This is a genomic window from uncultured Brevundimonas sp., from assembly GCF_963975535.1.
In the GTDB taxonomy this organism is placed as follows: Bacteria; Pseudomonadota; Alphaproteobacteria; order Caulobacterales; family Caulobacteraceae; genus Brevundimonas.
On sequence record NZ_CAXBHE010000005.1, the window covers coordinates 111,298 to 166,128 of the forward strand.

General features: G+C 69.3%; 58 protein-coding genes (2 of these 58 cut by a window edge). 23 read left to right on the plus strand and 35 right to left on the minus strand.

The window, feature by feature from the left end; translation table 11 throughout:
• The 10 genes from miaB to AACZ75_RS08720 form a co-directional block, all read right to left on the minus strand.
• Window positions 1-358, minus strand: partial view of a tRNA (N6-isopentenyl adenosine(37)-C2)-methylthiotransferase MiaB gene (gene miaB, locus AACZ75_RS08675; protein ID WP_339872447.1) — the 5' portion only. It extends 1,052 nt beyond the left edge of the window; 358 of the gene's 1,410 nt are visible here — the first part of the coding sequence; the start codon lies at window positions 356-358; its stop codon lies off the left edge, out of view.
• 77 nt (window positions 359-435) lie between these two features.
• A complete protein-coding gene (locus AACZ75_RS08680) occupies window positions 436-879 on the minus strand; it encodes a Fur family transcriptional regulator (RefSeq protein WP_339872448.1) in 444 nt (147 codons plus the stop codon).
• A 59-nt stretch (window positions 880-938) separates the two neighbouring features.
• The gene (locus AACZ75_RS08685) at window positions 939-1,379 is read right to left on the minus strand and encodes a GNAT family N-acetyltransferase (protein ID WP_339872450.1); all 441 of its coding nucleotides are present in this window, start codon (window positions 1,377-1,379) and stop codon (window positions 939-941) included.
• Window positions 1,376-2,059, minus strand: coding sequence for a tRNA (adenosine(37)-N6)-threonylcarbamoyltransferase complex dimerization subunit type 1 TsaB (gene tsaB, locus AACZ75_RS08690; protein WP_339872451.1), 684 nt, complete (start codon window positions 2,057-2,059; stop codon window positions 1,376-1,378). The genes AACZ75_RS08685 and tsaB overlap by 4 nt, the downstream gene beginning before the upstream one ends.
• A 22-nt stretch (window positions 2,060-2,081) precedes the next feature.
• The gene (locus AACZ75_RS08695) at window positions 2,082-2,474 is read right to left on the minus strand and encodes a helix-turn-helix transcriptional regulator (protein ID WP_339872452.1); all 393 of its coding nucleotides are present in this window, start codon (window positions 2,472-2,474) and stop codon (window positions 2,082-2,084) included.
• 73 nt (window positions 2,475-2,547) lie between these two features.
• The gene (locus AACZ75_RS08700; protein WP_339872453.1) at window positions 2,548-3,138 is read right to left on the minus strand and encodes a helix-turn-helix transcriptional regulator; all 591 of its coding nucleotides are present in this window, start codon (window positions 3,136-3,138) and stop codon (window positions 2,548-2,550) included.
• Between the two features lie 72 nt (window positions 3,139-3,210).
• Window positions 3,211-3,768, minus strand: a complete 558-nt coding sequence (locus AACZ75_RS08705) for a NifU family protein (protein WP_339872454.1) — start codon at window positions 3,766-3,768, stop codon at window positions 3,211-3,213.
• An 82-nt stretch (window positions 3,769-3,850) separates the two neighbouring features.
• Window positions 3,851-4,324 (minus strand): universal stress protein, encoded by a 474-nt coding sequence (locus AACZ75_RS08710; protein ID WP_339872455.1) that lies wholly within the window; start codon window positions 4,322-4,324, stop codon window positions 3,851-3,853.
• Window positions 4,325-4,410: 86 nt separating this feature from the next.
• A complete protein-coding gene (locus tag AACZ75_RS08715; protein WP_339872456.1) occupies window positions 4,411-9,279 on the minus strand; it encodes an NAD-glutamate dehydrogenase in 4,869 nt (1,622 codons plus the stop codon).
• 367 nt (window positions 9,280-9,646) lie between these two features.
• A complete protein-coding gene (locus AACZ75_RS08720) occupies window positions 9,647-10,780 on the minus strand; it encodes an AI-2E family transporter (RefSeq protein WP_339872457.1) in 1,134 nt (377 codons plus the stop codon).
• A gap of 97 nt (window positions 10,781-10,877) precedes the next feature.
• Between AACZ75_RS08720 and AACZ75_RS08725 the strand changes: the two genes are divergently transcribed.
• Window positions 10,878-12,434 (plus strand): helicase HerA-like domain-containing protein, encoded by a 1,557-nt coding sequence (locus tag AACZ75_RS08725; protein WP_339872458.1) that lies wholly within the window; start codon window positions 10,878-10,880, stop codon window positions 12,432-12,434.
• 82 nt (window positions 12,435-12,516) lie between these two features.
• On the opposite strand, the gene AACZ75_RS08730 is transcribed toward AACZ75_RS08725, so the two are convergent.
• The gene (locus AACZ75_RS08730) at window positions 12,517-13,599 is read right to left on the minus strand and encodes an MltA domain-containing protein (protein ID WP_339872459.1); all 1,083 of its coding nucleotides are present in this window, start codon (window positions 13,597-13,599) and stop codon (window positions 12,517-12,519) included.
• Window positions 13,600-13,730: 131 nt separating this feature from the next.
• The gene (timA, locus tag AACZ75_RS08735; RefSeq protein ID WP_339872460.1) at window positions 13,731-14,366 is read right to left on the minus strand and encodes a TIM44-related membrane protein TimA; all 636 of its coding nucleotides are present in this window, start codon (window positions 14,364-14,366) and stop codon (window positions 13,731-13,733) included.
• 248 nt (window positions 14,367-14,614) lie between these two features.
• Between timA and secB the strand changes: the two genes are divergently transcribed.
• Window positions 14,615-15,148 (plus strand): protein-export chaperone SecB, encoded by a 534-nt coding sequence (secB, locus tag AACZ75_RS08740; RefSeq protein ID WP_339872461.1) that lies wholly within the window; start codon window positions 14,615-14,617, stop codon window positions 15,146-15,148.
• A gap of 34 nt (window positions 15,149-15,182) precedes the next feature.
• Here the strand turns inward: secB and dnaQ are convergent, their stop codons facing one another.
• Genes dnaQ through AACZ75_RS08765 form a run of 5 tightly spaced genes read right to left on the minus strand, consistent with a single transcriptional unit; the run spans window position 15,183 to window position 18,824 of the window.
• Entirely contained in the window at window positions 15,183-15,911 is a 729-nt protein-coding gene (gene dnaQ / locus AACZ75_RS08745; RefSeq protein WP_339872462.1) for a DNA polymerase III subunit epsilon, read from the minus strand.
• A gap of 6 nt (window positions 15,912-15,917) precedes the next feature.
• A complete protein-coding gene (coaE, locus tag AACZ75_RS08750) occupies window positions 15,918-16,559 on the minus strand; it encodes a dephospho-CoA kinase (RefSeq protein ID WP_339872463.1) in 642 nt (213 codons plus the stop codon).
• Window positions 16,556-17,356: a shikimate dehydrogenase gene (locus AACZ75_RS08755; RefSeq protein ID WP_339872464.1), complete on the minus strand. Its 801-nt coding sequence runs from the start codon at window positions 17,354-17,356 to the stop codon at window positions 16,556-16,558. The genes coaE and AACZ75_RS08755 overlap by 4 nt, the downstream gene beginning before the upstream one ends.
• A complete protein-coding gene (locus AACZ75_RS08760) occupies window positions 17,353-17,958 on the minus strand; it encodes a Maf family protein (RefSeq protein ID WP_339872465.1) in 606 nt (201 codons plus the stop codon). Before AACZ75_RS08760 ends, AACZ75_RS08755 begins: the two co-directional genes overlap by 4 nt.
• Window positions 17,955-18,824, minus strand: coding sequence for a pyruvate, water dikinase regulatory protein (locus tag AACZ75_RS08765; RefSeq protein ID WP_339872467.1), 870 nt, complete (start codon window positions 18,822-18,824; stop codon window positions 17,955-17,957). The genes AACZ75_RS08760 and AACZ75_RS08765 overlap by 4 nt, the downstream gene beginning before the upstream one ends.
• A 504-nt stretch (window positions 18,825-19,328) precedes the next feature.
• Here AACZ75_RS08765 and hemE point away from each other — a divergent pair.
• From hemE to AACZ75_RS08820, 11 genes are all read left to right on the plus strand, one after another.
• Entirely contained in the window at window positions 19,329-20,363 is a 1,035-nt protein-coding gene (gene hemE, locus AACZ75_RS08770; RefSeq protein WP_339872468.1) for a uroporphyrinogen decarboxylase, read from the plus strand.
• Complete coding sequence (hemH, locus tag AACZ75_RS08775; protein ID WP_339872469.1) at window positions 20,360-21,418, plus strand: ferrochelatase; 1,059 nt, start codon at window positions 20,360-20,362, stop codon at window positions 21,416-21,418. The genes hemE and hemH overlap by 4 nt, the downstream gene beginning before the upstream one ends.
• A complete protein-coding gene (locus AACZ75_RS08780) occupies window positions 21,415-21,894 on the plus strand; it encodes a CopD family protein (protein WP_339872470.1) in 480 nt (159 codons plus the stop codon). The genes hemH and AACZ75_RS08780 overlap by 4 nt, the downstream gene beginning before the upstream one ends.
• Window positions 21,895-22,109: 215 nt before the next feature.
• A complete protein-coding gene (gene rho, locus AACZ75_RS08785; RefSeq protein ID WP_339872471.1) occupies window positions 22,110-23,543 on the plus strand; it encodes a transcription termination factor Rho in 1,434 nt (477 codons plus the stop codon).
• Window positions 23,544-23,591: 48 nt separating this feature from the next.
• A complete protein-coding gene (locus tag AACZ75_RS08790) occupies window positions 23,592-23,831 on the plus strand; it encodes a DUF6489 family protein (RefSeq protein WP_339872472.1) in 240 nt (79 codons plus the stop codon).
• A gap of 142 nt (window positions 23,832-23,973) precedes the next feature.
• The gene (gene mnmE / locus AACZ75_RS08795; protein ID WP_339872473.1) at window positions 23,974-25,281 is read left to right on the plus strand and encodes a tRNA uridine-5-carboxymethylaminomethyl(34) synthesis GTPase MnmE; all 1,308 of its coding nucleotides are present in this window, start codon (window positions 23,974-23,976) and stop codon (window positions 25,279-25,281) included.
• 60 nt (window positions 25,282-25,341) lie between these two features.
• Window positions 25,342-27,201 (plus strand): tRNA uridine-5-carboxymethylaminomethyl(34) synthesis enzyme MnmG, encoded by a 1,860-nt coding sequence (mnmG, locus tag AACZ75_RS08800; RefSeq protein WP_339872475.1) that lies wholly within the window; start codon window positions 25,342-25,344, stop codon window positions 27,199-27,201.
• Window positions 27,201-27,833, plus strand: coding sequence for a 16S rRNA (guanine(527)-N(7))-methyltransferase RsmG (gene rsmG / locus AACZ75_RS08805; protein WP_339872476.1), 633 nt, complete (start codon window positions 27,201-27,203; stop codon window positions 27,831-27,833). The genes mnmG and rsmG overlap by 1 nt, the downstream gene beginning before the upstream one ends.
• Complete coding sequence (locus AACZ75_RS08810; protein ID WP_339872478.1) at window positions 27,823-28,647, plus strand: ParA family protein; 825 nt, start codon at window positions 27,823-27,825, stop codon at window positions 28,645-28,647. The genes rsmG and AACZ75_RS08810 overlap by 11 nt, the downstream gene beginning before the upstream one ends.
• A gap of 28 nt (window positions 28,648-28,675) precedes the next feature.
• Complete coding sequence (locus AACZ75_RS08815) at window positions 28,676-29,560, plus strand: ParB/RepB/Spo0J family partition protein (protein WP_339872479.1); 885 nt, start codon at window positions 28,676-28,678, stop codon at window positions 29,558-29,560.
• A 24-nt stretch (window positions 29,561-29,584) separates the two neighbouring features.
• Window positions 29,585-29,770 (plus strand): hypothetical protein, encoded by a 186-nt coding sequence (locus AACZ75_RS08820; RefSeq protein WP_339872480.1) that lies wholly within the window; start codon window positions 29,585-29,587, stop codon window positions 29,768-29,770.
• A gap of 110 nt (window positions 29,771-29,880) precedes the next feature.
• Here the strand turns inward: AACZ75_RS08820 and holA are convergent, their stop codons facing one another.
• From holA to AACZ75_RS08840, 4 genes are all read right to left on the minus strand, one after another.
• Complete coding sequence (holA, locus tag AACZ75_RS08825) at window positions 29,881-30,933, minus strand: DNA polymerase III subunit delta (RefSeq protein WP_339872481.1); 1,053 nt, start codon at window positions 30,931-30,933, stop codon at window positions 29,881-29,883.
• Window positions 30,930-31,430 carry an LPS assembly lipoprotein LptE gene (lptE, locus tag AACZ75_RS08830; protein WP_339872482.1) on the minus strand — a complete coding sequence of 167 codons (501 nt, stop codon included), beginning with the start codon at window positions 31,428-31,430 and terminating at the stop codon, window positions 30,930-30,932. Before lptE ends, holA begins: the two co-directional genes overlap by 4 nt.
• A complete protein-coding gene (gene leuS / locus AACZ75_RS08835; RefSeq protein WP_339872483.1) occupies window positions 31,430-33,991 on the minus strand; it encodes a leucine--tRNA ligase in 2,562 nt (853 codons plus the stop codon). Before leuS ends, lptE begins: the two co-directional genes overlap by 1 nt.
• Before the next feature lie 63 nt (window positions 33,992-34,054).
• Complete coding sequence (locus AACZ75_RS08840; RefSeq protein WP_339872484.1) at window positions 34,055-34,498, minus strand: DUF3576 domain-containing protein; 444 nt, start codon at window positions 34,496-34,498, stop codon at window positions 34,055-34,057.
• A 417-nt stretch (window positions 34,499-34,915) separates the two neighbouring features.
• On the opposite strand from AACZ75_RS08840, the gene AACZ75_RS08845 reads away from it, so the two are divergent.
• On the plus strand, window positions 34,916-35,308 hold the full coding sequence (locus AACZ75_RS08845; RefSeq protein ID WP_339872485.1) for an NtrZ family periplasmic regulatory protein: 393 nt from the start codon (window positions 34,916-34,918) through the stop codon (window positions 35,306-35,308).
• Here AACZ75_RS08845 and AACZ75_RS08850 read toward each other — a convergent pair.
• A complete protein-coding gene (locus tag AACZ75_RS08850) occupies window positions 35,298-35,948 on the minus strand; it encodes a thiamine phosphate synthase (RefSeq protein WP_339872486.1) in 651 nt (216 codons plus the stop codon). The genes AACZ75_RS08845 and AACZ75_RS08850 overlap by 11 nt on opposite strands.
• Here AACZ75_RS08850 and AACZ75_RS08855 point away from each other — a divergent pair.
• Together AACZ75_RS08855 and AACZ75_RS08860 are read left to right on the plus strand one after the other, a co-directional pair.
• A complete protein-coding gene (locus AACZ75_RS08855) occupies window positions 35,947-36,657 on the plus strand; it encodes a YggS family pyridoxal phosphate-dependent enzyme (RefSeq protein WP_339872487.1) in 711 nt (236 codons plus the stop codon). The genes AACZ75_RS08850 and AACZ75_RS08855 overlap by 2 nt on opposite strands.
• 80 nt (window positions 36,658-36,737) lie before the next feature.
• Window positions 36,738-37,424: a response regulator transcription factor gene (locus AACZ75_RS08860; protein WP_339872488.1), complete on the plus strand. Its 687-nt coding sequence runs from the start codon at window positions 36,738-36,740 to the stop codon at window positions 37,422-37,424.
• Window position 37,425: 1 nt separating this feature from the next.
• On the opposite strand, the gene AACZ75_RS08865 is transcribed toward AACZ75_RS08860, so the two are convergent.
• Together AACZ75_RS08865 and AACZ75_RS08870 are read right to left on the minus strand one after the other, a co-directional pair.
• Complete coding sequence (locus AACZ75_RS08865; RefSeq protein ID WP_339872489.1) at window positions 37,426-38,220, minus strand: exodeoxyribonuclease III; 795 nt, start codon at window positions 38,218-38,220, stop codon at window positions 37,426-37,428.
• 293 nt (window positions 38,221-38,513) lie between these two features.
• On the minus strand, window positions 38,514-39,164 hold the full coding sequence (locus AACZ75_RS08870) for an outer membrane lipoprotein carrier protein LolA (protein ID WP_339872490.1): 651 nt from the start codon (window positions 39,162-39,164) through the stop codon (window positions 38,514-38,516).
• Window positions 39,165-39,356: 192 nt separating this feature from the next.
• Between AACZ75_RS08870 and AACZ75_RS08875 the strand changes: the two genes are divergently transcribed.
• A complete protein-coding gene (locus tag AACZ75_RS08875; protein ID WP_339872491.1) occupies window positions 39,357-40,958 on the plus strand; it encodes a M14 family zinc carboxypeptidase in 1,602 nt (533 codons plus the stop codon).
• 15 nt (window positions 40,959-40,973) lie between these two features.
• On the opposite strand, the gene AACZ75_RS08880 is transcribed toward AACZ75_RS08875, so the two are convergent.
• Window positions 40,974-43,319, minus strand: coding sequence for a DNA translocase FtsK 4TM domain-containing protein (locus AACZ75_RS08880; protein WP_339872492.1), 2,346 nt, complete (start codon window positions 43,317-43,319; stop codon window positions 40,974-40,976).
• Between the two features lie 172 nt (window positions 43,320-43,491).
• Between AACZ75_RS08880 and AACZ75_RS08885 the strand changes: the two genes are divergently transcribed.
• Together AACZ75_RS08885 and AACZ75_RS08890 are read left to right on the plus strand one after the other, a co-directional pair.
• Complete coding sequence (locus AACZ75_RS08885) at window positions 43,492-44,745, plus strand: UbiH/UbiF/VisC/COQ6 family ubiquinone biosynthesis hydroxylase (protein ID WP_339872493.1); 1,254 nt, start codon at window positions 43,492-43,494, stop codon at window positions 44,743-44,745.
• Window positions 44,745-45,071: a hypothetical protein gene (locus tag AACZ75_RS08890; protein ID WP_339872494.1), complete on the plus strand. Its 327-nt coding sequence runs from the start codon at window positions 44,745-44,747 to the stop codon at window positions 45,069-45,071. Before AACZ75_RS08885 ends, AACZ75_RS08890 begins: the two co-directional genes overlap by 1 nt.
• Here the strand turns inward: AACZ75_RS08890 and AACZ75_RS08895 are convergent.
• The 4 genes from AACZ75_RS08895 to AACZ75_RS08910 form a co-directional block, all read right to left on the minus strand.
• A complete protein-coding gene (locus tag AACZ75_RS08895) occupies window positions 45,068-45,262 on the minus strand; it encodes a Trm112 family protein (RefSeq protein WP_339872495.1) in 195 nt (64 codons plus the stop codon). The two genes, AACZ75_RS08890 and AACZ75_RS08895, sit on opposite strands and share 4 nt — an antisense overlap.
• Window positions 45,263-45,347: 85 nt before the next feature.
• Window positions 45,348-46,007, minus strand: coding sequence for an LON peptidase substrate-binding domain-containing protein (locus AACZ75_RS08900; protein ID WP_339872496.1), 660 nt, complete (start codon window positions 46,005-46,007; stop codon window positions 45,348-45,350).
• 11 nt (window positions 46,008-46,018) lie between these two features.
• On the minus strand, window positions 46,019-46,915 hold the full coding sequence (locus AACZ75_RS08905; protein ID WP_339872497.1) for a co-chaperone YbbN: 897 nt from the start codon (window positions 46,913-46,915) through the stop codon (window positions 46,019-46,021).
• A gap of 65 nt (window positions 46,916-46,980) precedes the next feature.
• Window positions 46,981-47,499 (minus strand): prolyl-tRNA synthetase associated domain-containing protein, encoded by a 519-nt coding sequence (locus tag AACZ75_RS08910; protein ID WP_339872498.1) that lies wholly within the window; start codon window positions 47,497-47,499, stop codon window positions 46,981-46,983.
• 51 nt (window positions 47,500-47,550) lie between these two features.
• On the opposite strand from AACZ75_RS08910, the gene AACZ75_RS08915 reads away from it, so the two are divergent.
• Complete coding sequence (locus tag AACZ75_RS08915; RefSeq protein WP_339872499.1) at window positions 47,551-48,291, plus strand: DUF6065 family protein; 741 nt, start codon at window positions 47,551-47,553, stop codon at window positions 48,289-48,291.
• A 37-nt stretch (window positions 48,292-48,328) separates the two neighbouring features.
• On the opposite strand, the gene AACZ75_RS08920 is transcribed toward AACZ75_RS08915, so the two are convergent.
• The 5 genes from AACZ75_RS08920 to AACZ75_RS08940 form a co-directional block, all read right to left on the minus strand.
• A complete protein-coding gene (locus tag AACZ75_RS08920) occupies window positions 48,329-48,877 on the minus strand; it encodes a hypothetical protein (RefSeq protein ID WP_339872500.1) in 549 nt (182 codons plus the stop codon).
• A gap of 79 nt (window positions 48,878-48,956) precedes the next feature.
• Entirely contained in the window at window positions 48,957-49,586 is a 630-nt protein-coding gene (locus AACZ75_RS08925; protein ID WP_339872501.1) for a LysE family translocator, read from the minus strand.
• Between the two features lie 40 nt (window positions 49,587-49,626).
• Window positions 49,627-50,169 carry a hypothetical protein gene (locus AACZ75_RS08930; RefSeq protein WP_339872502.1) on the minus strand — a complete coding sequence of 181 codons (543 nt, stop codon included), beginning with the start codon at window positions 50,167-50,169 and terminating at the stop codon, window positions 49,627-49,629.
• A gap of 112 nt (window positions 50,170-50,281) precedes the next feature.
• Window positions 50,282-50,725 (minus strand): hypothetical protein, encoded by a 444-nt coding sequence (locus AACZ75_RS08935; RefSeq protein WP_339872503.1) that lies wholly within the window; start codon window positions 50,723-50,725, stop codon window positions 50,282-50,284.
• Window positions 50,726-50,819: 94 nt separating this feature from the next.
• Window positions 50,820-52,061 (minus strand): argininosuccinate synthase, encoded by a 1,242-nt coding sequence (locus AACZ75_RS08940; RefSeq protein ID WP_339872504.1) that lies wholly within the window; start codon window positions 52,059-52,061, stop codon window positions 50,820-50,822.
• Window positions 52,062-52,226: 165 nt separating this feature from the next.
• On the opposite strand from AACZ75_RS08940, the gene AACZ75_RS08945 reads away from it, so the two are divergent.
• Both AACZ75_RS08945 and AACZ75_RS08950 read left to right on the plus strand, forming a co-directional pair.
• A complete protein-coding gene (locus AACZ75_RS08945) occupies window positions 52,227-52,466 on the plus strand; it encodes a DUF1674 domain-containing protein (protein WP_339872505.1) in 240 nt (79 codons plus the stop codon).
• 137 nt (window positions 52,467-52,603) lie between these two features.
• On the plus strand, window positions 52,604-53,359 hold the full coding sequence (locus tag AACZ75_RS08950; protein WP_339872506.1) for a hypothetical protein: 756 nt from the start codon (window positions 52,604-52,606) through the stop codon (window positions 53,357-53,359).
• A gap of 3 nt (window positions 53,360-53,362) precedes the next feature.
• Here the strand turns inward: AACZ75_RS08950 and pyrF are convergent, their stop codons facing one another.
• Window positions 53,363-54,076 (minus strand): orotidine-5'-phosphate decarboxylase, encoded by a 714-nt coding sequence (pyrF, locus tag AACZ75_RS08955; protein ID WP_339872640.1) that lies wholly within the window; start codon window positions 54,074-54,076, stop codon window positions 53,363-53,365.
• A 100-nt stretch (window positions 54,077-54,176) separates the two neighbouring features.
• On the opposite strand from pyrF, the gene AACZ75_RS08960 reads away from it, so the two are divergent.
• Window positions 54,177-54,831, plus strand: the 5' portion of a protein-coding gene (locus AACZ75_RS08960; RefSeq protein ID WP_339872507.1) for a MarC family protein. It continues 44 nt past the right edge of the window; 655 of the gene's 699 nt are visible here — the first part of the coding sequence; its start codon is at window positions 54,177-54,179; its stop codon lies off the right edge, out of view.

Genomic DNA, 54,831 nt, shown 5'->3' on the forward strand with positions numbered 1-54,831 from the left:
CGACCGCCGGCTGGCGGCGCATGATTTCCTCGCCCTCGGCCTGGGCGACACAGCCGGCCACCGCGATCGTCATCGAGTTCGTCCCGTTCCGCGCCCGGGCGTCCTTCAATTCCCTCAGCTTGCCCAGCTCGGAATAGACCTTTTCGGCCGCCTTCTCGCGGATATGGCAGGTATTGAGAATGACGAAATCGGCGTCCTCGGCGGTGTCGGTCGCCTGATAGCCGAGCGGGCGCAGCACATCGGCCATGCGCTCGGAGTCATAGACGTTCATCTGGCAACCGTAGGTCTTGATGAACAGGCGTTTGGGCGCGGGGCCTGCGTCGTCGGCGACCGGTGGCGAACCTTGGGCTTCAATCATGGGTCGGCTTTTAAAGCCCCCGTGCGGTTCGCGCCATGCCCCCGGTGGCGACGACGGCGGTCCGGGACCGGGCCGGGTCAACCGGGGTCGTCGGTGTCCGTCCGCGTGGCCCGCCGGTTGAAGATCAGGCCCTCGCGATCCGACGGCGCCGCGCCATCGATCGGCTTGCCATAGAGCTCAAGCTTGTGCCCGATCAGTTCAAAGCCGAGCCGTTCGGCGATTTCGGTCTTCAGCCGTTCGATCTCGGCGTCGAAGAACTCGATGACCTCACCCGTCTTGGCGTCGATCAGATGATCGTGATGATCATCCCCGGCTTCCTCATAGCGCGACCGCCCGTCGCCGAAATCGTGCTTCTCGACCACCCCGGCCTCTTCGAACAGCCGGACGGTGCGATAGACGGTGGCGATCGAGATGTGCGGGTCGATCGAGGAGGCCCGACGGTACAGTTCTTCCACGTCGGGATGATCGTCGGCATTTGACAGCACCCGCGCGATGACGCGCCGTTGCTCGGTCATGCGCATGCCGCGGTCAGCGCAGAGTTTCTCGATCCGGTCCATGGGGAGGGAAGATAGGCAGCCGATCAGCCTATGGGAAGCGGTCCCGGCAAGTTCAGACTCAGAAGCAGGGCGTCGACCGGCGGGGCCCCGGCCCGGCTATAGTAGCGGGGCCGACGGCCGACGGCCTCAAACCCGACCCGCCGGTACAGGGCCCGCGCGGCGACATTGTCCTCGGCCACCTCGAGGAACAGGCGTCCCGCTCCGGCCGCAGCGGCTGTCGACGCCGCCTCGCGGATCAGTCGGCCCCCCTGCCCCCGTCCCCGTGCCGCCGGGCGCACGGCCAGGGTCAGGATCTCGGCCTCGTCGGCCACGACCCGGATCAGGACGAAGCCGTCCGGCCCCGTAATGGCCGTCACGCCCGGCTGGGTCAGCAGATCGGCGAAGGTCGCTGCGGTCCAGCCCCGGTCAAAACCCGTCCCGTGCAGGGCGGCCAGGGCCTCGGGGTCCGGGGGCGCGACCCTCACGACCTTGCCTGGACCCGGGGCTGGCCGGGCAGCCGCGTCGGCGGGGTCGCGTCGGGCGCGCGCAGATACTGGGGTTCCGGCGGGGCCCGGCGAGGGTCCGCGGCAACCACCAGCCGGGCCAGGGCCTCGGGAGCCGGGCCCGGCAGATCGACGACCACGGCCCCGGGGACGGCGTCTGACAACAGGGGAGCCCCCGAACCGACGAGGGTGATGTCCGGTGCGAGGGCGGCGATCCGGGCCGCCGCCGCCGCGAGGGACAGGGCTTCGGCCGGGCCCGCCGCGACCCCGTCGCACCACAACCGGGCATAGACCTGACCGCGTCGGGCATCGATCAGGGCGGCGACAGCCCCAGGTGCCCGCGCGTCCGGAGCGATCGAGGCCGCCAGGGCGTCCAGGGTCGAGATGCCGACGACCGGACGCCCCAGCGCGGCCCCGAATCCCTGGGCAAAGGCCAGGCCGACGCGCAGGCCGGTGAAGGAACCCGGCCCCGTGGTGACCCCGATCCGGTCGAGGCCATCGAAACCGGTTCCGGCCTCGGCCATCACATCGCGAACGAAACCCGCCAGCCGTTCCTGGTGTCCCTTGAACATCGGCTCCGACCGAACGGCCAGGGCTGTTTCGCCCTCAAACACGGCCGCCGTGCACAGCGAGAGGGCGGTATCAATCAGCAGCACCCTCACCGGGACGCGCCCTGATCCGGCGTCAGCCACGGCGCGCCAGTGCCGCCACGACCCGCGCTATCGCGCGTCGCACCCGAACGTCCTCGATTCGGGGAAAGGCCGTCGCCAGCACCCGCCCCTCGCTCGAGGCCTGCAGCCGTTTCACCTTCCCCAGCCAGTCGGGCGCATCCGGCCCCTCGCCGCTGGTGTCGACCGGGGGGAACAGCGCGCCGACCGATGTGCCCAGAACCGTGGCGATCCGGTGCAGGCGCGAGGCCGAGATCCGGTTGGCACCGGTCTCGTATTTCTGAACCTGCTGGAAGCTGACGCCCAATTCTTCGGCCAGGGCCGTCTGCGACAGGCCCATCGCCGATCGCCTGAGACTGATCCGCGCCCCGACATAGGCGTCGATGCTGTTTCCCGACCGGATGCCCATCCGCCGATTCCCCTGGCTGAACCGGACCGAAAGGTTTCATGAAACCGGACGAAATGCAACGATTGTGTTTCATTCAGTGTTCCAGCCTGGCCACGACGGCGGCGACCTCACGGACGGTCGACCGGGGGATCCGTTCCTCGACCCCAAGGCCGGACGGCCCGCCATGGACCACCAGGGCCTCGGCGTCGGCCCGGTCATAGAGCCGAATCCGGGTCTCGCCGTCGTTCATATGAATGACACAGCCCTGGTCGCGGCGCGGCCAGCGTCCGGGTTCATACACCAGCACCACACCGGAGGCTGCCCAGGGCCTGAGATCGTCATTGGACAGCTGCAGGCGGGGCAGGGCCGCCGTCTCGGTGTCAGCACTGCGGCTGAACGCGCGCGGTCGCGCCTCAAGGCCGGATGGCTCCGGTTCGGGCAGCGGCTGAACCACGCATTGTCGCTCGAGATCCTCGACCGTGGCGTCGATCGCCGCCGTCAGGCGACGTTGCACGTCCGGGCGGAACAGACCGGGCCGGCGACCGGCCTCATACAGCCCCCAGCCCTGGCTGGTCATGCCCATCCGGGCCCCGGCCTCGGCCTGACTCAGACCCCGGTCCCGGCGGAGAGTCGCGAGCGCTTCGCCCAGACGACGGGCGGCAGGATCCAGTTCAAAACGCGGCATCGCACAAACATGCCATCGTCTCCGCAGCGTGGCGAGGACGAAAACGTTTCACTGAATGGTGAAGGCCGGTCGCTAGAGAACCTGTTCGACCCGGGTCACCTCGGGAACATAGTGTTTCATCATCTGCTCGACCCCCGCCTTGAGGGTGGCCGAGGATGACGGACAGCCGGCACAGGCACCGCGCATGCGCAGGGACAGGACCCCCGACTCCGGATCAAAGGCGTCGAACAGGATGTCCCCCCCGTCCTGGGCGACGGCCGGCCGCACCCGACTGTCGAGCAGGGCCTTGATCTCGGCCACGACTTCACTGTCATCCTCGGCGTGCCCGTCGGCAGCCGGGGACTCGTCGCGCATCAGCGACGCACCGGACACGAAATGATCCATGATGGCCGCCAGTACCGGTGCCTTGATCATCGTCCATTCGTAAGTCGGGTGGCGGGTGACCGACACATAGTCCGCGCCGAAGAAGACCCCCGTCACCCCTTCGAGCTGGAACAGGGCCTCCGCCAGGGGCGATGCCGTCGCGGCGTCGATCGACAGAAACTCCTGCACCCCGGCGGTCGCCACGTCGCGACCCGGCAGGAATTTCAGCACATTCGGATTCGGCGTCGTCTCGGTCTGGATGAACATGGGCCTCAGATGCGCCCCGCCTGCCCCGGTTTCAAGCCCGGCGTACGCGACACGTTGCCCCTCCGCCCCTGGCCGGTCCCCGTCAACCGAGGTCTTCGATCTCGGCCTCGGTCAGCTCACCCGGGACAATGGTGACGGGCAGTTTGCGTCCACCGAACGCCGCGCCCTGCTTGAGCACGGCCGTGACCAGGGGGCCCGGCCCCCTCGCCCCGGACCCGGCCGCGAGGACGAGGATCTTGATCTCGGGGTCGTCACGAACGACCTTGTGAATGGCGTCCTGGGCGTCACCCTCCTCGATCAGGAACAAGGGCTGGGCCCCCGAGCGTTCAGCCGCCTCCTCGCCAAGACGATTCAGCAGGGCTTCCGCCTCGGACCGTAATTCACGTTGAATTTCATCCCGCACCCCGGACCAGTGAGCGTCGGAACCTGTCGGCAGGACCCGCAGCAGGGCGACCCGCCCCCCCGTCGAGCGGGCCCGCCGCGCGGCGTAGCGCAGCGCGGCATCGAACTCCGGACTGTCGTCGACGACGACCAGAAACTTGCGGGGCAAGGGCATTCCTTTCGGACGCTGTCGATCCCCCGGCTCTGGTCCGGGGTTCGGCAAGAAGCGGCCCCCGGCCTGGGCCGGGGGCCGTTTCGGATTCAGGTCGCCGTGGCCGCAACCTCACGAATGGCACCATTGGCAATGGTCAATTTGGCGAAGGTCCAGCCCGTTCCCGAGGTCTCGATTTCGTCGACCGAGGCGCGCACCCCCTCGACAATCCTGAGCCGGGGACCGATCCAGGCGTCGACCGCCTGCTCGGCGGCGGCCTCGCTCTCGCCCACCGACTTGTCGGCGGACCGGGCCACAGCGCGGGTCAGAACCATCTGTTCGGTCATCAGGTCCTCGATCAGTCGGCGCACGGCCAGGCGATCGAAATGATCGACCGACGGCACGGCACCGGCCGCGGCGCGCAACCGGTCAAAATCGAAGGCCGCGCCGACCTGATGGTAGAGCATGGCCATTTCCGGCTCCGGCCAGCCCGCCTCGCGGGCCAGGTCCCCGATATCGGAGGTGGCGACCAGCGGACGAAGGAGGGCGACGGCCCGGGCCATCTTGACCGGGACCCCCAGGGCGATGAACGACTGCACACGCTTTTCCAGCCGGTCCTGTTCGAAATGGGACAGGACCGCCCCGCCCCGGGCCCGAAGGGCATCGGCAGCCGGCCGGTAGGCGGCGATCAGGCTGTCGACCGTCATCCCGTCCCGGGCCGCACGTCGGGCCAGCCAGAAGGTCTGGCGGCGCAACACGGTGGCGATCTCGCGATAGAGAACCGTCTGGGCCTCGGCCGGAATCTTCAGGTCCAAGCCCGACACCGCATCCCAGGCCTCATCGAGACGGAAGACCCGACGGGCGGCCTCGAAGGCGATGACCATCGCGGTGGTGTCGCATTCGGCGCTGAGCCTCAGCCGTTCCGGGAAGGTCGGCCCGGCCATGTTGACGATCTCGTTCGACAGCACCGTCGCCACGATCTCGCGATGCAGGCGGTGGCGTTTCATGTCGGCTTCGAATTTCGCCAGCGGCTTCGGGAAGTAGCGGACCAGGGTCTCTTCAAAGAAGGGATCCTCGGGCGCAGCCGAGGCGACGATGTCGTCGAACAGTTCGATCTTGGAATAGGCGGTCAGGACCGCCAGTTCGGGCCGGGTCAGAGCCTGGCCCGCGGCCTTCATCTCGGCCAGCTTCAGATCATCGGGCAGGCCCTCGACCTTGCGGTCCAGCTTGCCCTTGGCCCCCAGCCACAGCATGAAGCGCTGCTGCGCGTCCAGCGCGCCGCCGCCCTCGGCCTGCTGCAGCGAAAGCGCCAGGGTCTGGTCGTAGTTGTGCGCCAGCACCTTGAGGCCGACTTCGTCGGTCATCGAGGCCAGCAAGGCGTTTCGCTTCTCGGCCTTGAGCGCGCCCGAGGCGATGGCCGCCCCGGTCAGGATCTTGATGTTGACCTCGTGGTCCGAGCTGTCGACGCCGGCGGAGTTGTCGATGGCGTCCGTGTTGATGCGACCGCCGCTGTGGGCAAAGGCGATACGGCCGGCCTGGGTCACGCCCAGGTTGGCACCCTCGCCGATGACCTTGGCGCGAACCTCGGCACCATCCACCCGGATCGCGTCATTGGCCTTGTCGCCGACCTGGGTGTCGGTCTCGTGCGGGGCCTTCACATAGGTGCCGATGCCACCGAAATAGAGCAGCTCTGCCGGGGCGCGGAGGATGGCCTTCATCAGCGAGGCCGGATCTAGAACCGTATCCTCGATATCGAGGGCCGCCCGGATTTCCGGCGACAGATCGATCGATTTGGCCGAGCGGGAAAAGACCCCGCCACCCTTCGAGATAATCGACTTGTCGTAGTCCTGCCACGAGGTGCGGGGCAGTTTGAACAGCCGGTCGCGCTCGATCCAGGATGTGGCCGGATCCGGATTCGGATCGATGAAGATGTCGCGATGGTCAAAGGCGGCGACAATCCGCGTCGCCCTGGACAGCAGCATGCCGTTGCCGAACACATCGCCCGACATGTCGCCGACACCGACCACGGTAAAGGGCTCGGTCTGGATGTCCTTGCCCATTTCGCGGAAGTGGCGCTTGACCGCCTCCCACGTCCCGCGGGCGGTAATGCCCATGACCTTGTGGTCGTAGCCGACCGAGCCACCACTGGCGAAGGCGTCATCCAGCCAGAAACCGTAGGCGGCGGAGATACCGTTGGCGATGTCGGAAAACGTGGCCGTGCCCTTGTCGGCGGCGACGACCAGATAGGGGTCGTCGTCTTCCCAGGCGACCGTATTGGCCGGACGGATCACCGCCCCGTCAGCGGCGATGTTGTCGGTGATGTCGAGCAGCCCCGACAGAAAGGTCGTGTAGGCGCGGATCGCCTCGGCCTGGATCGCATCGCGATCGCCGCCCTTGGGCAGGCATTTCGGATAGAATCCGCCCTTGGACCCGACCGGCACGATGACGGCGTTCTTGACCTGCTGGGCCTTGACCAGGCCCAGCACCTCGGTGCGGAAGTCATCACGGCGGTCCGACCAGCGCAGGCCACCGCGCGCCACCGGGCCGAAACGCAGGTGCACGCCCTCGACATTGGGGGCCCAGACGAAGATTTCGCGGAAGGGCTTGGGCTTGGGCAGGTCCTCGAGTTCGCGCGAGGCGATCTTGATCGAGATATGCGGTGCCGGCTGGCCGTCCGGGCCGACCTGGAAATAGTTGGTGCGCTTGACGGCGTCCACCAGCAGGGCAATCCGGCGCAGGGCCCGGTCATCGTCCAGGCTGCGCACATCCTGCAGCAGACGGATGATCTTGCCGTTCAGCGCATCGACCTGGGCCTGACGACTGGCGACATCGCCGAGCGCCGGATCGAATTTGGCCTTGAACAGGGACAGGATGGCGCGGGCGACCTCCGGGTACTCGCGCAGGGCCTCCTCCTGGACCGCCTGACTGGGGTCCAGACCGGTCTGCTGGCGATAGCGGGCCAGGGTGCGCATCAGCGCCGCCTCACGCCAGTCAACGCCCAGTTCCAGAACCAGACGGTTGAAGCCGTCACTCTCGGTGCGGCCGGACCAGACAGCGGAGAACGCCTGCTCAAACGGGACCCGGACGTCGTCGAAGGTCAGGCTGTCGCCGCGCGGGTCCTCGAGCAGGAATTCGTGGATATGGATGGGGTCGTCACCGGCCGGTCGAATGGCATTGCCCCATTCCTCGAGGGCCTTCAGCCCCATGTCGGCCAGAATCGGCAGTACGTCGGACAGCGGCACGGCCGAGCCACGCCGGTAGAGTTTGAAGCGGAAATGCAGCGAGGTGTCGGTCGCCGTCCTGAAGGCCCGAACCGCAACCGGCTCGCCCCCGTCGACCAGGCCTGAGCGATTCAGGCAATCGAACGCCTGAAGGTCCTCGACCGCCTCGGTGGCATTGTACCGGTCCCGATAGCCGGCCCCGAAGGCGTCGGCCCATTTGCCGCTGACCGGACCGACCGAAACCTCGTCGAATCCGGCGACGCGGACCGCGCGCTCGAACCGGTCGATCCAGCTGCGCCCGGCCTCGGCGACGGCGATTTCAAGAGCATCCATGTCCGGAGTCGGATGATCTCCCGCCGTGACGCCGATGATGTAGTGAATCCGCACCAGCGGCTGATCCGACAGTTGCGGATACCAGGCCGACAGACGCCCGCCCCAGGCATTGGCCAGAATCCGCCCGATGCGCTCGCGGACGCTGGCGTCGAAACGCTCACGCGGAATAAAGGCCAGGACCGACACGAACCGGTCAAAGGGATCGTTGCGGGTGAAAATCTTGATCCGCGGGCGGTCGTAGAGGTGGAGAATGCCGTTGGCGATCTCCAGCAGCTCGTCCTCGCGGATCTGGAACAGCTCATCCCGGGGATAGTTCTCGAGAATATTGCGGAGACGCTTTTCATTATGGCTGCCGGGGGCCTTGCCGGCGCGGGCCAGGGCGTTGGTGACCTTGCGGCGCACCAGCGGGACCTGGGACGCCGTGCGGTCATAGGCCTCGGCCGTGAACAGGCCGACAAACCGGGTTTCGCCCGAGGGCCGGCCGTCGGCCCCGTAACGCTTGACCCCGACATAATCCATGTAGGCCCGGCGATGGACCCGCGAGCGGATATTGGCCTTGGCCACGGTCACCGGTTCGGACAGGTCCAGCTGGCGCTTCATCGACTTGGTCAGCACGGCCGGCTCGTTGGCGCGGCGCAGGACGGTCCGCTCCGGGTCGCTGAGAACGCCGAGGCCCTCGCCGGACTGACTCAGCGGGGCTTCGGCCTCGTAGCCGCCGCTCGCGGTGCGCGGATAGTCATAATCGCGCGCGCCGAGGAAAACGAAATGATCGTCATTCAGCCAGCTCAGAAAGGCCAGGTTCTCCTCGACGACCGCCGGATCGACCCCGGCGGGGCAGGCCTCCAGATGGGCGATCGAGCGCGCCATCAGGGCATTCATCGCGCCGTGGTCGACGACCGCGGCCCGCACATCGGCAAGCGACTGGGCCAGGCCGTCGCCGAGGGCGTCGCGACGCTCCTGCGGCAGGGGATCGATGACGACGATGATCATCGATTCGCGGGCCGCCTTGTCGCCCGGACGGGCTGTCTCGACGACCGGATGGAACAGGCCGCGGACGGTGACGCCAACCTCGGCGAGCTCACCCATCACGCTGTCGACCAGGAACGGCCGGTCATCCTGAATGATCTGCACCACATCACAGCCGGTCGACCGCCCGCCGGCACCGGCGAGCGGTCCGATCGTGATCTGGGCCGGGTCACCGGACCTGCGGTTCAGCGCCGACTGCCAGACGGTGGCCAGCACGACGGTGAAGTCCTCGACGGCGATTTCCGGGGTCTCGTCGGCCGCGTAGTCGTCGAAAGCCTGCTGCAGATAGGACTGTTCGGCCGTGTCCAGCGTGCGCCGGCCCAGGGCCTTTGCGAAGCTCTTGCCCAACGCCTCCAGCGTGATCGCTTGAGAAGACGCGGTAGGGGCTTCGCCGGACATGGGCAGGGTCTCTCTCAGCACGGCACAGGGCCGCTCACGGGTTGTTCGAGCCAGACACTAGAGTGGTTTCGGGCCCGGAGGAAACAACTCCGTTCGCGGCACGCCAGCGCTGCTGCTGACTAGGCGAACGGCGGCGCGCGGGAAAGGCCCAAAAGCGTCATTGGCGCGACCGTGGCAGGACCGCCACGCCTTCCGTCCGGCCAGGCGGCCGACACACGAACAAGGCCGCCGGACTTGCGTCCGGCGGCCTGCTCAGGGTCGACGCCAGGAGGGGAGCAGCGTCAACCACCGGGCACCGCGGCTTGGGGGGAGGGGGCCGCGGCGTCCATTCAAAGATGGGATCGCATTGGGGCGCTGCAAGGGCGAGTCAGGCCTCCGCAGCATCCGGAGGGCGTGGCGTCTTGACGCGGACGGATGGCGTCTCTCCGGACCCCGACTTGTCGACATAGGGCTCGCCGTCTCCCGACAGCAGGATGGCCATCCAGCGCGTGCCCTTGAACTCGGCCAGGATCGCCATGGCCATCACCGCCAGCGGCGTCGACAGGAACATGCCGACCACGCCCCAGAGCTGGCCCCACAGGGCCAGGGACAGCAGCACCACAACCGGATCGATGTTCTGGTTGTCACCCTGCATCCGCGGCTGGATCATGTTGCCGACCACGAACAGGATCGCCTGCAGGCCGATCAGCAGGATCAGGGCCGGCCAGTAGCCGGGGAACTGGACCAGGGCGAAGATCGGCGGGGCCAGGCCGGCGATGGCCCCGCCCAGAACCGGAATGAAGCCGACGATGAAGATGACGAAGGTCCAGAATTCGGCGTTCTGCAGACCGACCGCCCGCATCAGCAGCCAGGCGGCGGCGCAGATCATGGCGCCGGTCACCGTCTGAACCCAGAGATAGCCCTCGACCCCGCCACGGACGCGCTGGAACACATCGATCGCCTCGAACCGCGCGGCGCGCTCCGGGAACATATTGACCAGCTTGCGTCGAAACCCGTCCTGCGACGCGATCAGGAAGCCGAGATAGACCATCACGAAAATGGCCCCCACCACCACGCCCTGCGCCTGGCGCGCCACCATGGCGATGTAGCGGGACAGGTCGACCCGCGCGATCAACTCGCTCGCCGTCGGGGGCGAGTGCTGGCCGAACAGCCGGTAGACGTCGGCCAGGATCTGGTCCAGGCGCGGCCCGAGCAGCACCGCGTCATCCGACGCCTGGTCGAAGAAGCCGCGCGCGCCGTAGACGATGATGGCGATCGCCCCGAGAAAGCCGAGGATCACCACAACCAGCGCCGCGATCCCGGCCCAACGCTCAGTCAGCAGGGTTCGATGTTCGATGAACCGTTTCACCCCGTCGATCATGATCAGCAGGAAGATGGCCATGGCCAGGGGGGTCAGTATGCCGCGCAGCCAGTAGAGGGCGGCACCGGCGGCGACCGCCGCCAGCAGCACGAGGGCGTTACGCGAGACCGCGGAAGCGGGGACGGCATGGGCGGTTTTCATGACCTTCCTTGTCGAAGCGTGGGCCGCCGACGTCAATCGGCATTGTCCGGATCGTACGCTTCACTAAGCTGGACCGACCCCAGATATGGAGACTCCCATGGCCGACTCCGGCTCAGACGGCCTGTTCCTCGGCCATTCGACCGAACGCGAGGCGCTGCTGTTCAACCGCGTCAATCGTCACGGCGTGGTGGCCGGAGCCACGGGCACGGGCAAGACGGTGACCCTGCAGATCATGGCCCAGGGCTTTTCCGACGCCGGGATCCCCGTATTCTGCGCCGATGTGAAGGGCGATCTGTCGGGGATCAGCCAGCCGGGCACGCCGAACGACAAGCTGCTGGCGCGGGCCGCGGGCATGGACCTGACGCTGAAATCGGCGGCCGCCCCGACGGTGTTCTGGGACCTGTACGGGGAGAAGGGCCATCCGGTCCGGGCCACGGTCAGCGAGATCGGACCCCTGCTGCTGGCGCGGATGCTGGACCTGAACGACGTCCAGGAAGGGGTGCTGGCGGTGGTCTTCCACGTCGCCGACAAGGAGGGCCTGCTGCTGCTGGACCTCGACGACCTGCGCAGCCTGCTGACCTATGTGGCCGAGAACGCCCAGACCATCGGCCGCGAGGTGGGCAATGTGGCCCCGGCCTCGATCGCCGCGATCCAGCGCAGCCTGCTGCAGCTGGAGCAGCAGGGCGGCAAGGCCTTCTTCGGCGAGCCGGCCCTGCGGCTGGAGGACATGATCCGCACCGGGCTGGACGGCCGCGGCCAGGTCAATGTGCTGGCGGCCGACCGGCTGATGTCCAGCCCGCGCCTGTATGCCGCCTTCCTGCTGTGGCTGATGTCGGAGCTGTTCGAACAGCTGCCCGAGATCGGGGATCCGGACAAGCCGCGCCTCGTCTTCTTCTTCGATGAGGCCCACCTGCTGTTCAACGACGCGCCCAGGGCCCTGCAGGAGAAGGTCGAACAGGTCGTGCGGCTGATCCGCTCCAAGGGGGTCGGGGTCTATTTCGTCACCCAGAACCCGGCCGACATCCCGGACAGCGTGCTGGGCCAACTGGGCAATCGCATCCAGCATGCGCTGCGGGCCTATACGCCGGCCGACCAGCGCGGGTTGAAGGCGGCCTCCCAGAGCTTCCGGCCCAATCCGGCCTTCGACACGGCCGAGGCCATCCAGAGCCTGGGGGTCGGCGAGGCCCTGGTCTCGACCCTGAACGAGAAGGGAGCTCCGAAGGTGGTGGCCCGCACCCTGATCCGGCCGCCGGATTCACGCCTGGGACCGGCGACCGAGGCCGAACGGGCCGCCGTGATGGCCCGAAGCCCGGTCCGCGGGGTCTATGACCAGGTGGTCGACCGCGAGTCGGCCGAGGAGATCCTGACCGCCCGCTATGCCGCCGAGGACAGGATCGAGGCCGAGGCCGCCGCAGAGGAGGCCGAGGCCAGGGCCGAAGACGCCGCCGAAAAGGCCGCAGACAAGGCCGAAGCCGCTGCCGCCAAGGCGGAAAGGGCCCGGGCCCGCTCGGCACCGCGCGCGGCCCCCAGGGCCCGGCGCTCGACCCGTCAGACGCCGATGGAGGCCCTGACCAAGTCGGTGCTGCGCCAGGCGGGGTCGACCCTGACCCGCGAACTGCTGCGCGGCGTCCTGGGCAGTTTGAAGCGACGCTAGGCCGGACGGAGGGCGGGGCGACTGTTGCAGGCGGTGGCCAGAGCGGGCCCGGAGCCCGGTCTTGTCCTCCCGGACCTCCGGATTACCGGTCCGCGGAGTCCCCGTCCGGACGGGGGATCAGACGCCACATGCGCAGCGGGTGACGCACGGCGCCGGCCTCGGCCCCGGCGGACTCACCCCGGCCCATATAAAGGTCGGCGCGAACCGGGCCCCGGATGGCGGATCCGGTGTCCAGCGCCATTGCCGCCCCCTGATAGCTGCCACGCGCCCCGGGCAGATTGCCGCCGTCGGCGCTGAGCCAGACCAGATCACCGTAGCGCCAGTGGGCCGGGTCGACTGCGATGGCGCGACGGGCGGGCAGGGGGATGCCGGCCGCCCCGGCCGGGTCGCCGCCGTCGTCCGGATCGATCCGGAAGAAGATGTAGCGGGGATTGAGGGCCATGACCGCGCGCGCCTCGGCCCCGCGATGGGCGGCCAGCCAGCCGCGGATGGCGTCCCCGGAGGTGCCGTTCTGCGGCAGCAGGCCGTCCCGGGCCATCGGCCGGGCAATGCCGACGAACGGAGCCCCGTTGTCACCGGCATAGGCCAGCCGGGCCCGGCCTCCGTCGGCGAAGGTCAGATAGCCCGACCCCTGGATCTGCAGGAAGAACAGGTCCTCGGCCCGCATCCAGGCCAGCGGGGCGACCGGCGGCATCGCCTCGATCAGCGCGCGCGAAGGATAGGGACCGGTCGAGCCGTCGGCCCGTCTCTGCAGCGTCTGGCCGTCCCGGCGCACGAGATCGGCGGGCACGGCCAGGGCCGGGGCATCGAATTCCGCATCCGGCTGGCGCCGGGCAGGATACTCCGGCGCGAAATAGGCGGTCAGCAGGCCGGGCCCGCCGTCATCGGTCCGGGCCGGCACGGCAATGAAGCCGGCCTCGAGAAAGGTGCGCGCATCGGACGGGGACACGGTGCCGAGCGCCAGGGTCCGGGCCCGGGCGCACAGGCTCCGGGCGTCGAGGTCCCGGGCGACGCCACAGCCCGTGCGCCAGGCCCTGAACACCGCCAGATGATCTTCGTGGTCCCAGCCGGGCAGAATGGTCAGGGGCCGGCCGACCGGAGCCGGACGGGGAGCGTCGTCCCTGACGGCCGGGGCCGCCGGCTCCGGCAGCGGGTCCGGTATCACCGGAACGGGAACGGGAACGAGCGCGGGCTCAGGCGCGGCTACGGGGGGGGTAGCGCAGGCTGACAGGGCCAGGACCGCAACCAGGGCTGCGACCGTCGCCGTCGTCCGCCGGGCCCCCACGCCGCGGTCGCTCACGCGCTGGCGGGTTCGACCCGGGCCAGCACCCAGTTCGGATCATCAGCCCCGAGGGCGCGTTCGAAGGTCCAGTGTTCGGCGGTGCGCCGTTCCTCGACCCGTTCCTCGCCACCGGCCGGAGTCAGGCGATTGCGAAGCTCGGCAAGGAAGCGGACCTTGGCCACGGCCCGGTCGCCCTCGACGGTGGCCAGCTCCAGGTCGGCACGCGGCGGATGCAGGAATTCGGCCTGTTCGACATCGCCACGGGCTTCACGCGCCGAGATACCCGCCTCGAACGACTGCATGACCGGTTCGGTGAGCAGGGGTTTGAGGGTTTCCCGATCCCCCGCCGCATAGGCGCGGACGATCGATTCATGCGCCTGGCGCGCCCCCTCGAGGAATCGCGCCGGATCAAAGCCCGGCTCGCGGGCCTTGAGGCCTGAAATGGCGACCAGGGCCGCGGCTTCGAGGGCCGGCGACCGCGCGCCGGCGTCCGGGGCATTGGCTGTCGCCGGGACGGCCCCGACCTTGGGCAGGGCCCGGGCATTGTCCTCGGGCTGCCGCCCGATCTTCTTGCCCAGCACATTGTAGAGCTGGAACAGCACGAACAGGGCAACCACGGCGGCGGCGATAAGCAGATATGGGACCGGCACAGGGTATCCTTGGTCTGGCCCCCCGGAAAAACCCCCGGCGGGCACGGAAACTGACGATTAGGGGCTGATATGGGGTGTTGCAAGGCGGGTCGCACCCCCATCCCCTGTCGTCGACCGCCTTGAACGGAAATTCTCCCACGGTGTGCGGCGTTGCCGCCGGGGGTCCGGCCGTGCTAACCGGCGCGCCTTCACCCGCAGGCTGAACCGCCTGTTCCGGCTTTCCCGTTCGAGACCACGGCGACCTGTCCATGACCGATTCCACACCTCCTTCCGACACCCCGGATCCCAAGGCCGCACCGGGCAACGGGGCACAGAGCGGGGGTGCGCCGGGCCCCGGATTCCGCATCCTGGCCCAGTATGTGCGTGACCTGTCGTTCGAAAACCCCAAGGCGCCTGACAGCCTGCGCGTCGAGGGCAAGCCGGCCATCGACCTGGGAGTCGAGATGAATGCCCAGGGTCGGGCCGACGGTCTGTTCGAGGTCGATCTCAAACTGTCGATCAAGGCCACGACCGATGCCATGCCGGTCTTCCAGGTCGAACTGCTGTACGGCGGTCTGTTCGCCCTGCAGGGTGTCACGGAAGACGAGATCGAGCCGCTGCTGCTGACCGAATGCCCGCGCTACCTGTTCCCGTTCGCCCGCGAGATCATCGCCCGGGCCACGGCGGACGGTGGCTTCTATCCGCCCTTCATGATGGACCCGATCGATTTCGCCGCCATCTATGCCGCGCGCAAGGAAGAGGTGGCCCGCGGGGCCCCGACCGCACCGGTCGGCCAGGCCTAAAGGTTTCGTCCCATGACCGCGAAAGGGGCGTCCGTCAGTCGGCGGACGCCTTTTTCATGTCCAGACCATAGCCGGCCCACAGCGACTGGTCCTTCAGCATGGTGGCGAGAAAGTCCCGGTGTGCCGCCCGTTCGTCCGGGTTCGAGCGCGGGGCCAGCGGCCGCGGCCGGGGGGCATGACCGCCCGAGGCCATGAACGCCGCCGTGGTCGCCGCTGCCCCGCCGCGCGTGCTGAGGTCAAGAACCCGCTCCTTGCCGCCCTTCAGCTCCAGATAGACCTCGGCCAGCAGGCGGGCGTCGATCAGCGCCCCGTGCAGCGAGCGCTCGGCCAGCGAAATCTTGAAACGTCGGCACAGGGCGTCGAGCGAATTGCCCATGCCGGGAAAGCGCGTCTGGGCCAGTTTCAGGGTGTCGATCCAGCGATCCTCGGGCAGGACGGCCTGACCACACAGGGTCATCTCGTGATTGATGAAGCCGCGGTCGAAGGCGGCATTGTGGGCGATGACCGGGGCGTCGCCGAGGAATTCCATCAGATCGGCGGTGATCTCGCGGAATTTCGGAGCGTCCTTCACCTGGGCGTCGGTGATGCCGTGGACCCGGATGGCGTCGGGGTCGATCAGACGCTCGGGATGGACCAGCCGGTGAAAGGTACGGCCGGTCGGCAGCAGATCCTCGATCTCGATACAGCCGACCTCAATCAGCCGGTGACCCTGACGGGGATCCAGTCCGGTGGTTTCGGTGTCGAGAACGATTTCGCGGGCCATGCGCCCTTAATGGGGCGGTTCGGCCCGGTCCGGAAGACCCTGTCGGGGCAGCATCCAGTGCGGATCGAGGACTGTCCCCACGATTTCCGCCACCCGACGTCGGGCCGCGTCGAGTCCCTGGCCGGTATCGACGAGAAAGTCGGCGCGGCGGCGCTTTTCGGCGTCCGGCATCTGACGGGCGAGGATGGCCTCCAGCCGTTCGGCCGTCATACCGGGCCGGGCCAGCACCCGGCGACGCTGGATATCGGCGTCGGCGGTGACCACGACCACGGCGTCCACGGTGGCGTCGCCGCCGGTCTCGTACAGCAGGGGAATGTCGAGCACGGCCAGATTCACCCCGCGCGCCTCGGCCGCCGCCAGGGCCTCCAGCCGCCCGGCCAGCACCAGGGGATGGACGATCGCCTCCAGCCGGGCGAAGGCCGCGGGATCCTGCCCCAGGACCCCGGCCAGTCGGGCCCGGTCCACGGCCCCGTCGACGACCACGCCGGGAAAGGCCGCGCCCACCGGGTCCACGGCGGCCCCGCCGGGGGCATAGAGGGCGTGCACCGCGTCGTCGGCGTTCCACACCAGGGCCCCGGCCTCGGCAAACATCTGCGCCGTGGTCGACTTGCCCATGCCGATCGACCCGGTCAGGCCCAGGATGATCATGGATCAATCTCGCCGAGGGCGGCCAGGGCGCGACCCCGGATATCGATGTCGGGCGGCGCGATTCCGAACAGGGCCGTGAACGAGGGCCGGGCCTGGCCGATCAACATGGCCAGACCGTCGACGGCGGTCAGGCCGCGGGCGCCGGCAGCGGCGAGGAAGGGCGTGATCACCGGGCGGTAGGTCATGTCCAGAACCACGGCGTCGCGGCGCAGGGCCGACAGATCGATCTCCGGCGGCACACTCAGGGCATTGACCACCAGGGCCGCCGTGCCGAGCGCCGCCGGACCGGCGATCGCGGCCTTGAGATCGGCGGCGAGGCTCTCGGCCCGGGCCACGGTCCGGTTCAGCACCCCCACCCGGGCCCCCGCGACCGTCAGCACCGCGACCGCCGCCCGGGCGGCCCCCCCGGCCCCGAGCACCACCACGGCCTTGTCACGCACATCGAGCCCCGGGGCCTGTTCCGCCAGGGCCGCCATCAGGCCGGTGCCGTCGGTGCTGTCGGCATGAACGAGACCGCGTTCGAACCGCAGCAGATTGGCCGAGCCACAGGCCCAGGCCACCGGGCTGACCGCGTCGGCCAGCGCGAGGGCCTGCTGCTTGAACGGTGCCGTGACGTTGAGACCGCGCAATTCGCCGGCGCGACCGCGCGCGACCAGGGCCGCGAATTCGATCGCATCGGCCGGCCCGTACGGATGGTAGACGGCGTCCAGGCCGGCGGCCTCGATCCACGCCCCGTGGATCAACGGGCTGAGCGAGTGCACAATCGGCTGGCCGGCGACCCCGGCGACCAGGGTCATCGGGCCAGCACGCCGACGCGGCGCAATTCCGCCAGCACCGGCCACAGGGGCAGGCCGAGCACGGTGAAATAGTCCCCGTCGACGGACTCGAACAGCTGTGACCCCGGCCCCTCGAGCCGGTAGGCACCGACACAGGCCAGCAGCGCCTCACCCTCGGCACCCAGATAGGCGTCGAGGAAGGCGTCGGAAAAGTCGCGCATGACCAGGGTGGCGGTATCGACCCCGGACCAGACCAGCTGGCCGTCGTGAGCCAGGGCGGCGCCGGAATGGAGCTGGTGGCTGCGACCGCGCATCGTGGCCAGGCGGGTCCGGGCCGCATCCAGCGACGGGGCCTTGGACACCAGGCCGCCGTCGAAGGCCAGGGTCTGATCGGCTCCCAGCACCCAGGCCCCGGCATCGTGGCGCGACACGTCCAGCGCCTTGGCCCGGGCCAGTTCCAGCGCCAGTTCGGCCGGACCGACCTGGGTCAGGCCGGCCTTGAGCGCCGCCTCGTCGACATCGGCGGGACGGATCGTGAAGGGCACGCCGGCCCCGGTCAGCATGTCGCGGCGCGCCGCGCTGCCCGAGGCCAGCACCAGACGCTCGCCCGGCGCGCCGGTCACCAGCTGGCTCCGACCCGGCGGGTGCGGCGCTCGCTGACCAGATTGATGACGGCCGCGGCCGTTTCCTCGATCGAGCGGCGGGTGACGTCGATCACCGGCCAGCCGCGTCGTTCGAAGGCCCGGCGGGCCTTGACCGTCTCGTCGCGCACCGCGTTGTGATCGACATAGGCCGAGGCCCGCTGGGCATTGAGGCCCTCGAGCCGGTTCTTGCGGATCTGGACCAGCCGGTCGGGCGAGACGGTCAGGCCGATGACCAGGGGGTTTTTCAGGGCGACCAGCCGTTCCCCGTCCTCCTGGCCCGGGATCAGCGGCACATTGGCGGCGCGGATGCCACGGTGGGCCAGATAGATGCAGGTCGGGGTCTTGGAGGTGCGACTCACGCCACAGAGCACGACATCCGCGCTTTCCAGCTGTTCGGTCGTGCCCTGGCCGTCGTCGTGGGCCATGGCGAAATCCAGCGCCGAAATCCGGTTGAAATAGTCATTGTCCAGCGTGTGCTGGGCCCCGACCCGGGTCGACAGGGCCGCGCCGAGATAGCGGGACAGGGCCCCGACCAGCGGATCGAGGGCCCCGATCTGCGGCATGTCGAGGTGCCGGCAGCCGGTCTCGAGCTGTTCACGCAACTCCCGGTCGACGATGGTGTGCAGCACCACGCCGGGCGCTGACGCCATTTCCTCCAGCACCCGCTCCATCTGTCGTGGCGACCGCACCAGGGCATAGATGTGCTCGATCGGAATGACCCCGTCGAACCGGGCGGTCACCGCCTTGGCCATGGCGTTCAGGGTCTCACCGGTGGAGTCCGAGACCAGGTGAACATGGAAATAGGTGGCCAGGCGGGCACTTCCCGGGATGCGGGCGGGCGTCATCGGGGCGGGCTCATCGAATAAGGCTCATGGAACCGAAGACTCCTGGGGACGAAGGCGGGCGCCGATCAGGGACGACGGCCGCCGGCGGGGCACGGTTCTCTATAGCCGGACCCGACCGGAGCGGCGAGCGGGGATGAGCCGGGACGAACCGCCCGGCCCGGCGGCACTCCATCCCCGGCCTCCGCAGCCCGGGCCGCCCTGCTGGGGACAGGCTTAACAAACTCTTAACGCCCCCCGGCATCATCCCGGGTCCGGAACGGTCCCCCGGGCCCGCCAGTTAAGGTTTTGTTAAGCATTATCCCCGGTTTCAACAGGCGCTACCGGTCAGGCCGGCAGACCCGCTCCGGGCCGTGGACAAGGCCGGTTCCGGGCAGGACAGACGTGGTTCTGTCCCCGCCATCCCGGGGCCCAGCTACCTGCCTCCATTCTTTTTCGAATCTTTTATAAGAAGGGTAGGCAGGGCGAGGCTTGAGCGAACCGGGTCCGACCCGTAAAGCCCAATGCATGACGAACCCCATGCTGCTTCGCGTACTCCAGGGTGAGACCACGGCCCGGCCACCGGTGTGGTTCATGCGTCAGGCCGGGCGCTACCTGCCGGAGTACCGGGCGCTGCGGGCGACGACCCCGGATTTCATCTCGTTCTGCCTGACACCCGAGAAGGCCGCCGAGGCGACCCTGCAGCCGATGCGGCGGTTCGGTTTTGATGCGGCGATCGTCTTCGCCGATATCCTGCTGATCCCCCGGGCCCTGGGCCAGAAGGTCTGGTTCGAGGCCGGCGAGGGTCCACGACTGGGGGCGATGCCGCCGGTCGAGGCCATGCGCGATCTGACCGAAGGGGCCGGCGAGGCGCTGAAAGCGGTGGGTCAGACCCTGTCTCTGGTGCGGGCGGCGCTGGATGCGGACAAGGCGCTGATCGGCTTTGCCGGGGCCCCGTGGACGGTGGCCACCTATATGCTGGACGGCGAGGCCCGCAGCATCGGCAAGGGCGAACGGGCCACAGCCCGGACCTATGCCTATGCCGATCCCGAGGGGGTCGACGCCCTGCTGGCGGTGCTGGTCGAGGCCACGGCCCACTATCTGAAGATGCAGGCCGACGCCGGGGCCCAGGTGCTGAAGATCTTCGAGAGCTGGGCCGAGGGCCTGCCGGAGGATCTGTTCGAGCGGCTGGTGCTCAAACCGCATCAGGCGCTGGTGCGGCGGGTGCGCGAACTGGGCGTGACCGTGCCCCTGATCGGTTTTCCGCGTGGTTCGGCGGCCCTGGCCGAACGCTATGCGCGCGAGACGGATTTCCAGGCGGTGGCGCTGGATACCGCCTGTCCGCTGGAGATCGGGCAGAGGGTGCAGATGATCAAGCCGATCCAGGGGGCACTGGACCCCCTGTTGCTGCGGATCGGCGGGGACGGGCTGGACCGGCGCGTCGATCAGCTGCTCGAGGCCTGGGGCCAGGGGCCGTGGATCTTCAATCTCGGCCACGGTATCCTGCCGGATGTGCCGATCGCCCATGTCGAGCAGGTGCTGAAGCGGATCGGGGCGCAATGACCCGGGGCGGCGGACGGCGTATCGCGGTGGTGGTGTTCAACCTCGGCGGCCCCGACAGCGCCGCGACGGTGCGCCCCTTCCTGTTCAACCTGTTCAACGACAAGGCGATTATCGGCCTGCCCGCCCCGTTCCGGACCCTGCTGGCCTGGTGGATTTCGTCGCGGCGGGAAAAGCCGGCCCAGGCCAATTATGCGCTGATGGGCCCGCAGTGGAACGGCGGGTCGCCGCTGTTGCCCCAGACGCTGGAGCAGACGACCGCGCTGGAAGCAGTGCTGGGCGAACGCCTGCCGGGCGATACGGTGCGGGTATTCACCGCGATGCGCTACTGGCATCCGATGACGGCCGAGACCGTCACCCGGGTGACGGCCTGGACGCCGGACCAGCTGGTGCTGCTGCCGCTGTATCCGCAGTATTCGACCACCACGACCGCCTCGTCGGTCAAGGCCTGGACCGAGACCTACCGGGGGCCGGGCGTGACCCGCACGGTCTGCTGCTATCCGCAGGCACCGGGCTGGATCGAGAGCCAGGCCGCCGCCATCCGGGCCTGCCTCGAAGAGGCCGGTAACCGGCCGATGCGGGTGTTGTTTTCAGCCCACGGCATTCCCGAGCGTCTGGTGACCCAGAAGGGTGATCCCTATCAGGAACAGGTCGAGGCCGGTTGTGCCGCGGTGGCGGCCCGGGCCGGACTGACCGACTGGTCGATCTGCTACCAGAGCCGGGTCGGACCGATGACCTGGCTGGGGCCGTCGACGCCGGAGGCCATCTGTCAGGCGGCCGTGGACGGGGTCGGGGTGGTGATCGCGCCGATCGCCTTTGTCTCCGAACATATCGAGACCCTGGTCGAGCTGGACATCGAATACGCCGAGCTGGCGGAACAGGTCGGGGCCCGGCCCTATCTGCGCGTACCGACCCCGGGAACCGCGGCCCCCTTCATCGAGACCCTGGCTGAGGCGACGGTGCAGGCCCTGGACCGGACCGGCACGGCCCCGTTCGGCCCGGGCTGCCAGGGGGACCGGGCGGCCTGTCCCTGTCAGGCGGAGCGACGCGCGGCATGAGTTTCGACACCTTCAACCTCGTGCGGGGCCTGCATATCCTGGCGGTGATCGCCTGGATGGCGGGCATGCTGTTCCTGCCGCGTCTGTTTGCCTATGACGCCGAACAGGCAGGCCGGGCCGAGCCCCTGCGCTCGGAAATGCAGACCCTTCTGCGCGAATGGCAGCGTCGCCTGCTGAAGATCATCATCAATCCGTCGATGATCGCGGCCTGGGTGTTCGGCGTCTGGTTGATCCTGATCCATGTCTACACCTTCGGCGAGGGCTGGGCCTTTCTGGCGCAGCCGTGGATGGCGACCAAATTGCTGGCGGTGACCGCGCTGAGCGCCTGGCACGGCTTTCTGGCCGGAGAATTCCGCCGCATCGGGGCCGGCACCTCGGTGCGGACCGGCCGCTTCTGGCGCATGACCAATGAGATCCCGTTCCTGATCGCCGTGATCGCCGTGCTGTCGGTGACGGTTGAATGGAGGTTCGGCTGAGCCGTCCCGCTTGACCTGACCGGGCCGGCGTGGTTTCGCTGGCGGCGAGCCGTCCCACATCTGTCCGGGGCGGCCCCTCTCTCCTGCGACGCCCGTGGCCCTGTGCCCGGGACGACCCGTCGCCTCTCCTGCCGGCCGCGAGGCCAGACATCGCCAAGCCCGCCCCGACCCCGCTGCTCGCGGGCCCTCGCGGTCGCGCGCAGACCTGTAAGACCATGACCGACCAGACCGACACGCCCGACATTGAAACCGCCGTCGAGACTCCGGAGGCGGAAGCCCCCGACGTCGACAACCACGGCAAGCGCGAGGTGTCGGCCACGGACCTGCCGCTGGTCGACCAGGAGTCGGACGACGAGGACGACGACGGCGAGTCGATCGTGCCCAATGGCCGCATCACCCTGCAGGAGCTGAACGACAAGACGCCGGCCGATCTGGTCGCCTTCGCCGAGCAGCTGGAGATCGAGAACGCCTCCAACCTGCGCAAACAGGACCTGCTGTTCGCCATTCTCAAGACCCTGGCGGACGAAGAGGTCGAGATCATCGCCTCGGGCGTGCTGGAAATCCTGCCCGACGGCTTCGGCTTCCTGCGCAGTCCCGACGCCAATTACCTTCCGGGTCCGGACGACATCTATGTGTCGCCGTCGCAGATCCGCCGCTTCGGCCTGCGCTCGGGGGATACGGTACACGGGGCCGTGCGCGGCCCGCGTGAGGGCGAGCGCTATTTCGCCCTGCTCAAGGTCGACACCATCAATTTCGAGGACCCGGAAACGGTCCGCACCAAGGTCCTGTTCGACAACCTGACGCCGCTCTATCCCGACGAGCGCTTCACCATGGAGATCCAGGATCCGACGCTGAAGGATCGCTCGGGCCGGGTCATCGACATCGTCGCCCCCCTGGGCAAGGGCCAGCGCTGCCTGATCGTCGCCCCGCCGCGGGTCGGCAAGACGGTGATGCTGCAGAACATCGCCAAATCGATCGAAAAGAACCATCCGGAGGTCTTCCTGATCGTGCTGCTGATCGATGAGCGGCCCGAGGAAGTGACCGACATGCAGCGCACGGTGAAGGGTGAGGTCATCGCCTCGACCTTCGACGAGCCGGCGACCCGCCACGTGGCCGTGGCCGAGATGGTCATTGAAAAGGCCAAGCGTCTGGTCGAGCACAAGCGCGACGTCGTCATCCTGCTGGATTCGATCACCCGCCTGGGCCGGGCCTACAACGCCACCGTGCCGTCGTCGGGCAAGGTCCTGACCGGCGGTGTGGACGCCAATGCCCTGCAGCGGCCGAAACGCTTCTTCGGCGCGGCGCGCAACGTCGAACAGGGCGGCAGCCTGACCATCATCGCCACCGCCCTGATCGATACCGGCAGCCGGATGGACGAGGTCATCTTCGAAGAGTTCAAGGGCACCGGTAACTCGGAAATCGTGCTGGACCGCAAGGTCGCCGACAAGCGCATCTTCCCGGCCATCGACGTGCTGAAGTCCGGCACCCGCAAGGAAGAGCTGATCACGCCGAAGGACCAGCTGGCCAAGACCTATGTACTGCGCCGCATCCTCAACCCGATGGGTCCGCAGGACGCGATCGAGTTCCTGCTCGACAAGATGCGCCAGTCGAAGAATAACGCGGACTTCTTCCAGTCGATGAACACCTGATCCGTCTACGGACGGGTTCATGTTTCACGTGAAACGGAGACAGCGGCGATGAAGGTCAATATCGAGATCGAGTGCGAGCCGGCCGAGGCGCGGGCCTTTCTGGGTCTGCCCAATGTTGAACCGTTGAACGACCATCTCGTCAGCGAGATGCAGCGGCGCATGGACGAGAACATGTCGGCCATGAAGCCTGAGGAGCTGATGAAAAACTGGACCAGCTTCGGCATGCAGGCCCAGGACCAGTTCCGTAAGCTGATGGAAACCGCCGCGGGCAGCGCGGCCAAGCCGTGAACCGGGTCTCCTCCCCACAGCGTGGGGAGGGGGACCGCGAAGCGGTGGTGGGGTGTGGTCCCCGGTCTTCCGTCGTCCGCCCCTCCGTCACGCCGCTGGCGCGTCGTGCCACCTCCCCATCGCTGCGCGACAGGGGGGAGACATGAGTTCCGACACCATCTTTGCCCTGGCCACGCCGCCGGGGCGCGGGGCCATCGCCATCCTGCGCCTGTCCGGTCCGGACGTGGACCGGGTCCTGTCGGCCCTGGGAGCCGGCGGCCTGACGCCGCGCATGGCCAGCCTGCGCAGCCTCAAACACGACGACGAGACGCTTGACCAGGCGCTGGTGCTGCGCTTTCCGGGGCCGGCCAGCTATACCGGCGAGGACTGTGCCGAACTGCATCTGCATGGCGGCCGGGCCGTGGTCGAGGCCGTGGCCGGGGCCCTGACGGCCCTGGGCCTGCGTCCGGCCGAGCCCGGCGAGTTCACCCGCCGGGCGTTCGAGCACGGGCGGATGGATCTGGCCCAGGCCGAGGCCGTCGCCGATCTGATCGATGCCGAGACCCGCAGCCAGCGGACCCAGGCCCTCGGTCAGCTGGACGGGGCCCTGTCGCGGACCTATGCGCAGTTCCGGGCCGATCTGCTGACGGCCCTGGCCCTGGTCGAGGCCGAGATCGACTTTCCCGACGAGGATGTACCCGACAATCTGGCGCGCAGCGCCGGACCGATCCTCGACCGGCTGATCGCCGACCTGAAGCGGGCCCTGGCCGACGCGGGGCGCGGCGAACGGGTGCGGGCCGGCTATCGTATCGTGCTGATCGGCGAGACCAATGCCGGCAAGAGCTCGCTGTTCAACGCCCTGGTGGCGCGGGAGGCGGCGATCGTCACCCCGGTGGCCGGGACCACGCGCGATGTGCTGGATGCGGAACTGATCATCGGCGGCTATGCCGTGACCCTGTCGGACACGGCCGGGCTGCGGCTGAGCGCGGATGTGGTCGAGGTCGAGGGTGTGCGCCGCGCCCGGGCCCGGGCCGAGGCGGCCGAGCTGCGGTTATGGGTGCGGGGTCCCGGTGACATCCCCGGCGAGGCAGCGGCCCTGGTCCGCCCCGGCGACCTGACTGTCCTGACCAAGGCCGATCTGGGCCCGGTGAGTGCGGAAGGTGCGGACACCGTGGTGGTCAGTACCACGACCGGGGCCGGGCTCGGGGCGCTGCACGACCGGATCGCGGCGCGGCTGAGGGCCGATCTGGCCGGGGCCGACTTCCCGGCGGTGACCCGCGAACGGCACCGACGGCGCCTGGTCGAGGCTTTGGCCGCGGTCGAGGCGGGCCGGGCGGCGCTGGACCGGGGCCCGGAGATGGCCGGCGACGATCTGCGCCGGGCCGCCGCCGCCCTGGGCCGGGTCACCGGCGCGATCGGTGTCGAGGACATCCTCGGCGAGGTGTTCTCGACCTTCTGCATCGGCAAATAGGTTTCACGTGAAACGCTGCGTCGGTGGCGTTTGCCCGCCTTTTCCCCTATGTCCCGCCCCATGAAGCTGAAGTTCGACGTCATTGTCATCGGGGGCGGACACGCCGGCTGCGAGGCCGCGGCCGTATCCGCGCGCGCGGGGGCCGACACCCTGCTGCTGACCCAGCGGCTGGACACCATCGGCGAGATGTCGTGCAACCCGGCCATCGGCGGTCTGGGCAAGGGCCATCTGGTGCGCGAGATCGACGCCATGGACGGTCTCATGGGGCGTCTGGGCGACGTGTCCGGCATCCAGTTCCGCCTGTTGAACCGGTCGCGCGGGGCTGCCGTCCAGGGTCCGCGCAGCCAGATCGACCGGCGTCTGTATCGTGAAGCGATGCAGGCCGAACTGGCGCAGACGCCGAACCTGAGCCTGCGCGCGGGGACGGCCGAGCGGCTGATCCTCGACGGCGACCGGGTGGTCGGTGTCGTTACCGGCGACGGCGACGAGATCCGGGCCGCCGCCGTGGTCCTGACCACCGGCACCTTCCTGAACGGCGTCATCCATCGCGGCGACGAACGGATTCCGGCCGGCCGTGACGGCGAGGCTCCGTCGACGGGACTGGCCGCCGACCTGTACGGTGCCGGGCTGCAGATGGGACGGTTGAAGACCGGGACCCCGGCGCGACTGGACGGGCGCACCATCGCCTGGGAGCGGCTGGAGATGCAGGCGGCGGACGCGACGCCGGTGCCCTTCTCCTTCCTGACCGACCGGATCACCGTGCCGCAGATCGCCTGCGGCATCACCCATACGACCGAAGCGACGCACCGGATCATCGCCGACAACCTCGGGGAAAGCGCCGTCTACGGCGGACATCTGACCGGGCGGGGCCCGCGCTACTGCCCGTCGATCGAGGACAAGGTGGTGCGGTTCGCCGACAAGACCAGCCACCAGGTCTTCCTCGAGCCCGAGGGGCTCGACGATCCGACCGTCTATCCGAACGGCATCTCGACCTCGGTCGCCCCGGCGACCCAGTCGGCCTTCCTGCGCACCATGCCGGGGCTGGAGGACGTGGCCGTGTTCCGCTTCGGCTATGCCATCGAATATGACTATGTCGACCCGCGCGAGCTGACTCCGGCCCTGGAGGTCAAGCGGCGGCCGGGCCTGTATCTGGCCGGCCAGATCAACGGCACCACGGGCTATGAGGAGGCGGGCGCTCAAGGCTTGATGGCCGGGCTCAACGCGGCCCGGGCCGCGTCCGGATCGGACCCGGTCGTGCTGGGGCGGGACCAGGCCTATATCGGGGTGATGATCGACGATCTGGTGACCCGCGGTGTGACCGAGCCCTACCGCATGTTCACCAGCCGGGCCGAGTACCGGTTGACGCTGCGCGCCGACAATGCCGATCAACGGTTGAGCCCGGTCGGAATCAATGCCGGAGTCGTCGGTCCGGACCGGCAGCGGCTGTTCGCGGCCAAGGCGGCGCAACTGGCCGAGGCGTCCGCCCTGGTGCGCGGGACCCGGTTCACGCCGAAGGAAGCCCAGGCCCTCGGGCTGAGCGTCAATGCCGACGGTCAGCGGCGGTCGATGCGCGATCTGCTGGCCTATCCCGGGGTCGATCTGACCGCGTTCGAGACCGCCTACCCGGCCACCGCCGGCTGGAGTCCGGCCGTGCGCGAACAGGTCGAGATCGATGCCGGCTACGCCAGCTATCTGGACCGGCAGGCCGCCGACGCCGTGGCCCTGCGCCGCGAGGAAGACCTGCAGGTGCCGTCCGACCTCGACTATGCCGCGATCGGCGGACTGTCGCATGAGATCCGCGAGAAGCTGACGCAGGTGCGGCCGCTGACCCTGGGGCAGGCCGGCCGGATCGAGGGCATGACGCCGGGGGCCCTGACGGCCCTGCTGTCGCACGTGAAAAAGACCCGGGTCGCCGCCTGATGCACGCACACCTCGCCGAGGCCGCGGCCGCCTTCCAGGCCCGGACCGGGGCCACGCCCGAACAGATGGCCGATCTGGAAGCCTTCCGGCAGGAGCTGGTGGCGGCCAATGCGGTGATGAACCTGGTCGGGCCCGACAGCCTGCCGGACTTCTGGAACCGTCACGTCTATGACTCGGCCCAGCTGCTGGAACACGCACCGGAGGCCCTGACCTGGGCCGATCTCGGGGCCGGGGCCGGGTTTCCGGGTCTGGTGCTGGCCATCCTGCTCAAGGGGCGGCCGGGCGCGCATGTCTGGCTGATCGACAGCCTGGGCAAACGCTGCCGTTTTCTCGAGATCGTCGTCGCCGATCTGGACCTGCCGGCGACGGTGATCAATGGCCGGGCCGAAACCCAGTCCCTGGCGGTCGACGTCGTCACCGCCCGGGCCCTGGCCCCGCTGGAAACCCTGCTGGGTTATGCACAACCGTACATCAAGCGGGGGGCGAAAGGCCTGTTCCTCAAGGGTGAGAAGGCGGAAGTTGAGCTGGCGACCGCGCGCCAGTCCTGGCGGGTCGACGCCGCCCTGTCCGTGTCGCGCAGTGATCCGCGTGGTCGTCTCGTAGAAGTCCGGAGTCTTCGCCGTGTCCCCTGACAGTCAAAGCCCGCGCAAGACCCGGGTGCTCGCGGTGTCCAACCAGAAGGGCGGGGTGGGCAAGACCACCACGGCCATCAACCTCGGCACCGCCCTGGCCGCGATCGGCGAGAAGGTGCTGATCGTCGACATGGACCCGCAGGGCAATGCCTCGACCGGTCTGGGTGTTCCACGTGAAACACGGCGGATCACCATCTATGACGTGATCGTCGACGGTCGGGCCGTCGATGAGGCCGCGGTCGAGACCACGGTGCCGGGCCTGCATATCATCCCGGGCGACAGCGACATGTCGGGGGTCGAGATCGAACTGGCCCAGGCCGATCGCCGCTCGTACCGCCTGCGCGATGCGCTGCAGGGCCAGGGCCGCGACGGACATACCCGGTATGACTATGTGCTGATCGACTGCCCGCCGTCGCTGAACCTGCTGACCCTGAATGCGATGAGCGCCGCCGACGCCGTGCTGGTGCCGTTGCAGTGCGAGTTCTTCGCGCTGGAAGGCCTGAGCCAGCTGATGAAGACGGTCGAGATGGTGCGTCAGAGCCTGAATCCGGCGCTGGAAATCCAGGGCCTGGTGCTGACCATGTTCGACCGGCGCTCGACCCTGTCCGGCCAGGTGGCCGCCGATGTGCGTGCCCATTTCGGCGACAAGGTCTATGACGCGGTGATCCCGCGCAACGTCCGCGTGGCCGAGGCGCCGTCGTTCGGCAAGCCGGCCCTGATCTACGATCTGAAATGTGCCGGCAGCCAGGCCTATCTGAAGCTGGCCCGGGAAGTCGTGGGGCGCGAGCGCCAGCGCCGCCTCCAGCCCGCCTGAACCCATGCAAGAAAACGGAACCGATAGAGTGTCAGAACGTCAAAGAGGCCTGGGGCGCGGATTGTCGGCCCTGCTGGGTGAACAGATCAGCGAAAGCGTTTCCGTCAGTGGCGGGGTCACCCCGGGCGGCGTCCTGATGGTGCCGGTCGAGAGCCTGAAGCCCAATCCCGACCAGCCCCGTAAACAGTTCGACGCGGCCGAGCTGGACGAACTGGCCGCCTCGATCCGCGACAAGGGGGTGCTGCTGCCCATTCTGGTGCGGGCCCAGCCCGGCGAGGACGGGATGTGGCAGATCATCGCCGGCGAGCGGCGCTGGCGCGCGGCCCAGCTGGCCCGGCTGACCGAGGTGCCGGTTCTCGACCGGCCGATGGACGATCTCGAGGTGCTGGAAGTCGCCATCATCGAGAATGTCCAGCGTTCGGACCTGAACCCGCTGGAAGAGGCCAATGCCTATGCCCTGCTGATGGAGCGGTTCGGCCGCACCCAGGACGCGGTGGCCGGGATCGTCGGCAAGAGCCGCAGCCATGTGGCCAATACGCTGCGCCTGCTGCAGCTGCCGGAAGGTGTGCTGGAGCATGTTCTGGCGGGGCGGCTGTCGGCCGGCCACGCCCGGGCCCTGATCACCGCGCCGGACGCGGCGGCGCTGGCGGAACAGGTGCTGGCCCAGGGACTGAATGTGCGTCAGGCCGAGGCCCTGGCCCGGCAGGCGGCGGCCGGACCCAAGCCGGCCCGGGTCGGCAGCGAGCGCGACACCGGTGGCAATGCCGATGTGGCGGCGCTGGAGCAGGACCTGGCCGATGCCCTGGGCCTGAAGGTCCAGCTGGTCGACCGGCGCGGCAAGGGTGAGCTGACGATTCGCTACGCCAGCCTGGAGCAGCTGGATGACCTGTGCCGACGGTTGATGCGGTCCTGAGCCGGGACGTGCTATGGTGGCGTCATGACTGACAAGATCCCGACCCCCGAATCCGCCGCTGACGCCCTGAAGCGTGTGCTCGCCGCCAAGCGCGGGGCACCCGCGGCCCATGCCGGGTTCGACGGCGGCAAGGCGGGCGAGCGGGTCATCGCGGCCAAGAACGTCGCCCTGGCCAAACCGGCCTTCCGCAAGGCCTCCAAGCGGGGCTAGCCTGTTTTGGCATCCGGTCGATCGACCTGGAGCCAAAAAAAGGGCCCGGCTTCAATCGGGAGCGAAATCTGAGCTGCGCCGGCCCTTCGTCCAGCACGACCGATTTGTGCCTAGAGGCCCAGTCGCCGCGCCCGCGCCGCGATTTCCAGCAACAGACGTTCCGCCAGCAGGGCATCGGGTGACCCCGTGGTCTTGGTGGCGACGTCGGCCGTATTGATGCTGTCCAGCACCCGGTCGAGATCCTCCAGGCGCCAGTTGCGGGCCTGGCGCAGCATTTCGCCCTCCTGTTTCCAGAAGACGCCGGCGGCCTTGGCCGCCTCCTTGGCGTTGGCCCCGTTGGCCTGCAGCACATTGATGCGCCGCAGCCTGCCCAGATGGATCGAGGCCTGACGCACGGCCATGACCGGGCTTTCGCCCTCGGCCAGGGCCCGGCGCAGGCCGGCCTGGGCCGGGGCAGGGCGGCCACCGAAGGCCTGGAGGGCCGCATCCTGCAGCGAGGCGTCGGGTTCGACCCCGAGGTGGGCCTCCAGCTCCTCGACATCGATGGTCCGGCCCGAGCCGGGGCCGATATAGAGGGCCAGACGCTCGATTTCCTGACGCATCAGGCCCCGCTCGCGCGGCAGACGGCCGACGAAACGGTCGAGCGCGTCCGAGGTCAGCCCGACCTTGTCGGCAGCCAGGGCCTCGCGCGTCATCCGCGCGACATCCCCGGTCTCGTCCTCGTAGCAGACGATGGCGGCGGCCCCCTTTGCCCCCTCGGCGGCCTTGCGCAGGGCCGAGTCGCGGCCCAGAACGCCCGCCTCGATGACGAGGACGGCGTCCGGATTGTAGCCACCGTCGGCGTGGACCTTGAGCGCGGCGGCCAGCATCTTGTCGATCGCCGACTTCTCGGCCGACAGTCGCACCCGCACGAGACGACGGCCGCCGATCATCGACAGGGCGGTCAGGGCCTCGTCCAGACGGGCCTCGTCACCGTCGATGTCGCTGTCGGTCAGCAGGGTGACATTGAAGGGGTCGTTGAGATCCGGTGTGATGGCGCGGCACAGGATACCGGCGCGCTCGCCGACCCCGGACCGGTCCTTGCCGTGGATCAGAACCGCCCGGATCGCCGGGTCGGGCCGGGCCAGGAAGCGGTCGATCTCGGGGCGTTTCGACAGGATCACGGCTGCGGGGGCGTCCCCGACAGCGCGCGCAGCAGATTGAGGCGGATGCGGCGGGCGAGGGCGGCCGCGGCCCGGTCCTCGCCGTCCTGCTGGGCCGCGATGGCGGCATAGGGCTGGTCGGCCGCCGCATAGGTGGTGGTGACGACCTCGACCCCGCCCAGCGGCGTGCCGCCGGTGACGGGTGTCAGGGTCCAGGCCCCGCGGACCGTCAGCTCGTAGCGGGTCGCCGTGTCGTCGATGCGACGGCCGAGCGGCCGACGGGACTGCTCAACGACGGTTTCCAGTCGCCACAACGGCGGCCGGCTGCCGTCGTGGGCCAGCACGTCGTCGAGCTGTTCGCGCAGGCGGTAGCCGAGCCGGTCGTCCGGGGTCGAGACGGTGATGCGCGACAGGCCGGAACCGGCCCCGGCGTCCCCGTACAGGGGCGTAAAGCCGCAGCCGGACAGGGCCAGACACAGCAGCGGGGCCGCGACCAGCAGGGCGAGCGGACCCCGCATCAGCCGACGACCAGATTGACGATGCGATCCTTGACCACGATGACCTTGCGAACCGAGACAGCGTTGCCCGACAGATAGGCCTGAATGACGGGATTGGCGAGGGCGGCGGCCTCGACATCGGCGTCGGCGGCCCCGCGGGCCATGGTGATCTCGCTGCGGCGCTTGCCGCTGATCTGGATCGGCAGGACCACCTCGTCGTCGGCCGCGAGGGCAGGATCCCATTCGGGCCAGGGCGCGTCGAGCACGAGGCCGGTCTCACCCAGGCGTGTCCAGCATTCCTCGGCCAGATGGGGCGTGAAGGGCGCAACCAGCCGGGCCAGGGCCGACAGGGCCTCGCGCCGGGCGGTGCCGCCCGCCTTGTCGTGGGTCCGCACCGTGGCGACGAAGGCATACAGCTTGGCGATGGCCGAGTTGAAGCGGAAGCCCTCGACCCCTTCGGTGACGGCGCGGATGGCCTTGTGGGTCTCGCGGCGCAGGGCCGTGTCGGCGGCGGCGTCGCCCGGACGGTCGGGGTTGAAGCCGTCGAACTCGGCCCAGACGCGCTGGACGAAGCGGGACGCGCCCTCGACGCCGCCCGTGGTCCACTGCACGTCGCGCTCGGGCGGGCTGTCGGACAGGACGAACAGCCGCCCGGCGTCGACGCCCCAGGTCCCGACGATCTGTTGCGGGGCGACGACGTTCTTCTTCGATTTCGACATCTTCTCGATGTCGCCGATGGTCAGGGCCTCGCCGGTGGATATCTGGCGCGCCGAGCGCTGGCCGCCGTCATGGGCCAGGTCGACATCGGTGGGCTCGACCCACTGGCCGTCGGCGCGGCGGTAGGTCTCGTGGACCACCATCCCCTGGGTGAACAGGCCGGCAAAGGGTTCGCGGACGTTCATCAGGCCGGCGTCGCTGAGGGCCCGGCTGATGAAACGGGCGTACAGCAGGTGCAGTACGGCGTGCTCGACCCCGCCGATATACTGGTCGACCGGCAGCCAGTGGTCAGCGGCGGCCCGGCTGATCGGTTCGGCCGCGGTCGGGTCGGTGAAGCGGGCGAAATACCAGCTGGAGTCGACAAAGGTATCGAGGGTGTCGGTCTCGCGTGTCGCCGCCTCGCCGCAGGTCGGGCAGGTTACATGTTTCCAGGTCGGGTGGCGGGCCAGCGGGTTGCCGGGCACGTCGAAGGTCACGTCCTCGGGCAGGACGACCGGCAACTGGTCGGCCGGAACCGGCACCACGCCGCACGACGGGCAGTGGATGATCGGGATCGGGCAACCCCAGTAACGCTGACGGCTGACGCCCCAGTCGCGCAGGCGATAGATGGTCGCGCCCTCACCCCGGCCGGCAATCTCGATGCGGCCGATGGCCTCGACCTTGCCCGCCTCGATCGACAGGCCGTCGAGGAAGCCGGAGTTGAACAGGGTGCCGGGACCGACATAGGCCTCGTCGGTGACGGTGAAATCATCGCCCGCGCCCTCGGGCCGGACCACCGGCAGGACCGGCAGGTCGTATTTGCGCGCGAAGTCCAGATCCCGCTGGTCATGGGCCGGGCAGCCGAAAATCGCCCCGGTACCGTACTCCGACAGGATGAAATTGGCGATCCAGACGCTGATCTCGCGGCCGTCGAAAGGATGGATGACCTTCAGGCCGGTGTCCCACCCGATCTTTTCGGCCTGTTCGATGTCGGCCTGGGAGGCCCCGCCCTTGCGGCATTCGGCGACGAAGGCGGCGACGCGGGGATCAGTTTCGGCCAGGGCCCGGGCGATCGGATGGTCGGGCGCGATGCCCATGAAGGCCGCCCCGAACAGGGTGTCGGGCCGGGTGGTGTAGATGTCGAGCCCCTCGGGGGCGGCGGCCGGGGCCGTGCCGGCCCAGGCGAAGGTCATCTGCAGGCCCTTGGACCGGCCGATCCAGTTTTCCTGCATCAGCCGGACCTTGTCGGGCCAGCGGTCCAGATCGGCCAGGCCGTCGATGAGATCGTCCGCATACTGGGTTATGCGAAGAAACCATTGATTGAGCTTGCGTTTTTCGACGGTTGCCCCGGAGCGCCAGCCCTTGCCGTCGATGACCTGTTCATTGGCCAGCACGGTGTTGTCGACCGGATCCCAGTTGACCACCCCGTCCTTGCGATAGACCAGGCCCTGTTTGAACAGTTCGAGGAACCAGGCCTGTTGCTGGCCGTAATAGGCCGGGTCGCAGGTGGCGAACTCGCGTGACCAGTCCAGCGACAGGCCCAGCAGTTTCAGCTGCTCGCGCATCGTCGCGATATTGGCCCGGGTCCAGTCTCCGGGATGCACGCCCCGTTCCATGGCGGCATTCTCGGCCGGCATGCCGAAGGCGTCCCAGCCCATCGGGTGCAGGACGTCGAACCCCTGGGCCCGTTTGGACCGGGCCACGACGTCGCCCATCACATAGTTACGGGCATGGCCCATGTGGATGTTGCCCGACGGATAGGGAAACATCTCCAGCACATAGTATTTGGGCCGGCCGGTGCCGGCCGTCGGCATGGAAAAGGCGTCGGCGGCCTGCCAGCGCGCCTGCTGGCGGGGTTCGGTGATCTTGGGCTCGTAGCGGGCCACGGATTATCCTGAAGAGGGCTCTCCAGGGAGGTGGCCTGAGAGAGGCTTTGGAAAAAGTGGGCCTCAGCCCGCGTTGGACAGGTTCAGCTGACGCGCCTTGGTGAGGATCGCATTCTCCAGATCGGTCTCGGTCTGGGGAGCCACCGGCGCGGCGGTCCACTCACCGGCGGCGTTGCGGACCTCCTTGGTCACGGTGACGTTCAGGGCGTCGGCGCGCAGGCGCGTGTCGAGGATGAAGACCGTGGCCTTGAAGCGCTCGTTCGGCGACTGGGGGTCGGTGTACCAGTCATAATTGACCACGCCGCCCCAGGGGTCGGCCGTCATCAGGGGCATGAAGCTGAGAGTGTCGAGGGTGGCGCGCCACAGATAGGCGTTGACGCCGATTCCGCCCTGGGCGTCGGCCCTCGGGGCTTTGGGGCCCAGGCCGGGCAGGTGCACGCCGCCACAGCCCGAGAGCATCAGGCCGGAAGCGATCAGGGCGATCGCAGCGCCGCGAACCAGGACCATAGGGATTCTCCGTTCAGAAGTGGACGCCGAACGCATCACCGAAGGACTCAGGATGCGCGCCGACGGCCCCGCGCTTGAGGTCAGGCGCCGCAGCGACGTTGTATAACACGGTGAAAAGGGGCGATGACAAGGCGAAGTCACGGGCGAAGTCACGGAGATTGCTGCTCCGGAGCCTCACAACGACCCCCCTGGAGGGGGGCGGCGGGGCCGGATCGCCCGCCACGCGAGTCATTTTCGGCCAATTCACGTGACGCTTGAGCCACAGGCGTCGACAGAGTCTGGCGCCGGGGCCATTGAAACCCCACCTTCCGTTGACCCCAAAGACCGCTGGTGTCTTATTCAAGGGGTGCTCCGGCCGTTCCGGCCCGGGCTCTAACATCGCCGCCCCGACTCACCGGCGCGGACTCAGGATCGAATATGCAACGGTACGTGGTCATTGCTGCAGTCATCGGAGGTCTGGCGGTTCTCGCCCTGGCTGACGACGCCTCGGCCCAGACCACCCGCACCCGCGCCCCGGTCGTGACCCTGTCCGAGGCCGGCACCGCCCGCACGGCGACGACCCCGCCGCGCCGCGGCCTGCAGTTCAACGAAAGCGGTCGCTGGGGCCTGAATTTCAACCTCAGCCAGCCCGTCGGTCGCGAAGCCGACTGGGGCGATGTCGAGGCCGGGGCCTATTACCGGATCAATCCGCGCCTGCGCGTCGGTGCCGCTGCGGGTCTCGCCGCGCCGGAGGCCGATCCCGGGCGTCTGTCCGAGACCGACCGCCGCGCCGCGCCGCGCTTCCGGCTGGAATCCATCTTCAAATTCTGACCCCGTGGCCGAAGGCTGCCTGGATCGACGCCACGCCGGCCAGGCCACAGGCCCCGGACCCCCTCAGGCTGTCCGCATTGTCGGCGCTGAGTCCGCCCAGGGCGTAGACGGGCACCGGCGCGTCGCGCACGAGGGCGGCGAAGGCCGTCACGCCCAGAGCCGAACGGTGGGCCGAGGCCCCGCCCGCGGCGAACACCGGGGACAGCACCGCGGCCGACAGGGCGCGGGCCCCGGCCAGGCTGGTGGCGGAATGGACCGCACCGGTCACCTGCCAGCCCGGATGCCGGCGGCGCAGGTCGTCGGCCCGGTCGAGCGCCCGTTCCGGCAGATGCACCCCGTCCGCTCCCACCGCCTGTGCCAGATCGGCGTCGAGGCCGATCAGCAGCCGAACGCCCCGTGCCGCCGTCAGGCGACGCAGCCGCTCGGCCACGGACCGGGCGTCGGCCGCCCCGAAGCTGCGATAGACGACCGCGGCACCCGGCGGCAGGGCCGCCGCCGTCAGCCAGGGTTGCGGGGTGCGCACCGGGTCGGTGAAGAACAGCAGGGCCGGCCGGCCGGGATCACGGCTGACTCCGGCGGCGGCGCGGGCTAGACCGGTGGCGGCCCCCCACAGGGTTTCGGCGTCCGCGGACAGGATCATGACCCCTTCTTTGCCTGCTTCCCCGTCGGCGTCCACGTCGATCGACGGCATCGCCGCGCGCCTGGCCGGGGTGCAGGCCGGAATCGTCGCAGCCTGCGCCACGGCCGGCCGTGATCCGGGGGCGGTGACCCTGACGGCGGTGTCCAAGACCCAGCCACCCGACGCGATCGACGCCATCCTCGCCGCCGGGCAGCGGGTGTTCGGGGAGAACCGGGTGCAGGAGGCCCAGGGACGGTGGCGCGCGCGGCGGCCGGACCTGCCTGATCTGGAATTGCGACTGATCGGGCCGCTGCAGACCAACAAGGCGGCCGAGGCGCTGGCGCTGTTCGAGGTGATCGAGACCCTCGACCGCGAAAAACTGGCCCGGGCCCTGGCCAGGGCGGCCGAAACCAGCGGGAAGACGCCGCGCGTGCTGGTCCAGGTCAATACCGGGGCCGAGCCGCAGAAGGCCGGGGTGCCGGTCGACGGGGTCGACGCCCTGATCGGCGTCGCCCGCGACCTGGGCCTGATCGTCGAGGGCCTGATGTGTATTCCGCCGGTCGCGGACGATCCGGTGCCGCATTTCGACCGGCTGGCCGCACTGGCCCGGCGCAACGGCCTGGCGGGGCTGTCGATGGGCATGAGTGCCGACTATGAGGCGGCGATCGCTCGGGGGGCGACCCATGTGCGGGTCGGATCGGCCCTGTTCGGGGAACGAAATGCGCCCTGAAACAGCTCTAAAGACAATCAATGCCCGAAATCGCGCGTCCAAGCCTTGGCGCGGGGGGCAAGCCTCGCCATTCTTGTGACATGCCCACGCCCAGAACCCTGCTGATCATCGACGATGACGACGACCTCCGCGAAGCCCTGGCTGAACAGCTGGCGCTGCATGAGGAGTTCCGTACCGTCCAGGCCGCCAACGCCACGGACGGCATCCGTCTGGGCCGCGAGGTGCGGGCCGACCTGATCCTGCTGGACGTCGACCTGCCGGACATGGACGGCCGCGACGCCTGCCGCGAACTGCGCAAGGCCGGGGTCACCACTCCGATCATCCTGCTGACCGGCCAGTCGTCGGAGGCGGATACGGTGAAGGGGCTGGAAGCCGGGGCCAATGACTATGTGACCAAGCCGTTCCGGTTCGCCGTGCTGCTGGCCCGGATTCGCGCCCATCTGCGCAGCCACGAACAGTCCGAGGACGCCGTGTTCCGCATCGGCCCCTACGAGTTTCGCCCGGCCGGCAAGATGATGATCGACGAGAAGGGCCGCAAGATCCGTCTGACGGAGAAGGAAACCAGCATTCTCAAGTACCTGTATCGCGCCGGAGCCAAGGCGGTGATGCGCGAGGAGCTGCTGGCCGAGGTCTGGGGCTATAACGCCGGGGTCACCACCCACACGCTGGAAACCCACATCTACCGGCTGCGCCAGAAGATCGAGCCCGAACCCGGCCAGGCCCGGCTGTTGTTGACCGACACGGGCGGCTACCGGCTGCAGCCGTAGATCAGACGTCGAGGTCCATGGTGATGGGGGCGTGGTCGCTGGGCTGGGTCCAGGCGCGCACGGGTTCGTGAATCCGGGCGCTGCCGGGGACCACGGCCGGGGTCAGGCCCGGCGAGGTCCACAGGTGGTCGAGGCGCAGGCCGCGGTTGGATTTGCGGAAATCGGCGGCGCGATAGCTCCACCAACTGGCCAGTTTGGCGGGTTCCGGGTTCTGGTCACGGATCACATCGGCGAAGCCGCCGGCGGCCTGCAGCCGGCGCAGGGTCTCGACCTCCAGCGGCGTGTGGCTGACGATCTTCGACATATAGCGGTGGTTCCAGACGTCGTTCTCGCCCGGCGCGATGTTGAAATCCCCGGCCAGGACCAGCGGGCGCTGTTTGTCGCGGCCGGCCATCTCGCCGGTCAGTCGCTCGTAGAAGTCCATCTTGTGATCGAATTTCGGATTCTCGATCCGGTCCGGCACGTCGCCGCCGGCGGGGATGTAGAAATTCTGCACCTCGACGTCATCGACCATCACCCCCACGCAGCGGGCATGGCCCTCACGGCAGACATCGAGCGTCGGGGCCTCGGTGATCGGCTTGCGGCTGGCGATGGCCACGCCGTGCCAGCCTTTCTGGCCGCCGATCTTCAGATGGGGCAGGCCCATGGCCTCGAAGGCGGCACGGGGGAACTGGTCCTCGAGGCATTTGATCTCCTGCAGGCACAGGACGTCGGTTCGGGACTCGGTCACGAAGCGCGCGACCTGGTCGATGCGCAGGCGGACGGAGTTGATATTCCAGGTGGCGATACGAAGCATGGGGGCATCCTTAGTGGGGCCGCGGTCAAAAGGCTCCGCCTTTTCGACCCGACGCGGCCCTGGCGCTTCGCACAGGCTTTGCGTTCAAGCAGCGAGCCGTCGCGCGGCGAGCGTTAGCGCTCCGGGTATCGGCCGGACAAAAAAGCGCCCGGCGGGGGGCCGGGCGCCTTGAGGTCAGTGTCTGTCGCATCGTCGGGACGGGGATGAAATCCCGAACGGTCAGGGCAACTTGCGCCACCCTGTGTTCAAAGTGTCACGTCACAGGAAAAAAGTCAAAGGCCACGCCGCGACCCCTAGCGACGCCCGGCCCGGCGGGTCGGGTCGCGCAGGGTGAACAGACTGGCCGCCAGGTTGGGCTCGTTGACCAGGCTGGTCAGCTGGGTCCGGGTGCGACCGCCCTGGGCATCGGTGATCGTCCATTCCTGCAGCCGCACGGGATTGCCGGCGAAGGCGAGGATGACCGAGCCCTCGTTCGGCTTGTCGGAGTCGCGGGCGGTGATGGCGAAGGCCCCCGAGGCCATGCGGGTGACGCGGTCGATGCGCACCCCCTGGTCGAGGCGCACATTGCGCGCCAGGAAGGTCGACAGGGGTGTGGCCCCCAGCGGCACCTGGCGGAACACGTTCAGGCGCGGATCATAGCGTTTGACGTTGTTGCCGTCGGACACGACCAGCAGCCCGGCCGGATCGGTGTATTCGAACCGCATCTTGCCGGGACGCTGCAGCCAGAACCGGCCGGTGCGACGCTGGCCGCCGGGCGCGGTCTCGACGAAGTCGCCGCGGGCCGAGGTCAGATTCTGCAGATAGGCCTGGGCCTGGGCCAGGGTGGCGCGATCCTCGGCCGAGAGTCCGGCCTGGGCCGTGGCGGGCAGGGCCGCCAGCGACATCAGGGCGGCGGATCCAAGGGCAGCAGACCCAAGGGTGAAGGTGCGGCGTGAAACGGTCATCAATGTCTCCCGTTCGGGACGGTTGGCTGGAGCAGTCTATATGGGGGGCCGGCTTGTCGAAGCCATGTCGCGAGCCTGACCATATTCCGGCGGTGGGATGAAGCGTCGTTCATCGCCGGTTGGTCCCGGGCGGCCGTCTGGTGCCGTCCGGACCTGTGCCCTAAGACCGGGGGGAGCAGGGAGTTCCGAACGATGACCATGACGACGTTGCGCACCTGGGCCGTGATCGGCCTGATGACCGCGTCCCTGCCGGTGACGGCGCTGGCCCAGTCCGGGGCGCGAACGCCCTATCGCCAGACGCCGGCGGTTCTGGCGCAGCTGACCGATGTGCCGATCCCCCTGGATGCGCCGGGCCTGGGTGCCGACCGCACCGAATTCACCAGCCAGGCGGAGATGGAAGCCCATCTGCGTGGCCTGAAGGCGCGGGTGCCCGGCCTGTATCTTGGCTCGCTGGGTCAAACGTCCGGCGGCCGTGACCTGCCGTGGCTGGTGTTCACCGCCGAGGGGGTGCAGGACCTGGCCGCGGTGCGCCGGCTGAACCGCCCGATCGTCTGGCTGATGGGCCAGCAGCACGGCAATGAACCGTCCGGCGGCGAGGCCATGCTGGCCCTCGCCTCGGCGCTCGCCGACGGGGAGCTGGCCCCCCTGCTGGACCGGATCACCGTGGTGATTGTGCCGCGCATGAACCCGGACGGGGCCGAGGCCTTCACCCGCCGCACCGGCCTCGATTACGATCTCAACCGCGATCATCTGCTGGCGACCCTGCCGGAAAGCCGCGGCGTCCAGGCGGCCATGGTCCTGCTGCCGCCCGATGTGGTGGTCGACGCCCATGAATACGGGGCGTCCAGCCCGTTGCAGCGGTTCGGCCGGCTCAACGCCGCCGACCAGACCATTCTCGATGCGACCCATCCCGGGGTGCCCGCGGGCGTGACCCGGCTGGCGCGGACGACCTTTCTGCCGGCCATGGAGGCGCGGCTGCACGGGTCCGGGCTGAGTTCATCGGTCTATCTCAGCGGCATGCCGGCCACCGGTCCGCTGGTCACCGGCGGCACCTCGCCGGGGATTTCGCGCAACTATTACGGCCTGACCGGGGCGGTCTCCTTCCTGCTGGAGTCGCGCAACGGTGGCGGGCGCGAGGCCTATCAGCGCCGGGTCGCCAGCCACTATCTGGCGGCGGCGGGCCTGCTGGAGGCCGCGGCGGCTGACGGACCGCGCCTGCGCCGCACCGTGGCAACCGCCCGGCGGGCCATGGCCCGGTCGCGGGCCCCGCTGGCGGTGGCCTATGAGCCGCCGGTCCTGCCCGCCGTCCTGCCGCTGATGGATTCCGAAACCGGTGCGCCGAGTGCCGAGGCCATCGAGTTGCGCGATTCCCGCCAGTTGCGCGTCACCGAGACGCGCCGCCGGCCGCGCGGCTATCTTCTCGCCCCGGAGGCCGGCACGGCGATCGCGGCGCTGGAGATCAAGGGGATCCACGTCTGTGCCGCCGCGCCGCAGACGGCGGCCACCGAGGCGTTTCATGTCACCCGGACCGAGCCGATCACCCGCCAGACGCGTGAAGCCAGCACCCTGACCGAGGCCCTGCAGGTGCGACTCGAGGCGCGCAACGTCGCAGTGGGGGCCGACTGGATCTGGGTGCCGATGAACCAGGCGGGCGCGTCGGTGATCGCCGCCTCGCTGGAGCCGGACTCGGTCGGCAGCCACATCCACGTCGGCCTGGTGCCGGTGGCCGAGGACGGGATCGCGCCGGTCTATCGGGTGGTCCAGCGCACACCGCGGACCACCGGTCCCTGCTGAGGCCTCAGGCTTCCGTCACGCCATCGGCGGCGGGCCGGCCAGTACGTCGCGCTTGCCGGCGTGGTTGGCGGGGCTGACCACGCCTTCCTGTTCCATGCGCTCGATCAGGGTGGCGGCGCGGTTGTAGCCGATCTGCAGCCGGCGCTGGACGTAGGAGGTTGAGGCCTTGCGGTCGCGGGTGACCACGGCCACGGCCCGGTCGTACAGGTCGTCGCCGGTCGAGATGCCCTCGTCGCCGAACGCATTGTCGCCGTCGCCGTCCGGGTCGTCGGTGACCAGGTCCAGATAGTCGGGCTCGGCCTGGGCGCGCAGGTGGGCGCAGACCTCCTCGACTTCCTTGTCGTCGACGAACGGGCCGTGCAGGCGGGTGATGCGGCCGCCCCCGGCCATGTAGAGCATGTCGCCCTGGCCCAGCAGCTGTTCCCCGCCCTGTTCCCCGAGGATGGTGCGGCTGTCGATCTTGGAGGTGACCTGGAAGCTGATCCGGGTCGGGAAATTGGCCTTGATCGTGCCGGTGATCACGTCGACCGACGGGCGCTGCGTCGCCATGATCAGGTGGATGCCGGCGGCGCGGGCCATCTGGGCCAGACGCTGCACCGCCCCCTCGACGTCCTTGCCGGCGACCAGCATCAGATCGGCCATCTCGTCCATCACCACGACCAGATAGGGCAGGGGTTCGGGCCGGATCTTCTCGGATTCGTAGACGGGGCGGCCCTGGTCGTCGAAACCGGTCTGGACCGTGCGTTCGAAATGCTCGCCGCTGGCCTGGGCCGCGCGGGCGCGGTCGTTGTAAGAGGCGATATTGCGCACGCCGAGCTTGGACATGCGCCGGTAGCGGTCCTCCATCTCGCGCACCGTCCATTTCAGGGCGACCACGGCCTTCTTGGGATCGGTGACCACCGGGGCCAGCAGGTGCGGAATGCCGTCATAGACCGACAGCTCCAGCATCTTGGGGTCGATCATGATGAAGCGGCATTCGGCGGGACTGAGCCGGTACAGGATCGACAGGATCATCGCATTGACCCCGACCGACTTGCCCGAGCCGGTGGTGCCGGCGATCAGCAGGTGCGGCATGCGCGCCAGATCGGCGACATAGGGCTCGCCACCGATGGTCTCGCCCAGGGCCAGCGGCAGCAGATGCGCCGGCTTGTCGTATTCGGCGCTGGCCAGCAGGTCGCGCAGATAGACCGTCTCGCGCTTGGCATTGGGCAGTTCGATGCCGATGGCATTGCGGTTGGGCACGACCGAGATGCGGCAGGCGCGGGCCGACATGCTGCGGGCGATGTCGTCGCTGAGGGCCACGACGCGGCCGTGTTTGACGCCGGGGGCGGGCACCAGTTCATACAGGGTGACGACCGGGCCGGGCCGGATCTGGTCGATCGAACCGCGCACGCCGAACTCGGCCAGCACGCCTTCCAGCATCTTGGCGTTCTGCTTCAGCGCCTCCTCGTCGACCGAGGCCACGCGCTTGGGCGGCTTGGTCAGCATCGACAGCGGCGGCAGGTCGAAATCGCCCTTGGGCCGGACGAAGTCGAAGGCGGCCTGTCCGTCCTCGACCGCCCGTTTCGACGGTTTGGCGGCCTTGGTGGTGGCGACCCTGGGCTCGGGGGCCGAGCGGGCGGGCACGGGTGCCGGCGCGGTCCAGGGCGGAGTCGGATCGTCGTCGGCCGCCAGCTCGGGCTCGGGGCGGGGCCGCGGGCGGCGCGCGGCGCGGGCGGCCGGGGCGGCGACCGGGGCGGGACGGCGCAGGCCCCGGGCCCAGGCCGCGCCCTCGCCCAGGTCGGCCAGCCGCAGGCCGACGGCATAGCCGACGCTCCACAGGCCCAGCGGCAGGAACAGCAGGGCGGCATAGATGGCTCCGCCGGGGATGCGCAGGGCGGTCAGGGCCGAGATCAGCAGACCGCTGAGACCGTCACCCCACAGACCGCCGAGTCCGGTGGCCAGTGGCCAGGCGGCGGGGGCGGCCAGGGCCGACAGGCCGGCCGACACGGCCAGGACCCCGGCGGTGGCAGCCAGCGCCTTGATCGGGGTCGGCTTGAGTCTTTGCTGGATGGCGTCACCGATGGCCCCGGCCAGGCCGAAGGCGACCAGCAGAAGGGCGGCGGGCCAGGCGGCCAGGCCCAGCGACTGCATGGCCAGGTCGGCGAACAGGGCCCCGTTGGCCCCCAGCCAGTTGGACGGGGCCTGGCTGGAGGCGGCATTGAGGCTGGGGTCGGCCGGGTTCCACGACACCAGCGCCACCGTCAGCAGGGTCGCCAGCAGGGCCTGAAGCACGCCGCGGAACCGCACCACGAACGGCGCGTCCCAGAGGATGCGGGCACTGTCGAAGGCGCGCTGGCCGAGGACGAGGGCGGCGGACATGGCGAGGCGATCCCCGGGAAACAACAACTGACCCTCCTTGTCGCCCGGGCAGGGTTAAGAGGCTGTTTACCAGCCCCGGATCGGCCGTGGATTTCGGCAGGGGCATCGGGCCGGGGGCTGTGCGACCTCCGCGCCACTGGACGGCGCGGCGCGGCGGGGCGACAACCCTCCCATGAGCACGCCGGATTCCTATGACGTCATCATCGCCGGGGCCGGCATGGCCGGGGCCGGTTTCGCCCTGGCCGCGGCCCAGGCCGGGTTGAAGGTGGTGCTGGTCGATCCGCAGCCGTTCCCGGCCCAGCTGGCCCCGACCTTCGACGGCCGCTCGACCGCCATCGCCTTTTCGACCTTCCGCATGCTGGACGCCCTCGGTCTGGGCCCCGCGCTGCGCCCCCAGGCCTGCCGCATGGACCGGATCCTGGTCACCGACGGGCGACGGCCGGGGGCGGCGTCAAAGGCCGCCTCCCCCGCCTATCTGCGCTTCGACGCCGACGAGATCGGCGACCGTACCGGCGGCGAGCCGCTGGGCTATATGGTCGAGAACCGCCACATCCGCACGGCCCTGGCCGAGGCGGTCACGGCCGCCGGGATCGAGGTCCGGGCTCCGGCGTCGGTGGCGACGGTCGCGGTCGGACCGGCGCGGGCGCGGGTGACCCTGGCCGACGGGACGGGGCTGGAGGCCCCGCTGGTGGTCGGGGCCGAGGGCCGCAACTCGCCGGTGCGCACGGCGGCCCGGATCGACACGGTCGGCTGGGGCTACGGCCAGAGCGGGGTGGTCGCCACGGTGCGGCTGGGCCGCGACCATGGCAATGTCGCCCATGAGTATTTCCTGCCCGGCGGCCCGTTCGCCATCCTGCCGCTGACCGATCAGCGCGCCAGCCTGGTTTGGACCGAGACCACGCGCCGGGCCGAGGCGCTGCGGACAGCGTCGGATGCGGCCTTTTCCGCCCATCTGATGCGGCGCTTCGGCGAGTTTCTGGACGGGGCCACCGTCGAGGGGCCGCGCTTCGTCTATCCGCTGTCGCTGTCGCTGGCCGAGGCCCTGACCGCGCCGCGCATCGCCCTGATCGGCGACGCGGCCCACGGGGTCCATCCGGTGGCGGGCCAGGGGCTGAACATGGGGTTGAAGGACGCCGCCGCCCTGGCCGAGGTGCTGGCCGAGGCGATGCGGCTGGGTGAGGACATCGGGGCCGGGACGGTGCTGGATCGCTATGCCCGCTGGCGCCGTTTCGACAATGTGGCGCTGGCGGCCGGGTTCGACGCCTTTGTGCGGCTGTTCTCGAACGATCTGCCGCCGGTACGGCTGGCGCGCGGTCTGGGCATCGCCCTGGTCAACCGGGTCGGCCCGCTGCGCCGGGCCTTCATGCAGGAGGCGGGGGGGGCGACCGGCGATCTGCCGCGCCTGCTGAAGGGGGAGCCGGTCTGATGCGGGGTCTGGTCTGGGCAGCGATCCTTGGGCTGGCGGGGTGTGCCACGGTCGCGCCGGACGGACCCGCGGGTCCGGCGGCGGCGGATCTGGCGGCCCTGCTGGCAGTGAATCGTGTCGAGGTCCCGCAATTGCGCCGGGTGCAATGCGTCTTCATCGCCGAAGAGGGCTCGGAATGGGCCTGTCGCTACGAGGAGCGGTCCCGCGAGGGGTTCTGGGTCGGGCTGTCGACCATGGTGGCGCAGGCCGGGGCGGGCTGGGAATTGATCGACCGGCCGTGCAGCGCCGACGCGGCCCTGGCGGATCGGGGACGTTGCCGCCGCTAGTCCAGTTTGCGGGCTTCCTCGGGCAGCATGATCGGCACGCCGTCGCGGATCGGATAGGCCAGTCTGGCCCCTTTCGAGACCAGTTCCTGGCGCGTGCGGTCATAGGTCAGCCGCCCGCGGGTGACGGGGCAGATCAGGATCTCGAGCAGGCGCGGATCGACCGAGACGGGGGTATGGAAATTGTCGCTCATGACGCTGTCATACGCCCTGATCGCCCGGCGGGGTAGCGTGGATAAAGGCTCCGCGCTCAAGCAGGCCAAGGGCCGATAGCGCCGATTACTGGATGGACGGCGGGCCTTCGCCATCGCCGGTGTCGGCGGCGTCGATGCGCATCAGGGCAGTCAGAACCTCGGCGCGGTCCATCAGGCTCATGGCCTCGATCAGCGCCTGTTTCTCGGCCGGTTCAAACGGCAGGGCCATCGACAGGCTGTTGATCAGGGCCTCGGGCGGCGCGGATTCCGCCGTTTCCCAGTCGATTTCCAGGCCGCGGTTCTCGAGATAGGCGCGCAGGGCGTCGAGGAAGGGTTCGCGATCCATCTCCAGATCCGCCGGGGGCGAGACCAGGTCGGCCGCATAGGCGGAATAGTCGGCGCGGACCTGGCGATAGGGTCCCTGGGCCGGCAGTTCGGCGGTGACGCGGAAGCGGGCGCAGCCGGTCAGGGTCACCAGATAGCGGCCGTCGGAGGTCTCGGCGAAGCTGGTGATGCGGCCGACACAGCCGACCGGGGACAGGACCGGTAGTTCCGCGGGGCCGCCGGCGGGCTGGACCATACCGAGGATGCGGTCGCCGGCCATCGCGTCGTCGATCATGTTCAGATAGCGCGGCTCGAAGATGTTCAGCGGCAGCTGGCCGCGCGGCAGCAGGATGGTCCCGGGCAGCGGAAAGACCGGCACCACCTGGGGCAGGTCGGCGGCCTTGATATAGCCCTGGGCCATCATCGATCCCCCTAGGCGAACAGGATGGAGGACAGGCGTTTGCGCCCGTCACGGGCGACCTCTGACGAGGGCCCCGCGGCCTCGAACACGGTCAGAAGCTGTTTGCGCGCGGCCTGGTCGTTCCAGTCGCGGTCGGCCCGGACGATGGTCAGCAGATGGTCGACGGCCCCGCCGAAGTCGCCGCCGGCGGCGCAGGCGGCAGCCAGGTCGAAGCGGGCCTGGTGGTCGGACGGATCGGCGGCGACGCGGGCCTCCAGGGCCGTGGCCTCATGGTCGGGCGCGGCCGAGGCCAGGGCCAGCTGGGCGCGTACGCTCTGCACGGCGGGCTCGGTCGAGTCCTGCGGGGCCATGGCGATGGTCTGACGCGCCTGGTCGGCGTCCCCCCCGGCCAGGTAGACGCGGGCCATGCCGGCGATGGCCTTCTGGTTGTCCGGTTCGAGGTTGAGGACGTCGGCGAAGGCCTGGGCCGCTCCGCCCATGTCGTCGACGGCGAGGGATTCCGCGCCCAGCGACAGCAGGTGCTCGATGTCGGCATTGGCGCTCTCGCCACCGGTCAGCTTGTCGATGAAGGCGCGAATCTGGCTTTCCGGGACTCCGCCCTGGAAGCCGTCGACGGGCTGGCCGTTGACGAAGGCATAGACGGTGGGGATCGACTGGACCTTGAGCTGACCGGCGTAGGCCGGGTTCTTGTCGACGTCGATCTTGACCAGGGCCACGGCCCCGCCGGCGGCGCGCACGGCCTTTTCCAGGGCGGGGGTCAGCTGCCGGCACGGGCCGCACCAGGGGGCCCAGAAGTCGACGATGACCGGCCGGGTTTTCGACGCCTCGATGACCTCGGTCATGAAGCCGGCGTCCGAGCCGTCCTTGATCAGGTCGTCGTCTTTCCGGGTCGGGTCGATGAGGGTCATGGGCACTCCACAGGCGCGCAGGGAACGGGGCGTCGGTCTTCAGATGGTCGCGAAGGGGCCGGGCATCAAGCGAGGGTACTGAAATCAATCACGAGCGGCGTTCGTTCCAGATGGTCGAGAAAGCGGCGGAAGGTCGTCTGGTCGAGGGCGGTGGTCGCCGCATTGGTCAGGGGATGGAAATTGACGATGTCCGCCTCCCACAGCCGCCGGTCCAGCACGAAGGTGACCTGGCGCGCGACATCGTTGATCAGGCCGAGGGCGGTGACCGCACCGGGTCGCACACCGAGGGTGGCCCACATCAGGGCCTCATGGCCGAAAGACAGCCGGTCCGAGCCAATGGCGACGGGGGTGCGCTTCAGGTCGATGGCCGTGTCCTGATGGGCCGAAATCAACCACAGCCGACCCTTTTTGTCCTTGAGGAACAGGTTCTTGGTGTGGGCTCCGGGCAGGGCGGCCCTGATCTCCGGCCCCTCCCCGACGCGGAACACCGGCGGATGATCGAGCGTGGTCTGGGGCAGGCCGGCGGCGGCCATCCAGTCCAGCAGACCTTGGCGATCAAACAGGGGTGGCTTGTCTTCGGTCATCGGCGCTGTCTAGGAAAAGGCATCATCCTCGATACCCGCCGGAGCCTGACTGTGGAACTGGAATGCTATCCGATGACGGCCCGGCCGCCCGACCTGGTGCCCGGACGCCAGTCGCGCAACTGGATGGACGCCTTCGCCAGCCGCCATCCCTACCGCTGCCTGCCGCTGACCATGGCCAACACCACCGGCTGGGAAATCCTGTGCCCGTTCGGTTTCACCGCCGAATGGACCGGCGGACCCAGCCAGGCCGACATCACCATCACGCCCGAACGGCCGACGCGCGAGCTGGAGCATTTCGTCACCTCGCATTTCTCGCGCGGGGTCCTGACCATGCATCCGCAATATCTGTTCCGGACCCCGCCGGGCTGGGGCATGATCTGCTCGGGGTCACCCAACCATGTGAAGGACGGAATCCAGCCCCTGACCGGGTTGATCGAAACCGACTGGCTGCCCTTCCCCTTCACGATGAACTGGATCTTTACCCGGCCGGGGCGGATCAAATTCGAGCGCGGCGAGCCCTTCTGCTTCATCAACCTGATCGAGCATCGCAAGGTCGAACAATTCCAGCCGGTGATCCGGTCGCTGGAGTCCAACCCGGTCATGTCCGGCCAGTTCGAGGCCTGGAACCGGGCCCGGACCGACTTCAACAAGCGACTCGCCTCGGGTGACCCGGACGCCGCCAAGGAAGCGTGGCAGCGCTACTACTTCAAGGGCGAGATTCCCGAGGCGCTCGGCGATGCGCCGGACAGCCACGTCAACAAGCGCCGGCTGAAGACGCCGCGCGTCGGATAGGCCATCGCCCCCGGCCTGAGGCCGGGGGCGCTTCCGTCTAGTTCGGGCGCGACAGACGCGGCCCGACGTTCTGGATCACCTCGCGGGCATCGAAGGCATTGGGATCGTCGGCCGGCTTGGCGCCACGACCCATGACGATCTCGGCCGAGGCCTCGTAACGGTCGATCTGCCGAACGTCGAAATCGCGGCCGAACGGATCGCTCCACGGGCTCCACAGACCACGATGATAGACCTGCCAGTACGGGCTCCAGTAGCGGTAGCGCTCATAAAAGAAGGGATCAGGGGTGGCATTGTAGCGCACGTCGCGGTCGGTGGCGCGATTGACGGTCGAGAACCAGTCATAGCCGTCCTGCACCGTCAGCTCGGCGGACCGCAGCAGCAGGCCCATCTCGACCTGTTCGCGCGTGGTCACCGAATTGCCGGCGAAGGATACCCGGTAGCGGTTGGACTCGAGTCGCTGTTCGGCATAGCCGCCACGCTGGCCCTGGAAACCGGCAGGCTGATACGGGGTGGCGGTGGCACAGGCAGACAGGGCGAGGGCCGCCGCAGCCGCCAGGATCGCCGGTCTGGTGAGCAGATGTCTCATGCAAGGTCTCCTCATGGGCCCGCAGGGGTCGCTGGGAGGAAAACGGAAGCTGCACCGTCCGGTTCCGCCGCCAGCGCCGCTACAGGCGCGACACAATCAACAGGGCGGCGAGGAGCAGGAGGATCCCGGTCAGGAGCCCGAAGCCGCGCCGGAAGCGGGGCTCGGCCATCCGTCGGGCCAGCGCCGCTCCGCCCAGACCGTAGGCGGACATGGTGATCACGTCCATGCCGATGGTGGCCAGGGCAAACAGGGCCAGCTGCGGCGCGGCGGGGCGATTCACGTCGAGAAAGGGCGGTAGCACGGCGGTAAAGAACAGCACGGCCTTGGGGTTGGCGATCTGGACCATGAAACCGTCGAGAATGGCGCTGCGGCCGAGACGAATGGTCGCGGATTCCGGGTCGGCGGCGGTGGCGAAGACCCCGCGCAGGGCGCGGACACCCAGCCAGGCGACATAGAGGGCCCCGCCGATCGAGACGATACGGAAGGCGGCGGGAAAGGCGGTCACCAGGGCCCCGAGGCCGAGGGCGGCGGCCGCGAACCAGACCAGGGTGGCGGCGTTCATCCCCAGCACCCCGGCCAGGGCCCCGGCCGGCCCCCGTTTTACGCCATTGGCGACCGAGAACAGATTGGCCGGGCCCGGCGTGGCGGCCATCACGGCCATTACGCCCAGAAAGGCGGCGTACAGGTGCGGATCGACGGGCAGAACCATATTGCCCTGTCGGGGGTGACGGCGCTCAGGTCAAGGGGACTCAGTGATCGGTGGGGCCCGGGGCCGGACCGATGTCGTCCATGTTGTCGACGGTCGCCTCCACCTCGTCGACGGCATCGATCGCCTGTCCCAGCACATAGTCGGCCATCAGGCCGTAGGTGACCATGTGTTCGGGATCGTTCGAGGCCCAGGCCCCGTTGCGGGCGACACCGCCGGCCATGGCCAGGGCCCCCTGCATGTCGATCCCGGCGAGCGCCTCGGCCGCGACCGACTCGAGATCGACGCCCGCGAGGGCCTCGGCGGCGAGGGCGGTGGCATGCATCGCCGCCGTGGCGGCGAAGGCGGCGACGTCCGGTTGATACTCGGCCCACAGGGCGGCCATGCGGGTTTCGCGTTCTGCCTCGGGCAGGGCCTGGTCCAGGGACAGGGCCGCGGCCCGCTCGCCGAAGCCCTCCATCCGCGCCTCGAACGCTTCGGCGGCATGTTCAATGGCGGCCTCGGACGGACTCACGGCGTCCTGGGCCAGGGCGCTGGACAGCGGCAGGAGGGCGAGGCCGGCGACGAGTGACAGGGCCTTGATCATGGCGCGATTCCTTCTGGTCTGAGCGGGAAGGTCCGCCGAACACCGGTCCGGCTCAAGTGAAATCGCGGTAAGGTGGTGGTCGGCGGGCCCGCCCTTTCGTTCCGTGCGATGCCTAGTTGGCGGCGGCCTGGTTCGCGATCAACGTCCGGGCCCCGGCGCGCATCTGATCGGGCAGGCCTTCGAGGGACTGGCGCACCGCGGTCCTGGCGGCGTCCATACCCTGCCGTGCCGCGTCGTCCGGCGCGCCGGCGGCCTCGCTGTCGATGAAGCGGTCGAAATCGGCGAGGAAGGCGGCGATGTCCGGCTGGTAGCTGGCGAGGACGGCGTTGACGGCAGCCATGCCGCGGTCCTGGTCGCCCGCGGCCCCGTCGACGGCCGCCTTGAACTCGATATTCATCTGCGCCATCCGGGCCTTGAAGACCTCGGCGCGGGCCTCGAAGGCCACCGCTTCGGGCGATCGCGCGTCCGCGGAGGCCGGGGTCGCCTGCGGCACCATACCGGCCAGGGCCGGCGTGGCGAAGGCGAGGGCGGCGGCGAGCGAGAGGGCCTTGATCATCGTGCGGTTCCTTGGGTTCGGGCCGGAGGATCAAGCCACGACCGGTCCGACTCAAGTGAAATCGCGTTAAGTCGCGGCCCGCCGACCGGCAGGCTCAGCCCCGCGAGCGGGCGTCGCGGCGACCCAGAACCCGCAGGCGCAGGGCGTTCAGCTTGATGAAGCCGGCCGCGTCACGGTGGTCATAGGCCTGGACACCCTCTTCGAAGGTGACCAGGTCCTGATCGTAGAGGCTGTCGGGGCTCTCGCGGCCGATGACGGTGACATTGCCCTTGTAGAGCTTGACCCGGACCGTGCCGTTGACGCGGGTCTGGCTGTGGTCGATGGCCGCCTGCAGCATCTCGCGCTCCGGCGCGAACCAGAAGCCGTTGTAGACCAGGTGGGCGTATTTGACGGCCAGCTCGTCCTTCAGGTGCATGGCTCCGCCGTCCAGCGTGATCGATTCAATGCCGCGGTGGGCCGCCAGCAGGATGGTGCCGCCCGGGGTCTCGTAGACGCCGCGCGACTTCATACCGACGAAACGGTTCTCGACCAGGTCGAGGCGGCCGACGCCGTTATCGTGGCCATACTCATTGAGTTTGGTCAGCAGGGTCGCGGGCGACATGGCCACGCCGTCAATGGCGACCGGATCACCCTTTTCGAAGGCGATGGTGATGACGGTCGCCCTGTCCGGCGCATCCTCGGGGCTGATGGTGCGCTGGTGCACGAACTCCGGGGCCTCGACCGCCGGGTCCTCCAGCACCTTGCCCTCGGAGGAGGAGTGCAGAAGATTGGCGTCGACGCTGAACGGGGCCTCGCCGCGCTTGTCCTTGGAGATCGGGATCTGGTGCGCCTCGGCGAAGGCCAGCAGGGCCTCGCGCGACTTGAACTCCCACTCGCGCCACGGGGCGATGACGTGGATGTCGGGCTCCAGCGCATAGTAGCCGAGCTCGAACCGGACCTGGTCATTGCCCTTGCCGGTGGCCCCGTGACAGACGGAATCGGCGCCGAGCATGCGGGCGATCTCGATCTGGCGCTTGGCGATCAGCGGCCGGGCGATCGAGGTGCCGAGCAGATATTGGCCCTCATAGACGGCGTTGGCGCGGAACATCGGAAAGACGAAGTCGCGCACGAACTCCTCGCGCAGATCGTCTACGAAGATGTTCTCGGGCTTGATGCCCATCTTCAGCGCCTTCTCGCGCGCCGGGGCCAGCTCCTCGCCCTGGCCGAGGTCGGCGGTGAAGGTGATGACCTCGGCGTTGTACTCGGTCTGCAGCCATTTCAGGATGATCGAGGTGTCGAGACCGCCGGAATAGGCGAGGACAACCTTGCGGGGGGCGGTCTTGGCGGTGGCGGTCATGGCGCGGATCCTTGGCGAACGCGGGGCGGCGTATCGAGCGGCTTAAACGGCGAGACGGCCGGGGATGCAAGGGCGGGATTGTGACCGGTTTCGGCCGTGCCCGCTGGCGTCGTGGCCACGGCGCCCTATGTGTCGGGCCTCGACCCCTGCCGGGAGTGCTGCCTCATGACCGAACCCGTGACCGATCCCATCGACCCGCCCGCGCCCGCCTTCAACACCGACGTGCCCGGGGCCACGCCGGAACGCCCGCTGAGCCCGGCCGCGCGCCGGGCCCTGCTGGAGGCGGCCGAGCGCCGGGACCGGGCCGTCGCCGCCGAGGCTGCCGTCGAACACGGCGGACCGACCGGTCCCGAGCCGACCCGCTACGGCGACTGGGAGAAGAAGGGCCTGGCCGTCGATTTCTGAATCCGGACGGCGTCCGTGCCCCGGCTTCAACCCTGTATGGGGAAATCGGTCGGCCGGCTTTCCCCTGCCCGGTGCAACCGGGTCCGATCCGGCCGCGGTCGGCCTAGAAGGGACGATCGTTATTGAGGATCGGCCTGATGCGTAGCCTTTTGACGGCGGCGGCTGCCGCCCTTCTGATTGCAGGACAGGCCCAGGCCGGCGAGCGCCCGGGCGGCCATGGTGGCGGCCGTGGCGGTGGTCACAACCCGCCGCCCACCCCCTGTTGCGCCCACCCCGGCGGCGGCCATGGCAACGTCAATGTCAATGTCAGCGCCCAGGCCTCGGCCTCGGCCGCGGCCTACGGGTCGGCCTATGGCTCGGCCCGCACCTGGAGCGGCGGCGCGGTGCGCGGCGGTACCGGCGGCGGCGTCATCTATACCGGCGGCGGCGGCTACTGGGGCGGCGAGACCTACGGTTACGGCTATGGCGGCGGCGTCTTCTACGGCGGGATCGGCGTTGACGTCAGTGGCCAGGCCGGGCCCAGCCGGCCGTTCGGCTATGGGGTCCGGGGGTTTGGCCGGGACTATCGCACGGTGTCGTCAGGGTCGGTTCATGGCGGCCGCGCCGTCGAGGACAGCCGCTACGGCGCGCGTTACGAACGCTCGACCTATCGGGACTCCTATCATGAGGAGTCCTCCTACGAGGCCAGCTACGGGTCGGCACTGTCCTGTGGCGGGCATGACCATCGTCGCGACGAGCGGCCGCATGACGGCGGCTGCGACCATGCGGGGCCGCCGCCCCACGCCCATGCGCCGGTGTCCGGACCCGGCTACTACGGTGACCCGTCGCCGCCCGCCTATGCGGCTCCGCCGCCGCACCACAATTATCGCCAGGAGCCCGGCGAGCGGGGCTAGGCCCTAGGCGGCCCCGACTCCGTCCATCTCGCCGGCAATCCGGGCCGCGGCCATCAGCGGATTGGGCGCGGCGATGACCGGACGGGCCACGACCAGATGGCTGGCGCCGGCGCGCAGGGCCTCGGCCGGGGTGGCGACGCGCTGCTGGTCGCCGCGGTCGGCCCCGGCGGGCCGTACGCCCGGGGTGACCACGAGGAAGTCGGGCCGGCCGGCCGCGCGGGCCAGGGCCCGGGCCCGAGCGGCCTCCAGCGGACTGGAGACAACGCCGTCGACGCCGCAGTCGAGCGCCTGGCGCACCCGGCGCTCGACCAGATCGGCGGGGCTGAAACCGTAACCGATGTCGGTCAGGTCAGCCTGGGACAGGCTGGTCAGGACGGTGACGGCGAGAATTCTTGTCTCAAGGTCGCCACGCCCGCGCACCGCCCCCCGCATCACCTGGGGCTCGGCATGGACGGTGAGCAGGTCGCAGCCGCCCTCGGCCACGGCGCGGGCCGCCCCTTCGACCTGGGCCCCGATGTCGTGCAGCTTCCAGTCCTGGAACACCGACTTGCCCATCGCGCGCAGCTCATGGGCAAAGGCCACGCCGCCGGGTCGGGCCAGCAGGCTGAGGCCGACCTTGTAGTGGGTGACGACGTCGCCGATGGCGGTGACCATGGCCCGGGCCGCCTCGATCGACGGCAGGTCGAGGCCGACGATCAGGCGCGGATCGCTGAGCAGCGGAGAGGTCATCGACGGGCTCCGGATGACCGGCTATGGGTGGACGTTCAATATGTCGCACCCCACCGGGTGGTGACTCGAGAAGTGGGAGACGCAGGCAATGGACGCGGTCGATCTGGGGGTCAACCTGTTCGTGGCGCTGTTCGCCCTTGTCGATCCGATCGGCAATATTCCCATTTTCGCCGCCGCCACCGCCGGGGCCAGCGCGCGCCAGCGGATGCAGGTCACCTTCCTGCTGTGCCTGTTCATCGTCGGCTTCCTCGTCGTCTTCTTCTTCAGCGGACTGGTGTTACTGCAGTTCTTCGGCATCTCGCTGGCGGCCTTCCGCATCGCCGGCGGCATCCTGTTGCTGCTGCTGGGGCTCGACATGACCCGCGGCGACTTCCTCAAGATGTTCGCCGACGCCGATGCGGTCGCCGACGCCGCCGATGTGCGCGGCTATGCCAAACGTCGTTTCCAGCGGCTGGTGGTGCCGTTCGCCATGCCGCTGCTGATCGGCCCGGGCGCGATCTCGACCATCATCATCCAGGCCGGTGAGGCCGAGAAGATCGGCACAGCCGGGACCGTGGCCGGACTGGTCGCCATCGGTGCGGCCGGGGTCGCCACCTTCATCTGTTTCGCCCTGACCGGCCCGATCAGCCGGCTGCTGGGCGATGTCGGCATGACCATCGTCGTGCGGGTGCTGGGCCTGATCCTGTGTGCCCTGGCCATCCAGTTCATGCTGGCCGGCCTCGGCGAGGCCCTGCCCGGCATGT

Excerpts from the sequence above, each read along its gene's own strand:
- AACZ75_RS08680 (WP_339872448.1), bottom strand. The coding sequence starts at position 879 with ATGCGCATGACCGAGCAACGGCGCGTCATCGCGCGGGTGCTGTCAAAT.
- AACZ75_RS08695 (WP_339872452.1), bottom strand. The coding sequence starts at position 2,474 with ATGGGCATCCGGTCGGGAAACAGCATCGACGCCTATGTCGGGGCGCGG.
- AACZ75_RS08700 (WP_339872453.1), bottom strand. The coding sequence starts at position 3,138 with ATGCCGCGTTTTGAACTGGATCCTGCCGCCCGTCGTCTGGGCGAAGCG.
- AACZ75_RS08705 (WP_339872454.1), bottom strand. The coding sequence starts at position 3,768 with ATGTTCATCCAGACCGAGACGACGCCGAATCCGAATGTGCTGAAATTC.
- AACZ75_RS08710 (WP_339872455.1), bottom strand. The coding sequence starts at position 4,324 with ATGCCCTTGCCCCGCAAGTTTCTGGTCGTCGTCGACGACAGTCCGGAG.
- AACZ75_RS08715 (WP_339872456.1), bottom strand. The coding sequence starts at position 9,279 with ATGTCCGGCGAAGCCCCTACCGCGTCTTCTCAAGCGATCACGCTGGAG.
- AACZ75_RS08720 (WP_339872457.1), bottom strand. The coding sequence starts at position 10,780 with ATGAAAACCGCCCATGCCGTCCCCGCTTCCGCGGTCTCGCGTAACGCC.
- AACZ75_RS08725 (WP_339872458.1), top strand. The coding sequence starts at position 10,878 with ATGGCCGACTCCGGCTCAGACGGCCTGTTCCTCGGCCATTCGACCGAA.
- secB (WP_339872461.1), top strand. The coding sequence starts at position 14,615 with ATGACCGATTCCACACCTCCTTCCGACACCCCGGATCCCAAGGCCGCA.
- dnaQ (WP_339872462.1), bottom strand. The coding sequence starts at position 15,911 with ATGGCCCGCGAAATCGTTCTCGACACCGAAACCACCGGACTGGATCCC.
- coaE (WP_339872463.1), bottom strand. The coding sequence starts at position 16,559 with ATGATCATCCTGGGCCTGACCGGGTCGATCGGCATGGGCAAGTCGACC.
- AACZ75_RS08755 (WP_339872464.1), bottom strand. The coding sequence starts at position 17,356 with ATGACCCTGGTCGCCGGGGTCGCCGGCCAGCCGATTGTGCACTCGCTC.
- AACZ75_RS08765 (WP_339872467.1), bottom strand. The coding sequence starts at position 18,824 with ATGACGCCCGCCCGCATCCCGGGAAGTGCCCGCCTGGCCACCTATTTC.
- hemE (WP_339872468.1), top strand. The coding sequence starts at position 19,329 with ATGACGAACCCCATGCTGCTTCGCGTACTCCAGGGTGAGACCACGGCC.
- hemH (WP_339872469.1), top strand. The coding sequence starts at position 20,360 with ATGACCCGGGGCGGCGGACGGCGTATCGCGGTGGTGGTGTTCAACCTC.
- AACZ75_RS08780 (WP_339872470.1), top strand. The coding sequence starts at position 21,415 with ATGAGTTTCGACACCTTCAACCTCGTGCGGGGCCTGCATATCCTGGCG.
- rho (WP_339872471.1), top strand. The coding sequence starts at position 22,110 with ATGACCGACCAGACCGACACGCCCGACATTGAAACCGCCGTCGAGACT.
- AACZ75_RS08790 (WP_339872472.1), top strand. The coding sequence starts at position 23,592 with ATGAAGGTCAATATCGAGATCGAGTGCGAGCCGGCCGAGGCGCGGGCC.
- mnmE (WP_339872473.1), top strand. The coding sequence starts at position 23,974 with ATGAGTTCCGACACCATCTTTGCCCTGGCCACGCCGCCGGGGCGCGGG.
- mnmG (WP_339872475.1), top strand. The coding sequence starts at position 25,342 with ATGAAGCTGAAGTTCGACGTCATTGTCATCGGGGGCGGACACGCCGGC.
- rsmG (WP_339872476.1), top strand. The coding sequence starts at position 27,201 with ATGCACGCACACCTCGCCGAGGCCGCGGCCGCCTTCCAGGCCCGGACC.
- AACZ75_RS08820 (WP_339872480.1), top strand. The coding sequence starts at position 29,585 with ATGACTGACAAGATCCCGACCCCCGAATCCGCCGCTGACGCCCTGAAG.
- lptE (WP_339872482.1), bottom strand. The coding sequence starts at position 31,430 with ATGCGGGGTCCGCTCGCCCTGCTGGTCGCGGCCCCGCTGCTGTGTCTG.
- AACZ75_RS08840 (WP_339872484.1), bottom strand. The coding sequence starts at position 34,498 with ATGGTCCTGGTTCGCGGCGCTGCGATCGCCCTGATCGCTTCCGGCCTG.
- AACZ75_RS08845 (WP_339872485.1), top strand. The coding sequence starts at position 34,916 with ATGCAACGGTACGTGGTCATTGCTGCAGTCATCGGAGGTCTGGCGGTT.
- AACZ75_RS08855 (WP_339872487.1), top strand. The coding sequence starts at position 35,947 with ATGACCCCTTCTTTGCCTGCTTCCCCGTCGGCGTCCACGTCGATCGAC.
- AACZ75_RS08850 (WP_339872486.1), bottom strand. The coding sequence starts at position 35,948 with ATGATCCTGTCCGCGGACGCCGAAACCCTGTGGGGGGCCGCCACCGGT.
- AACZ75_RS08860 (WP_339872488.1), top strand. The coding sequence starts at position 36,738 with ATGCCCACGCCCAGAACCCTGCTGATCATCGACGATGACGACGACCTC.
- AACZ75_RS08865 (WP_339872489.1), bottom strand. The coding sequence starts at position 38,220 with ATGCTTCGTATCGCCACCTGGAATATCAACTCCGTCCGCCTGCGCATC.
- AACZ75_RS08870 (WP_339872490.1), bottom strand. The coding sequence starts at position 39,164 with ATGACCGTTTCACGCCGCACCTTCACCCTTGGGTCTGCTGCCCTTGGA.
- AACZ75_RS08875 (WP_339872491.1), top strand. The coding sequence starts at position 39,357 with ATGACCATGACGACGTTGCGCACCTGGGCCGTGATCGGCCTGATGACC.
- AACZ75_RS08880 (WP_339872492.1), bottom strand. The coding sequence starts at position 43,319 with ATGTCCGCCGCCCTCGTCCTCGGCCAGCGCGCCTTCGACAGTGCCCGC.
- AACZ75_RS08885 (WP_339872493.1), top strand. The coding sequence starts at position 43,492 with ATGAGCACGCCGGATTCCTATGACGTCATCATCGCCGGGGCCGGCATG.
- AACZ75_RS08890 (WP_339872494.1), top strand. The coding sequence starts at position 44,745 with ATGCGGGGTCTGGTCTGGGCAGCGATCCTTGGGCTGGCGGGGTGTGCC.
- AACZ75_RS08895 (WP_339872495.1), bottom strand. The coding sequence starts at position 45,262 with ATGAGCGACAATTTCCATACCCCCGTCTCGGTCGATCCGCGCCTGCTC.
- AACZ75_RS08900 (WP_339872496.1), bottom strand. The coding sequence starts at position 46,007 with ATGGCCCAGGGCTATATCAAGGCCGCCGACCTGCCCCAGGTGGTGCCG.
- AACZ75_RS08905 (WP_339872497.1), bottom strand. The coding sequence starts at position 46,915 with ATGACCCTCATCGACCCGACCCGGAAAGACGACGACCTGATCAAGGAC.
- AACZ75_RS08910 (WP_339872498.1), bottom strand. The coding sequence starts at position 47,499 with ATGACCGAAGACAAGCCACCCCTGTTTGATCGCCAAGGTCTGCTGGAC.
- AACZ75_RS08920 (WP_339872500.1), bottom strand. The coding sequence starts at position 48,877 with ATGAGACATCTGCTCACCAGACCGGCGATCCTGGCGGCTGCGGCGGCC.
- AACZ75_RS08925 (WP_339872501.1), bottom strand. The coding sequence starts at position 49,586 with ATGGTTCTGCCCGTCGATCCGCACCTGTACGCCGCCTTTCTGGGCGTA.
- AACZ75_RS08930 (WP_339872502.1), bottom strand. The coding sequence starts at position 50,169 with ATGATCAAGGCCCTGTCACTCGTCGCCGGCCTCGCCCTCCTGCCGCTG.
- AACZ75_RS08935 (WP_339872503.1), bottom strand. The coding sequence starts at position 50,725 with ATGATCAAGGCCCTCTCGCTCGCCGCCGCCCTCGCCTTCGCCACGCCG.
- AACZ75_RS08940 (WP_339872504.1), bottom strand. The coding sequence starts at position 52,061 with ATGACCGCCACCGCCAAGACCGCCCCCCGCAAGGTTGTCCTCGCCTAT.
- AACZ75_RS08945 (WP_339872505.1), top strand. The coding sequence starts at position 52,227 with ATGACCGAACCCGTGACCGATCCCATCGACCCGCCCGCGCCCGCCTTC.
- AACZ75_RS08950 (WP_339872506.1), top strand. The coding sequence starts at position 52,604 with ATGCGTAGCCTTTTGACGGCGGCGGCTGCCGCCCTTCTGATTGCAGGA.